The following is a 57,192-nucleotide window of genomic DNA, read 5'->3' on the forward strand; positions in this document are numbered from 1 at the left end:
AATGGAAAATGGCCGCCCGCTGGTCCAGAAGCAGGATGTCGCCTTCCGCAAAGACGAAACCTTCTTTCGAGGGTTCTCGTACGCCGAGCCACTGCCTGTCCTTCCAGTAAAGTTGGGTGGAGTATCCGGTGGTTTCGAACATATATTCCAGGTAGTCGAAGCCGTCCTTCGCGGCTTGTTCCAGCGCCTTTTTTACTGTCCCGTCGGGGGTGAACGGCTTGTCCTTTTCAATGCCTATGGAAGCGAGCATCCCGCCCATCACCTTGTCCCTTTCCAGCAGAGGCTCGTGGTTCATGAGTTCGGCCACTGTTCGGAAAAAGCTCATGTCATAGGTGGGGAGGGTGGGCAGGTGTTTGCCCGCCATGTCGATGTACTCGCCCTTTGGGGGATTTGGGACGGCGTTTAAAGGGTAAGCGTTGATCCGTTTGGAGTATTCGGCGGCATCGGAAAAGGTGGCCTTGCCCAGCGGAATGCACCGCAGGGCGATGAATATGTCATAGAGGTGCATTTTGACGGGGAACATGCCTTCGGGGATTTCCCCCTTGAACCCGGGAGGCAGGAACAGATACCGGCCGCCTTTGCCCTGGTCCAGACCCGCAGGTCCCATGTCCACAATTGGCTCCTGCCAGACATCCACCCCGCTGCCGAATATGGCGGCCTCTTTGGTTGCGGGCGGAATCTCCAAGATCACCGGCCCATCCTTTGTGGTCAGAAAGATCGAGGCATAGGGCGTCTGGTTGTTGGCGGTCAGGGTTTCCTGCTTTGCCGTCGGCGGTTGCGATATCCAGTATACGGTATTGAAGTCGCCTCCCAGGTCGAAACAGGCCCGGCGGAGATTGAGAATGCTCACGGCGGGTATAGCCCAGTTCATTACTTCGATGCCGCGCTGGTATGCCCGCTGGTATTCCCAGTCGATGGCGTCGGAACCGTTATCTGCGTTGGTCGGCCCAGGAAAAAGGCAAAGGAGGGCCAGGATAGCCGTAGCGCACAGAACTTGAACGGCCGTGAAAAATCGTGCGTTGTTTTTCATGGTGTATCCTTTGTTTTTGCGGCGTGTTCGCCAGTATACCGGTTGGTTGGACAACGCCCTTTTCGGGCGTCGGGGCCCACGTCAACGCGCGCTCCGATCTTTGTAGAACTCCCCCCTCGATGCCCGGTGGCATGAGCTTTTTCCCGCTGAGAAAGCTTTTAAATAAAACGTACCATAGCCAATGAACTTCATATCAAGAGGCGAAGGACTTTGCGGCGCGCCACGGTAAGAACAGAGGGAAGGCTTCAATATGATAGGAACAAAAAACGGGTTGATTGGGTTCGCAAAGTTTTCGTCTATTGTATTTATGGCCTGGGGGAGCCAACCTGTGCAGTCCCGAAATTCATGCGCACTGTTTCGATTACGTTCAAATTTGTTCAAGGAGCGGCCAGAGTGTTTTGTCCCGAAAAGGCTGGTGTGGTTTTAAGCTCGACCCCATGTTCCCCGCTTTCCAAATCCTGTGCATTGTTCAGGCTGGCAGGCATAGGTTTCAGCATGGATTGCCCCCAGGCGTTTTGCGTAGCCAGCCCCCGCATGTCGGATAGGTTGACCAGACTGGATACCTTGAAGACGAATTGAAAACCCGCACCACTACCGAGAGATATGTCTTTATGGACCTTGCCGATGCTGAGCAGATTTCCATCTCCATCAAAGACCATCACCTGCCCCATATAGGAGCCTTCACCGGAACCGAGATTAAATTTGAAAACCGTGAGCGGCCAATCCCTGAAACCAAGTCCGAATTGTTTTTCCATAAGATCGACATCTTCATAAAGCCAGACCATGCCCTCACCCAATTGGGACATCTTGGTCGGCGGCCCCAGTTCGTAAAGCACGGCACTGTAATGGATTTCCGCCTGAGAGTGTTGATCCGTATCGAACTCCCTGATGTCGGGAGATTCCGAATGGATGACGGTGCAGCCGCTGAGGATTGCGACGAGGGCCAGAACTGCCCGGCAGATCGCCGCGGAAGGGTTACTTCTGGTCATCCCCGATTGCCTCGTGACTCAGAGAATACTCGCTAAGCACCCCGTTCTCATCAAAGAAGAAGACAGCGCGGTCGTAGGTTGTCTTTTCATTCAACGTATTGAAAATAATAAATATTGCTCCGCCTCCCCTGGTTTGCTCGGCGAGGTAATAAAAGACGGTCCCATGATTGAGGTTGATGATTTGGGAAGGTGGGCCCAGTTTTTTGGCGATCTCCATCTGAGAAGTTTTCCCCGGCACGATCTCGGACAGATCGATTTTCCGCCATGTATTCTCCACGCCACGCTGCCGATTATAGTTTGTGCAGCCCCCAATGAAGGTTTGAAGGCCAAAGACCACCATGAATACTAAGATGACGATTCGTCGAGCCGACATGGAGCCTCCTGGCATTGTCGCAAAGGTGAAGGAAACGGTTATTCTCTCAAGGGGCTTTCCGTGGCGATTGTCTTCGTCGTTTACATGGGCGGGTGAAACTGCCCGTTTTGACTGAACTCAACGATTCAAAGGAACGGCCCTCCATGCATGAAGTTCGATGAAGGGGGAACGATCTTTATATAAAGACATATGCTGACCGCAGCCAAAAATAGAGGCTGGTTCAATTTGAGAAGCACAGCGCACGGGACTACTGTATAAAAAAACAGGGATTCTCCTGCGGCCACGAGGACTTTGACAGGTCGTCCTGGCCGAGGCGCCAGCTATAAAATACTTTATAAGAGTCCCGAAATGTATCCTGATACGCGCGATCTCTTTAACGCCATGGTTTTCTCGAATACGAAGGAATCTATGTCAGCCCCAAGATTTTTTCACTATCTTTGGACATACGTCGCGGGGAAAGGGCTACCAAAGGATGTTGAATCCGACCAACGGTCCCCATGTGGTGGAATCCGTCTTGTAGCTGTTCTTCTCTTGGGTGTAATAGGTGTTTACGGCTTTGACGCCGACTTTGAATCCGAAATGCTTCCAGGGGTTGTAGTCGTACGTGACGGCCCCCATCAATGTGTGTTGAGACCCCAAGCCAAAACCGCCGATGTCACCTCGGATGCTTATCTTGCTTTTGTCGTTGATATGGGTCACCCAACGTAGCCCGACAACGGGGTCGACCCAATCAATCCCTCTGGAATAGCTGTTGTTTCTGGATAAGGTGATCTTGGCGTCATTGTACCGTATCCCCGCCAGGTAGTCGATGCGCGAGTCTGAGAGTACGTGTTGGGAGTAGAAACCCAGCACTTCCAGCACGGTTTGTTCGGATTTGTATCCGACAGAGCCGATAGCGGTGTCTTCCTCCCCCTTCAACTGCATATACGACGCGTCGACGATGTATCCGAATTCGCCGTTGTGGCCTTCGTGGTAGACCGCGAAGCTCTCTTCGAGCATGTCGGATATTTTGCTGTATTCCATGTCGCTGGTCCCGGAATTCCCCCTTACGCTCGTGTCTCCGGAAATGTTGATGAACCATAGGTAGGGGGTAAGCTCGAATTGCCATTCACGGCTGGCGGTGGAGTCCTCCGCGCATGCGTACACGGAATTGGTTGCGATGATGCATAACACTGTAAAAGGAATTAACAGGATGCGCCGCATGATGTCCTCCGGAGTTCGGAATTAATAACTACCCTATATCGCTTTTGTCGGCTTCAAGCAACGGGGGGGCTTTGTTGGGAAGGAAACTCCGTTTAGGCCCATGGCATGAAGAGAAGCCATCGGACCACCTGTAGGCCCAGCTGTGTGCCTCGCAACCATGATCGCCGATGGAATATCGTTTAATGCCGGGCACGGCCAATGCTCTAAATGCAATGTCCTTGTGCGAATGGGGAACAACTTGGTGGAGGTGAAGTGTTGCGCAATGTTGTCAAGAATGCGTGTCGTGGGTAAATTGAATAGCAATGGTGTCCGCCATATGTCTTTTTTTTCCCTGTCCATGCGAAATTTTCGACATTCCTAGTTCCCAGCATAATAACGAGAATGAGTTTCGAGTAAGCTTGTCGAGAAATAGGTCCTGTTTAATTAGTTCGCGTGATGATTGGATCGAGTGCGAACAAAAAATGGCATTCAAGAGGTCGTGGGTTCAATGTCCTCCAGCTCCACAAAGCCTTTTTTTGTGGGATATACAAATGGATATATAAATGATAGATGGGGCCGTTGTTGATTGTTGTGGACTAATGGCTGGCTGATGAAGTTGTATTTAATGTGAGTGGTAAAATGGGCTAAGAGGTAAACTTGCTTCCTGTGGTATAGTTCTCTTCAAAAAAAGAGAAGAGCTTGTGGCTTTGTCTTGTGAAACCATAGCCTGATGGAATTGTCATTTGCTTGTCGGAGTTTTTGCCATGCGTATCCCTGTCTTGTCTGTTCTTCTTTGTTCTTTTCTCATTGCGCCAACTTTGGGCTTGGCGGGCGACGCAGCGCCTTCGGCGCTCCCTGTGCAATGGAACGGCCTCTACGTGGGGGGCGCTTTAGGTTTTGCTTATGGACAGGCCGACCCTGAGCTCGGCATCGATGGCAATTATTTTGATGTCGTAGACCGGGCCCAATTGGATTCCATTGGGTCGAAAGATATGAATGAAGGTTCGCTTGCCGCTTCGGTGTTCGCGGGCGTCAACCATCAGGTCGAGAATTGGGTCCTGGGGGTCGAAGGGGATTTCACATATGCTCCCTTTGACGAGAAGCATGATTCCGGAACAACCTACTACGATTCTGTGCCCTTCCAATCTTTCGACATCCGTACCCGAGTTGCGTCAGATTGGATGGCAAGCCTCAAGCTGCGCCTCGGTTATGCATTCGGCAGGTCTTTGGTGTATCTTTCCGCCGGACCGGCGGTGTCTGAATTTAGGTGCCAATTCCATTTTGAGGATGATAATATGGGCGGGAATACTGCTTCGGTTGACAAGAAACAACTCAGCCTGGGATGGACTGCGGGGGCCGGCTATGAATATATGCTGGAAGAGGGTTGGGGGATCAGGGCAAGATACCAACATTATGAATTCCCGCGTGTCCTGGATGCAGCACCATCATTTACAAACAGCGGCTTTAACGGAGTGTTCAACAATAAGTTAGACGTCAGGTCTGATCTGGTTCAGATAGGTATTTTCAAGATGTTTTAGTAGAAGTTCTGCCCATTCTCAATTGGCTACCCCCAATGGGGAGTCCTGATATATGAAAAAGGGGGAGAGCGCATGAGTGGCATTCAAGAAGTCGTGGGCTCAATCCCCTCCAGCTCCAAAGAAAGTTTCGGGTTTCAAGTTAATACTTGAGACCCTTTTTTCATGTCTGAGCGGCGGATTTCGGGAATATGTCCGCTATATGTCCGCCGCTTCCGCTGGGGGGCACCCGTGCCGGTCGTGGCGTAGCGGGGGGCTTCACGATCGTGATTTGGGGTCAGTTTGCTCGGGGGGGGAGGAATTATGGCACCCTCATTGAGATTGGTTTTCTCCTCATCTCATCGGGTACAATGGGGATCAGCTTTGGTTGGGTATTTCTGCGATTATTCGGTCAATGCTGCGGGGTCACTATGGTTGTCATGTGACGCTCGGTCGAGGTGACTGTGGGTGAGAATTGTTTTTTTTTGTTTTTAATTCGGCTTCTCCTTGGCTAGTCCCTGCCGGAGCGGCGGGTGTGGTGTTAGGAATAGGATAGAGGGAATTGAAGATGTGGGGGGAGACGTTGAAACGTTTTAAGTTGTGGGAAATGTTCATGGCTGTTGTTTTTGTCTTCATGGGAGTGTCGGGCGTGTCCGATGGAGAGATGTATCATCACGATGTCCCGATACTGTATCCTCGACTATTTGGGGGGGCACTCATCGTCATAGGTGTTGCAATACCCATCATGTCTTGGATACTCCGGTCTCCATCCCGCACGAAAAAAGACTGATTGAAAATGAAAGCCCTGGAAGATTTGTTTCCGGGGCTTAACTGTTTCGGTGAGAGCTGTCTTGCCGGCTTTTTTGAATGCAATCCTTTTCCGCATTGGAAAAGGTGGCTCCCGCGTGAATCGGCCGATTTGTGTCAAGCCTGGTTGAAACTCGGCTCGCGGTCAGATTTCGGCGAGTTGTCCCGAGGGTTGACGCCATATCCGCAACAGCAGGTGTCGGATTCGAAGATTGCCATGAAAGTAAAAAGCCCCTGAGCATATGATGCTCAGGGGCTTTCGTCGTTAAGGGAGGTGGGATCAGTCGCCGATGAACATCAGCGAGAGTTCCGGGATGTAGGTCACTGCGAGCAGGACCAGGATCATCAGGCCGAGGATCGGGAAGATCTGTCTGGAGACCTCTTCCAGCTTCACCTTGGCCACGCTGGAGGCCACGAACAGGTTGACGCCGACGGGCGGGGTCGCGAAGCCGATGGCCAGGTTGACGACCATGATGATGCCGAAGTGGACGGGATCAACGCCGACCTTGGTGACGATGGGCAACAGGATCGGGACCAGGATGACGATGGCGGCAAGGGCCTCCATGAAGGTTCCGATGACCAGCAGCAGGACGTTGATGAGCAACAGGATGAGAATCTTGTTCTCGGTGACGCCGAGGATGAAGGATGCGATCTTGGCGGGCACCTGCTCGACGGTCATGACGTAGCCGAACACGGTGGCCATGGCCATGAGGATGATGACGATCGCCGAAGTGGAGCAGACCTCCATGAAGGCGTCGACGATGTTGCTCATGTTCAGTCCCTTGTAGACGAACAGGCCGACGAAGAGACCGTAGAAGGCGGCCACGGCCGCGGCTTCGGTGGGGGTCATCAGGCCGCCGTAGATGCCGCCGAGGACGATGACCGGAACCATCAGAGCGAGTTTCGCATCCCAGAAGGCCTTGGCGATGGACTTGGGGGAACGTTCCTTGGCTTCGCCCATCCAGCCTTTCTTTTTGGAATACCAGTAGCTGAAGGCCATCAGGACCAGGCCCGTCAGGACGCCGGGGATGACGCCTGCGATGAAGAGCTTGCCGATGGAGCTCTGGGAGGCGACGCCGTAGATGACGAACGGGTTGGAGGGCGGGATCATGACGCCGATGGCTCCGGCAGCGGCGACGATGGCGCAGGCGAAGAACTTGTCGTAGCCGCGTTCGATCATGGCCGGGATGGTCAGGGAGCCGATGGCCGCCACGGTGGCGGGGCCGGAACCGGAGATGGCCGCGAAGAACATGCAGGTCGCGATGGTGGCAAGCGCCATGCCGCCCGGCAACGAGCCGAGCATTTCGTCGGCCAGGTTCAACAGCCGGGTGGACAGCCCGCCCGAGCCCATGAAGACGCCCGCCGCGATGAAGAACGGGATCGCCATGATGGGGAAGGAGTCGATGGAGGTAAAGGAGACCTGCGCGATGTAGTCCACGGGCAGGGTGCCGGAGCCGATCAGGGTGACGAGCGAGGCCAGGCCGAGGCTGATGCCGATGGGCACGCCGACCACCAGGAATATGGCGAAATAGCCGAAGAGAATGGTGGTGGAGGCCAGGTCAATGCCGATCAGGACCGGGGCGAAGATGACCGCGGTGATGCCTGCGGCGGCGATGCCGGACTTGATGCCCGCCTTCTTGATTTCCTTCCAGATGTCCTGCACCAGCCTGAGGCTCATGAGCCCGAAGCCGATGGGCAGGATCATATAGGGGAGATAGTACGGAATCTGGAGCGCCGGGGCGATCTGCGGGAAGCGGATCTGGAACCGGACGAGGTCGATGCCCATGACCAGGACCACGACTCCCAGGACCAGATAGCAGAGATCGTTGACGATCCAGAACGCGGGCTGCCATTTGACGGGCAGCCTGTCGTAGACGAAGTCCACGCGGATGTTCTCACGGTTCTTGATGGCGATGGATGCAGCCAGGTAGGATATCCAGATGAATATGAACCGGGCGAGCTCTTCGGTCCAGACGGCGGAACCTGCGCCGTCGGTGAACTGGGTGATGATGTAGCGGTAGAAGGTCTGGAAAGTGATTATCAGAATGATGGCCAGAAGCCCGGCGAACAGAAAGGGCTTCTCGATATTTTCGTCGAGCCATCCGAGAAATCCGCCTTTGCGCGCTTCCTCGGTGACGTGAGATGTCGGCATTACGTGTTCCATGGGGATATTCCTTATGTCTGTCGAGGAACCAGCCTACTGCTGGATTTCCTGGACCATGGTGAAAAGTTCGGCGGGAATCTTCGAGGTGAACAGATCCCAGACAGGGCGGGTTTTGGCCTTGTATTCGGCCAGCTCTTCAGGGGTGAGCTTGTGGATCTTGATACCCTCGTCGATGAACTTCTGCTCAGCCTTCTTCTCAAGGGCGGCTGTGATGGAGCGCTGGTAGATGAGCGCTTCGTCGGCGGCTTCCTTGATGATCTTTTTGGCTTCCGCGGGGAGCTGTTTCCAGTAGTCCTTGTTCACCATAAGAATATGCATGGAATAGTTGTGACGGGAATCGACGGCATAGCGGATGACCTCGTCGTGCTTCGAGTCGGTCAGGAGCGAGAATGTGTTGCCTTCGGCGTCGACGGTGCCCTGTTGCATGGCGGTGTAGGTTTCGCCCCAGGCGATGGGGGTCGGGCTCATGCCGAGCGCCTTGGCGACTTCGATCTCGACCGGAGATGCCGTGACGCGCACCTTGAGCTTCTTCAAGGTTTCGACCGAGGAAATGGGCTGGCCGGTGGTCACGAAATTACGGTAGCCATATTCGCTGAACATGATCGGCTTGAGGTTGATTTCTTCGGCGAGCCTGTCGAAGAACGAGCCCAGGGAGCCGTTGTCCAGGGCGTCGTATATCTTCTGCTGGTATTTGATGTCCGTAATGTAGGGCAAGTCGAAGATCATGAAATACGGTGAGAAGTTGGCCATGTTCGGAGAGGAGCTGGAAGCCATCTCAAGCGAGCCGCGCTGTACGGATTCCATGGCCACGCGGTCGCTGCCCAGCATACTGCTGCCGTAAACCTCGACAACAATCTTGCCGCAGGACTTTTTGTTCACCAGTTCCGCAAATTTCTCGTAACCGAGCGTGACGTTGTTCCCCGGGGCCATGGGGTGGGCCAGACGGATTTTGATGACGTCGCAGTCGCTGTGCCTGCCCAGCTGACACCCGGATACGAGGAGCAGGAGACAGGCGAAGACGATTCCCCGTTTGATTGTGTTAGTGTTAAACACTATTCCCCCAATATGATAAGATGCTGAAAGGATTATAAAAAACCACTGCCTGTCTCTAATTCAGCAAATGATGTGCCAGCTTTTTGTGACAATCCGGAATGTGAAATTTGTCCTGATCGGGCTTGATTTCCAGGATGGAAACATGCCCGTAAGCCGGACCAAACCCCGGAAAAGCGCCGGGAGAAGCCAATTCAGAACGTGAAAGAAAGAACAAGTCCGCCTTGCAGAGCAGAAGGATTATCAACATCCGGGAAACGTTGCAAACCTGCATTTGGGGGCAAGGGAATGAGGTCTTTGTGTTGTTATTGTGCTGGTATTTATGGATAATTTTAGATTGATGCAAAACAGCAACGCGATGCAATTATGCATCGCAACCGGGCTGAAGCAGAGGGTGTTTTTGGCGAATTTTTTCTGGAATTGGGCTAAATTATTCGTTCCGAATGTCACGAGGGGCGTTTCGGCGCGGAGACGTCTGGGGTTGATTGCATGAAAAATGCCTTGGCCGAAGATCGGCCAAGGCATTGGGAAGGGCTGTCCGAACAGCCTTGTAATGGCTGTTGTTCGAAGTGATTACAGGCCGAGGAGCTTCGCGGCGTTGCCGTACATGACTTTCTCGCGGACGTCGTCCTCAAAGGGCAGGGCGGCGTATTTTTCCAGCTGTTCGCGGTAGTCGATGAAGGGGTGGGCGCTGGCGAACATGATCTTGTCGCTGATGAGGTTGTTGGCCGCTTCGACGTAGGCGGAAGCCATGGGCCACAGCTCGTACTCGGAAAATTCGAGATACACGTTCTTGTTGCGCTGAGCCACGATGATGGATTCGTTGACCCAGGGGTAGCCGCCGTGGCTCATGATGATCTTCAGCTCCGGGAAATCGCGGGCGACGAAGTCGATGTAGCGCGGGGCGACGTGGTCGATCACTGCGCCGGGAACGAAGCTGGCGGTGCCGGTGGTCATGATGATGGGGATATTCAGCTCACAGCATTTGGCGTAGACGGGGTAGTATTTGGCGTCGTTGGCGTAGATTTTGGCCAGGTACGGATCGATCGCCGCGCCGCAGATGGTCTCGTTCTCGGTCACGGCCTGCTGGAGGTCGCGGATGGCGGCCATGCCCTTGTGCGGGTCAATGCCCCAGAAGCCCACGTACTTGTCCGGCGCCTTGGTGCAGAACTCCAGGAGGGAACCGTTGCCGTTGGCCATGGAGGCGTATGTGGTCTCGCAGTCGCGTCCCGTGATGACGGCCTTGACGACGTTATTCTTGTTCAGTCCTTCGATGATCTTGTCGAACGGCTCGGGCTTCTGCTTGTCGAAGTTGGTGGCTTCGCACAGATCCTTGAACATCGCGCTGTTGGCTATGCCGTTGACTACTTCGGGGGTATTGGGCCTGAACCTGAAATCGATAACCTTCATTTCAAAAACTCCTTATGGTTGGGTGCGCCGTTGCGCAGACCCCCGGTAAGCAAGGTCCATACCATCGCGTTCGATTACCGAAGGCTTCGATGCCGCCCGCGCCGTCCGGAATGGCAGGCAATTTGCTTCGAGCGTCGCAATGTCTGAAATAGCTGTTTTTTGCGCGGCCTGGTTTGCTGCGGGCGTGGTCAACAATGTCGCCGGATTCGGCGCGGCCATGGTGGCGATGCCCGTCATCACAATATATTTGCCCATGGAAACGGCGGTGGTCAGCGCCATGCCGATCATCGTCATGCTCAATATGCAGATGGCCTGGGCCTACCGGCGTCATATCCCCTGGCGCGCCATGCCCTACGTGCTGGCGGGGGGCGTCGCGGGGGTCGCGGCCGGACTCGCCGTCATGCGGGCCATGCCCGACGAATGGCTTCGGCTGGGCATGGGCGTGTTCCTCGTCGCCTATGGCCTGGATTCGCTGTTTCGCCGGCGTGTGGTCGGGCGGGGGCGGGCGTATGACCGGTGGGGAGCCGTGGCGGGCTTTTTTTCGACCATGCTGGGCGCGCTGTTCAGTTTCAACGGGCCTCCGCTCGCGGTGTATGTCTCAATGGGAGATTGGGAACAGAGGACGGCCAAGGGATTGCTGGGGGTCTGTTTCATTCTTTCAGGCGTGACCATACTGGGCGGGCAGGTCGCGGCGGGACTTGAGTCCATGGAGACCCTGCGCTATTCCGCTCTTGGAGCGCCCGCCGTACTGGCTGGCGGCGGCCTGGGAATTTTGGTGTCACGTTTCGCTTCCCAGGCGGTGTACCGCGGTATTATGCTGGCGGTGATAATGGCCGCCGGCCTTTCGGTGGTCTACTCCTGTATCTGACGAAACCGTCGGGCAGGGGACAACAAAGGATACGGAATGACCAACGAACCTGTGAAGCGGTCTAGACGCATCGCTCCCAAGAATAAATATCTGATTTCGAGCTACCTTTGCCAGGTGTTCGATACCATGCGCGACGGGTTGTACATCACGGACAGGAAAGGCGAGACCCTGACCGTCAACGAGATGTACGAGAACCTGACCGGGCTGAAGGCCGAGGATATCGTCGGCAAGTATGTGAAGGACCTGGTTGAGAGCGGGGTTTTTGACCTTGCCCTGAACTCCAAGGTGGTGCAGACGAAAAAGTCGGCCACTGCCGTGCAGATGACCAGCAAGGGGCGCAAGGTCGTGCTCATGGCCCATCCCATCTTCGATTACGACGAGGATGTGGAACTGGTCGTCACCTTTGTCCGCGATATCGCGCTCATTTCCCAGCTCAAGGAGCAGGTGGTCGCCCAGAAGCAGCTTATCGATAAGTACAAGCAGGAGATCAAGCAGCACAACGAAAGCCTGTTCCAGCCCATGAGTCCGATCATGGTGGACCTGTATGAGCAGCTCCGCCGGGTGGCCAAGACAGACGCCAGCATCCTTCTTCTCGGCGAAACCGGCGTCGGCAAAGGCGTCCTGGCGCATGAGGTGCATGAGCAAAGCTCCCGCAAGGGACAGCCTTTTTTCAAGGTCGATTGCACATCCATACCGGAAAATCTCATTGAATCCGAACTGTTCGGTTATGCTCCCGGTGCCTTTTCCGGGGCGGATTCTCGCGGTAAGCCCGGCATGTTCGAGGTGGCCGACAAGGGAACCCTGTTCCTCGACGAAATCGGTGAACTGCCGCTGTCCATGCAGAGCAAGCTGCTTCGAGTCCTACAGAACAGCGAAATACAGCGCGTCGGCGCCACCAAGGCGCGGACCATCGACGTGCGCATCATCGCCGCCACCAACAGGGATTTGGAGGAAGAGGTCCGGCAGGGCCGCTTCCGCAGCGATCTTTTCTATCGGCTGCATGTGGCGGTCATGCGGACACCGCCGTTGCGCGAGCGGGGCGAGGATATCCACGCCATGCTTCACTTTTTCCGGAAGCAGTTCAACGCCAAGTACAAGCGGAACCTGAAACTGTCCGCCAAGGCCGAAGAGGCCATGCTGAATTACCGCTGGGACGGCAACATCCGCGAAATGGAAAATCTCATGCATAGCCTCGCCGTGACCACTCACGACGAGCGGGTGGAACTGCGCCATCTTCCGGTCAGGATGCTCAACGGGTCCACGCTGCACGGCGAGCCGGGCCGGATCGGTTTCGATTTCGAGCACGCGGAGGGCAAGGACCTCAAGACGATCATGGCCGAGATCGAGGCCAAGTACCTCCAGCACGCCATCGAGCGGTACGGCTCCACCACCCGCGCCGCCGAAAAGCTCAATGTCAACAGGACCACCATTTTCCGCAAGCTCAAGAAGGCCGGAATCGATAGCGAGGATATGCCCGGCTAGGGTGGTTTTAAGAAGTGAAAGGTTGCCGTTTGGAGAGCCGTCCCGTTGCCGGGGCGGCTCTTTTTTTGTTGCGCGGATAGGGTGTTGTGCAGAATTGCATCGCGATGCAATTCTGCATCATAATTACATCATATTGAAATAAAATACTTTTTTTATGAGGGCGCTAGTGTGATGCAAAAGTGCATCGTGCCTTGGCGGGGTTAAATGCGGGCCGTTAGGGAGGCCAAAAGGGTTATTTAAAATTAAGTGTGTAATTTTAGTATGTTGAGATGTTTTTGGCTGTTTTGGGAAATTTGGCACACCGTTTGCCATTAGAGAGTCATCGCCCGATGGCGAAGGGTTGCAACAGAGCTTTCCCATTGCGAAGGCACCCACATAGTACACACATGTTAAGGAGTATGATCAATGTTGAATGTGAACTGCTGCGAGGTTATGACCCCGCAAGAACGACGCCTGCAGGATCGTATTGAGGGCAAGGAGGACAAGTATCGCAAGACTCATGCCCGTGTCTTCAAGATTCTCGACCGCATTGAAAACCAGAAGCCACAGATCGACGTCGAGCGCGCCCTGTACTTCACCCAGTCCATGGAGAAGACCGAAGGCGAGCCGCTGATCCTCCGCTGGGCCAAGGCCTTGGAGCACGTCGCCGCGAATATCACCGTCTACATCGATGACGATCAGTTGCTGGCCGGACGCGCCGGTTACCAGGGCCGCTACGGCATCCTGTACCCCGAGCTGGACGGCGACTTCCTCGACATGGCCGTCGAAGAGCTGCCCAAGCGCAAGGGCTCCCCGTTCTCCATCAGCGAGAAGGACGCCCGCATCGTGGTCGAGCAGATCGCTCCGTTCTGGAAGGGCAAGACCTACCACGAAGCCCTCAACATCGCGCTGCCCGAAGAAATTCACAGACTGACCTACGACGATCCCGACGGCCTGCAGTCCCGGTTCATCGTCAACGAAACCTCTTCCTTCCGTTCCTCCCTGCAGTGGGTGCACGACTACGAGAAGATTCTGAAGCGCGGTTTCGGCGGCATCCGTGACGAGGCCCAGGAGAAGCTGGACGCCCTTGATCCGCTGTCCCCGATCGCCAACGCCGAGAAGAAGCCTTTCTACGAAGCCATCGTCCGCGTCTGCAACGCCGTCATCCTGTGGGCCAACCGTCACGCCGACCTGGCCGAGAAGATGGCCGCCAAAGAGTCCGACCCGACCCGCAAGGCCGAGCTGGAGACCATGGCCGCCAACTGCCGTCGCGTGCCCGAGTTCCCGGCCCGCAACTTCCACGAGGCCGTTCAGTCCCAGTGGATTACCCAGATGTTCTCCCGCATCGAGCAGAAGACCGGCACCATCATCTCCAACGGCCGTATGGACCAGTACCTCTACCCCTACTATGTGCAGGACGTGGAAGCCGGTATCCTGGACGACAACAAGGCCATTGAACTGATCGAGTGCATGTACGTCGGCATGGCCCAGTTCATCGACCTCTACATCTCCCCTCAAGGCGGCGCTTTCAACGAAGGCTACGCCCACTGGGAAGCCGTCACCGTCGGCGGCCAGACCAGGGAAGGCCTCGACGCCACCAACGAGCTGTCGTACCTCTTCCTGCGGTCCAAGCGCGAGTTCCCGCATCACTACCCGGATCTCGCCGCCCGTATTCACGCCCGTTCTCCCGAGCGTTTCCTCGCCGAGATCGCCGAGACCATCAAGGAAGGCTCCGGTTTCCCGAAGCTGATCAACGATGAAGAGGTCATCCCGCTGCACCTGTCCAAGGGTGCCAAGTTCGAGGAAATCTTCGACTACGCCGTCTCCGGCTGCGCCGAGATCCGTATGCCGAACCGCGACACCTACACTTCGGGCAACGCCTACATCAACTTCGCCGCCGCTCTGGAAATGGCCATGTACAACGGCCGGATGCAGAAGTACGGCGAAGAGCTGCTGACCTTCGAGAGCGGTGATCCGACCACCTTCAAGACCTGGGACCAGTTCTTCGACGCCTACAAGGCGCAGCAGGTCTACTTCCTGAAGACCGCCTTCACCCAGCAGTACCACGTCATCAACAACCGCAAGAACCACTTTGCGACTCCGTTCGGTTCCGCCATGCACGACCTGTGCATGAAGTACGCCGTCGACCTGCACCAGCCGCATGTGCCGGAAGGCATCGACCTCGGTTACTTCGAGTTCATGGGCATCGGTACCGTTGTCGACTCCCTGTCCGCCATCAAGAAGCTGGTCTTCGAGGACAAGAAGCTGACCATGGAAGAAGTGCTGGAAGCCTGCCGCAACAACTTCGAGGGCAAGGAAGACGTCCGCGCCATGCTGCAGAACGTCCCGTGCTTCGGCAACAACGATCCTTACGCCGACTCCATCGCCAGGGAACTGGACCACATCTGCGTGGACTTCGCCAACAAGTACCAGCAGGAGCTGGGCGTGCACCTCGACGTCCGCTACGTCCCGTTCACTTCCCACGTTCCCTTCGGCAAGGTCGTTTCCGCGACTCCGAACGGACGTCAGGCCTGGACTCCGCTGTCCGACGGCTCCTCCGCCTCCCACGGCGCGGACAAGAACGGCCCGACCGCCGTCATGCTGTCCAACTACACCACCAAGAACTTCAACTATCGTGAGCGCGCCGCGCGTCTGGTGAACATCAAGTTCACTCCGAAGTGCGTCGAAGGTCCCGAAGGCACCAAGAAGCTCGTGGACTTCATCCGCACCTTCTGCGACCTGCGCCTCTGGCACATCCAGTTCAACGTAATCAACGCCGAGACCCTGAAGGCCGCCCAGCGGGAGCCGGAGAAGTATCGTAACCTGATCGTCCGTATCGCCGGTTACTCCGCCTACTTCTGCGACCTGTCCAAGGACCTGCAGGACGACCTGATTCGTCGTACCGCTCACGACACCATCTAGCGAGCATAACAAGGCCTCCTACCTTGATAAAAACGAAGAGGGCGGCCCACCGGGCCGCCCTCGTCACCTTTCCAGCCGCCAAAGCCAAAAAGGATAAAAAATGAGCTCCCTTCTCGACAAGAAAGTTGCGGGTACCGTTTTCTCCATCCAGAAGTATTCGGTTCACGATGGTCCCGGTATCCGCACCATCGTCTTCCTCAAGGGGTGTCCCCTTCGCTGCAAGTGGTGCAGCAATCCCGAATCCCAGCTGCCGCAACCGGAGCTCGCCTACAACCGGAACAAGTGTCTGGGCCTTGAAAAATGCGTCCGCTGCACCGAGGTCTGCGGTGCCTGCGCCATCACGGAAGGCGAGGACGGCAAGATCGACATCGATCGCGACATCTGCACCGGCTGCCTGCATTGCACCGAGGCCTGTCCGGCCGGGGCGCTGATTACCTACGGCGAAGAAACGACCGTGGACAAGGCGCTCAAGCGCGTGGAAGAGGACGAGATGTTCTATGCGCGCTCCGGCGGCGGACTGACCTTGTCCGGCGGCGAGCCGTTCCAGCAGCCCGAATTCGCCACGGCCCTGCTGCGCGAGGCGCGCAACCGCCACCTGAACACCGCTGTCGAGTCCTGCGGCGCGGCGCGTTATGAAGATTTCAAGGAAGCGCTCCAGTACGTCAACACGCTGATGTTCGACGTCAAATCGATGAATTCCGAGAAACACAAGGCGTTCACCTCCCAGCCCAACGAGCGCATCCTGCGGAACCTCCGGCACATTCGAGAGGACTATCCGACCCTGAAAATCCGCGTGCGGACCCCTGTCATTCCGGGCTTCAACGACACCGAGGAAGACATCGCCGCGGTCATCGAGTTTCTCAAGACCCTTCCCGGAGACAAGGTGGAATACGAAATTCTCGAATACCACCGGATGGGTCAGCCGAAATATGAAAACACCGGCCGCGAGTACCCGCTGCCCGTCGATCTCAAGCTTGATCCCGCGGTTTTCGCGCGGCTCAAGAAACTGGTCGACGAATACAACGATTAGCGAACCAGACCTCCTCCCGAGGTTAAGGAAGCGCCCGGTCCCCCTAGCCGGGCGCTTCCACATCATTACGGTTTCTCCTGAACGGACGGCGGTATTTTGCGCCGGACGCATGAAAGGCTTGGAAGGATATCCTTCCAAGCCTTTCTTGTTGAATCGGGTGGAGGTGTCGGCCCGATTCGGGGGGCGGCCGCCGAGGTCCGGTGAGGCGGCGCGTAGGTGCGGGAGGTTATCGGGCCAAGGCCGCCGCATATGGGTCGGCGCCAGCCGCAGTGACCTTGGCGGCCAGGGCGGCGGGGCCGTCAAAGCGGCCGAGGTCCTTGATGCAATTCAGTTTGTCGTTCATGTCCATCTGGGCCAGCTTCCAGGACATCTTGACGCGGGAGATGTAGAAGAGCGGGTTGCTCTTGCCGCCGGAAGGGGAGCGGTCCGCGTTCGTCACGCCGGTGAAGGATTCGGATTTGGCCCAGTCGAAACCCAGGAACACCCCCTCGCAGACGTCCTTCTTTTTGTTCACGCGCATGGCGATAAGCACCGGGGCCACGCCGTCAGCGGCCAACTTCGCGGCCTTGTCCGGGACTTGCATGGAATAGGAGCCGTGCTTGCCCATGGTCGCTCCGAAGGCGGATTGCAGGGCGTCCATGGCGCAGATGGGCGGTGCGCCCACGAAGACATAGGCGTCGCCGGGACCGAGCGGCAGATTCCGGTCGAGATACGCCTTGGCGATGAATCCGGCGTTCAGGCCGGGGCAGAAGTGGTCGTGCAGCTCCGCGCCCTTGAGCATGGGCCACGGGGCGTCCGCCGACCAGGCCAAGGAGATGGAAGCGACCGAGAACAGCCTGCTGCCGATCAGTCCCTTGCCCGTCCCGGCCCATCCTTCAGGCCGGAACAGGGAGTCCGGGGCCAGATTGAGCTGCTGGCTGAGAAATCCGTCTTTGCCCAGCTTGATGAACACGGCGGACATGGTGTCCTTGCGGAAAACGGAGAACCAGAGAGGTTCGGCGCAAGAGGTGTTCACCTGGAGCAGGGTCCGGGTGCCTGGCGTCCTGCCGGTCGCCTGCGCGATCACGTCCAGGAACGGCTCGGTCGAGGCTCCGTCCGCCTGTCCATAGCCCGCATTGGTCAGGACCATGAACCCCGGCGCGTCCGGTTGGACCGCAAGGGTCTCCATGGCGTTTTTCAGGGCAGTGTCGGCCGCTTCCATGCGCGGAGTCCATTCAAGGCCGAGCTGGGCGGCCAGGGTCGGGGAGGATGTCAGCAGAAGCAGGATGAACGACGTCGCGAAGATCGAATTGATTTTTTTCATACCTCTAACAACCATATTTTTAAAAAGTTAGTATGCGAGAGATGTATAACTTTTAAAAAAACGTAGCAAGAAGAAATTGTGAACAGATGCGACGTTGTGCATTTGAGAGGCGAATGGAGGGGCACCGTGGCTGGGTGAAAAAGAGGCCCGGAAGGATATCCTTCCGGGCCTTGTTTGCGTGCGGTGAGAAGCCGGGGTGACGGCAGGGGAGGGGCCGGGCGGCCCCATGCGCTAGCCGGACGCGATGTCGCTGATGGTCTTGAGCGCCTTGCCACGGTCCTGGGCCAGCTTCTTCCACTTCTTTTTTTCCTTCCGGAGGGCCTCAATGGTGTGCAGGAGGTCCTGCACGGTCTGGGCGGGGTACCCGTGCTGGGCGCGGTTTCCCCGTCGCAGTTGCTCGTCGTTGTGCTGCCTGATGGAGGCGAGCTGGTTGGCGTCGAGTATCATTGATGACCCGTGGCCCCCTTAGGCGGGCTGGCAGAAGGTTTTCTGGGAGTATTCGATGCGGTCCTTGTACTCTTCCTGTTTGCCCTTGTTCCAGCGGCCCACGGGACGGTAGTAGCCGACCACGCGTGTGTAGACCTCGGTTTCCTTGTCGCAGGTCGGGCAGTGGAAGTGCTCGCCGTAGAGGTAGCCGTGGTCCTCGCAGACGGAGAAGGTCGGCGTGACCGAGATATACGGGATCTTGGTCTTGCTCATGGCCTTGAGCAGGAAGTTCTTCACGCTCTCCTCGTTCGGGGCAGCCTCGCCCAGGAAGGTGTGGAAGACCGTGCCGCCGTTGTACAGGGTCTGCAACCCGTTCTGGTGCTCCAGGGCGAAGAAGACGTCGGAGCTGATGCCCACGGGCAGCAGGGTGGAGTTGGTGTAGTACGGGGTCTCGTCGCCGGAGGTATAGATATCGGAGTAGAGCTCGCGGTCGATCTTGGCCAGCCGGTAGCAGGTACCCTCGCCGGGGGTGGCCTCAAGGTTGTACAGATTGCCGGTCTCTTCCTGGAATTCGACAACCAGCCGGCGCAGGAGCTGGAGCGTCCGCTGCATGAGCTGGGACCCGGACCGGGTTTCCAGGCCCTTGCCGAGCAGGTTCATGCACGCCTCGTGTCCGCCGATGAGACCGATGGTCGAGAAGTGGCCCTTGAATCCGTTCTTGAGGTAGCGCCGGGAGAACGGGAACATGCCCGCGTCCAGATTCTTCTGGACCACCTTGCGCTTGAACTCCAGGGATTCCGAGGCCAGTCGGGCGTACTCGGTGACCAGGTCCATGAAGTCCTCTTCGTTGTGGGCCAGGTAGGCCAGCTTGGGCAGGTTCAGGGTGACCACGCCCACGGAGCCGGTCAGGTCGCCCGCGCCGAACAGGCCGCCGGTCTTCTTGCGGATTTCGCGCAGGTCCATTTGCAGTCGGCAGCACATGGAGCGCACGTCCTCGGGATTGAGGTCCGAATTGATGAAGTTCTGGAAGTAGGGCGCGCCGTATTTGGCGGTCATCTTGAGCAGCAGCTTGCCTTCCTCGGAATCCCAGGGGAAGTCCTTGGTCACGTTGTACGTGGGGATGGGGAAGGAGAAGATGCGGCCGTCCGCGTCGCCTTCGAGCATGACCTCCAGGAACGCCCGGTTTATCATGGCCATTTCCTCGGCGTATTCGCCGTAGGTGGAGTCCTGCAGCTTGCCGCCGATGATGACCGCTTCCTTGGCGATGTGCGAGGGCGGCACGAAGTCGAAGGTGAAGTTGGTGAACGGCGACTGTCCGCCCCAGCGCGAAGTGGCGTTGAGGTTGTGGAGCAGCTTCTGGATCTGCTGCTTGACGTCATGATAGTCCAGGCCGTCGTTGCGGATGAACGGGGCGAGATAGGTGTCGACGTTGTTGAACGCCTGCGCTCCGGCCCATTCGTTCTGGAGCGTGCCGAGGAAGTTGACCATTTGGCCGCAGGCCGCGTCGAAGTGCTTGGCCGGAGTGGACGAGCAGCGGTCGCGCAGGTTGAATCCTTCGAGCAGGAGGTCGCGCAGGGACCAGCCGGAGCAGTATCCGGCCAGGCCGAAGGAGAGGTCGTGGATATGGAAATAGCCGTGGGTGTGCGCCAGGCGCACTTCCTCCGGATACTTTTCAAGCATGTAGCGGGCCTGGACGGAGCCAGCCATGTGCAGGATGAGCCCCTGGAAGGAGTGGGTCATGTTCGAGTTCTCGTTGACCCGCCAGTCGAGGTTCTCCAGATAGCTGTCGGTCACTCCGGCGATGTCCAGGAACGCCTCGTTCTGGGAGCGCAGTTCGCGCCGTTTTTCGCGGTAGATGATGTACCGCTCGGCCACCTTGTACAGGCGCGCCTCCATGAGGACTTCCTGGACCATGTCCTGAACCTGTTCCTGTTCGGGAATGTCCACGTCCTTGAGTTTCTTTTCGACCTTTCCGGCGAGCCGGTCGGCGAGCAGCGGGTCCTTGATGCCGCTCCCCTGAAGGGCCTTGAATATGGCGGCCCCGATCCGTTTGGTGGACCAGGTCTCGATGCATCCGTCTCGTTTGAGGATTTTGCTGGGCATGTATGTCTCTTGCAGGCGACGCGGAAAAACGCGCGGCACGGCTGCGCTGCGGTGAAACCGCCTGCATCTGCCGCCGATGAATGGTGTCGCGGCGGAACCGCGCACCCGGCGACGGTTGTCGGGTGAAAACTTTCTTGTCCACATACGGTTTCCGCGAACCGTATCCGGCAGGAAACGCTTCAGGCAGGTCTTCTGGCTCTCCCCGCCCGGGCCGCCTTCCCGCCTCTCGGCAGTGGCTTGTTGGACCGGGCCTTCTTAGGGGATCACAGCGGCGGGACCGCTCCGGCTTCACACCGGATTCCCTGTTATGGCGCGAGGGCCACCTGAAGGACATCTTGAAGGAAAGAAACTAGCCGAAGCCCCGACGAAGCGCAAGGCCGTATTCGCCGGGGCTGCGGTCCCGCGTCAGCCATCGAGCTCCGGAAGATCCGTCAGGATGTCCAGGCATACGTCGGCATTATTCAATGAATACAAATGAATGCCTGGGGCACCAAGCTCCAGCAGCTCCTTGATCTGCCGCCGGGCGATTTCGATTCCCTTGCGGCGCACGGCCTTGTCTCCGCCGCTCTCGTTGGCTTCCTGCAATTCGAGATAGAGCTTGAGCGGAATGTTCGCCCCGCACAGGGCGAGGATACGGTTGAGGGACTGCATGTTCAACACCGGCAGCACGCCGGGAACGATCGGGTTGCGGATGCCCCTGGATTCCAGCCTGCGGACCAGGTCGCGGTACCGGCGCACGTCGAAAAACAACTGGGTCACGGCGAAGTCCGATCCCGCGTTGAACTTGTGGCAGGTCCAGCGCAGGTCGTCGTCGATGGACGGGGACTCCGGATGGGCGTCGGGGTAGCACGCCGTGGCCACGCCGATTTCCGGCCATCCCTCCTTGACGAATTCGACCAGGTTCGAGGCGTGGCGGAACTCTTTCCAAACATCGGTTCCGCCGCCGCCCGGCATGTCGCCGCGCAGGGCCAGGATGTTGTTGATGCCCGCGTCACGCAGCCGATCGAGGTATTCGGCTATGCCTTTTTTCTTCGCCCCGACGCAGGTCAGGTGCGCCATGGTCTCAAGGCCGAAACGGCGGTGCACGTCCGCGGCGATTTCAAGCGTGTTGTCCTGGAACGTGCCCCCGGCTCCATAGGTGACCGAGACGAACAGGGGATCGAGTCCGGCCAGCCGGTCCACCTGGCCGAAGAAACGCGGCCATTGCTCCCGTTCCTTGGGAGGGAAGAATTCGAGGGAGAGAAAGCGGTCCGTGTTCCGTATGCGGTCGATGATCTTCATTGCGTATCCTTGTCCATGGTGGGGGAGGTGCGTCTCCGGCCCGGTTGAGGGTTGATGTGCTCCGCATGTCTCCGGCGGCTTGGGCGGGACGGGTTTCCGTCTCCTTGTCCGGCTTCTTGTCTGTCTGAATATCAATATATCAAGATTCATTGATATACAAAGACGACCGCCTTGGCAAGCCTCTGTTTGCATTTCGATTCCGGTATGGTGGAGCGGGGGAATCGGCATAATACGAGGGAAGGGCTGGGGCGCGGAGATGGGGATCGGGCTGCACCGTCGCCGGTCGATCGCATTTTTTTTGCCTAGGGCCGGATTTTAGGCTTGCATTGAAAATGAAAATGAGTTTCGTTATTGCTTATGTCGATATCCGCTGAACAGGTTTTTCAAAACTATCTTGGAGAGGCGGGGTTGAGCATGACCCCGCAGCGCATGGCCATTGTCCAGACCTTCCTGGAAACGGGAGGGCATATTCCCGCGGACCGCCTGTGCGAGCTTGTCCGGGCGAAGTCGCCGGAAATCGGGCAGGCCACCGTGTACCGCACTCTGAAATTGCTCATCGAGTCCGGGCTCGCCGACACCATCGAGAGCCCGGACGGCGGCGTTCTGTACGAACGCGCCTACGGACGCTCGCATCACGACCACCTCATCTGTCTCAAATGCAAGCGGAAGGTGGAGATTTTCGATCCGGTCATCGAGGAACGGCAGGAAGAGGTGGCCAGGGCGCACGGCTTCACCTTGAGCCGTCACAGGATGTATCTCTACGGCCTGTGCCCGGACTGCGCATCCGGCGAGTAGCCCCGCCCGTCCCGGAAGAAAGGGCCCCGAAAGCTAAAGCCTTCGGGGCCCTTTCTTCCGGCCTATCTTTCCCTGTCGCGTTTTCTGTCCTTTTCCGTGTCCACCGGGACCGTCCCGGAGTTTTCCCCGCCGTCCCCCTCGTAGTTGGGGAACATGGACCGCAGTCCGCGTTGCAGGAAATTCTTTGCTCCGTACTTGCTGTTGATTCCTCGTCTGTAGGTCATTTCTTCAACCTCCGGTTTTCGTTGTTTGTTTCCGGACCCGCCGCTTGCCCCATGCTTTCGGCACAGTCCGGGCACAGTCCGTAGAGGGTGTTCTGGTAGCGGAAGAGGGTGAACCCCTGCTGGCGGGCCGTCTCCTGTTGCAGGCATTCTAGATAGGGATTCCGGACCGGAACGGTCTTGCCGCACCGTTCGCAGATCATCCTGCATGACTGGTCTCCCATGGGTTCGTAGCAGGTAACGCCGTCGCTGCGGTGGATGCACCGCGCAATGCCCGCGTTGTGGAGGTGCTTGACCGTCCGGTACACGGTGGACCGGCTGATGGTCTTGTCCAGTCCCTGCACCCCCTTGAGCAGCCCTTCGGGGTTCAACTGTCCTATGTCGCTCATGAAATACCGGAAAATCAACAACCTTTGCCTGGTCAGCTTGAGGTTGTTGAGTGTCAGGTATTTTTTGAACGAGTTGAGCGCTTCCTGCATTTTTCCTGTTCGCTGTCCGCTGAAACGGACATGTTTTGTTGTGCAATTGACTTTCAGTCTCAATTGACTGGCCTAAAGCCGCATTTGGCGGCGGCTTATTGAGACGATGTTTCAACATGTTGTTTTTGTTGACCATGATCGTCTCAAGGCATATCACTGATACCGAAATTCATTATCAATTGCAACCTCTGGTTGCACAAAAGAGGTGGAAAGATGGCAGCAGGCAGAACGCTCAAGTCTTTGGCGGAAGGGGAAATCGCCTTGATCGTCGCCGTTGACGCCGGAGTCAGGGCGAGAACCAGGCTGGAGTCGCTGGGGATCATCCCCGGTGTGGAGGTCGACGTGCTCAGCAACGGGTTCGGCCCCATGCTCGTGAGCGTGGGCCAGAGCCGCGTCATGGTGGAGCGGGGCATTGCCGAGAAGGTGGTCGTCGCCTGAGGGCGCGCCGCCGCAACCACCGTATCATGGAGGGCAATCATGACATTGGATGAACTCACGCCCGGGACGGCCTGCACCATGGCCGACCTGACGGCGGACGGCTCGCTCGGACAGCGGTTGATGGATCTGGGGTTCTATCCCGGCGCGCGGATCGAAATAGTCCGCAACGCGCCGCTGGTGGACCCCGTGGAGCTGAGGCTCGACGGCTACCATGTCTCCATACGGCACAGCGAGGCCAAGCATATCGAGGTAAAGCTGTAATGGGATCGCGGAATTTGCTGGTCGCCCTGTCGGGGCAGCCCAATTGCGGTAAATCGACGGTCTTCAACCTGCTCACCGGGGCGCGGCAGCATGTCGCCAATTACCCCGGCGTGACCGTGGAGAAGAAGACCGGCGTCTATACTGCCGGAGGCGGCCGTGTGGAGCTGGTGGACCTTCCGGGCACCTACAGCCTGACGTCGTATTCCCTTGAGGAGCGCGTGGCCCGCGATTTCCTGCTCGGGGACAATCCGGACGTGGTCATAGACGTGGCCGACGCCTCGAATCTCAAACGAAACCTGTATCTCCTCGTTCAGTTGCTGGAGATGGAGGCTCCCGTCATCCTCAATCTCAATATGATGGATGTGGCCGAACGGCGCGGACAGACGATCTACGTCGACAGGTTGCAGGAGATTCTCGGTGTCCCGGTGGTCCCCACCAAAGCCAAGAAGGGGGAAGGGCGGGAGGCCTTGCGGGAAGCGGTCGAGTCCCTGGCCGCCGCACCGTCGCGCGAGAATGGTTTTCGCATCGACTACGGGCCCATGGAGCCGTATATCGTCGAGCTGGAAGAAATGTTGCGCGCCGATTCGGTGCTCAGCATTCGCTACCCGGTCCGTTGGTTCGCCATCAAGCTGCTGGAGAACGACGAAGGGGCGGCGGAGATGCTCGCCCACACGCATCCCGACGCCGAACGGGTCATGGCGCTGGTCGGCGCTTGCCGGGACCGGTTCCGCGAGGAGAGCGCCAACGCCGCAGAGCGGCATGTCGCCTTCACCCGGCATGGCCTGTGCGCCCGCATAGCCGGTGAAACCGTGTCCATCCCGGCCGACGGCAGGCGGTCCATGTCCGACCTCGCGGACAGGTATGTCTGCAACCGTTTTCTCGGACCGCTCATTCTGGTGGCCATTCTCATGGTCCTCTATCAGGTGGCCATTGTCTTCGGGAACTGGCTGGCCCTTCAGGTCTGGCCCCTGTGGGGCGCGGTGGAGAACTTCGCGGCGGACGTCCTGCCCGCGGCCGGGTTCATCGACGATCCGCTCCTGCGCGCGCTGGGCCTGTGGGTGGTCAAATCCACCACGGCCATCCTCAATTATCTGCCCATCTTCCTGCTGCTGTTCGCCCTCATCGCCGTCCTGGAGGACAGCGGGTACATGCCGCGCATGGCCTTCATCCTCGACCGGCTCTTCCGCCGCTTCGGGCTGCACGGCCAATCCACGCTGCCCATGATTCTCGGCGGCGTGTACGTGGGCGGCTGCGCCATCCCCGGCGTCATGGCCACCAAGGCCATCCCGGACGAGAGGGCGCGCCTGGCCACGATCATGATCGTGCCCATGATGAACTGCCTGGCCAAGGTGCCGCTGTATCTCATTCTCATAGGCGCGTACTTCGCGGATACCGGCGGCTTGGCCATGTTCTTCATCGCCACGGTGACGTTGTTCATGGCCCTGCCCGTGGCCAAGCTGCTGACCATGACCGTGCTCAAGAAGCAGCCGAGCGCGCCGTTCATCATGGAGATGCCCCCGTATCATCTGCCCACCGTCACCGGCGTGCTGCGTCGGGCCTTCGAGCGCGTCTGGCTCTTCCTCAAGAAGATCGTCACCGTGGTCGCGGCCGTGGCCGTGGTGGTCTTCGCGCTCATCAACTATCCCGGCCTGACCGAAAGCCGCCGCGCATACTATCAGTCGCAGGAAGACGAGGCCGTGAGCGCCTTCATGGCCGAGGTGGGCAAGACCGGATACCAGGGGCGGATCGCAGCGGGCGACGTGCTGCCCATCATCCTCTTCGACGAATCCCTCAAACGCGCCAAGCAGGGCATAACGGATCAAGCGGAATCCGATGTCGTCAACGGGCGGTTCGAGGCCGAAAATCCCGTCTACTACGCCGTGGTCAAACGCGTGGGCAAGGACGGCAAAGCCCTGAACAAGGCGCTCAAGAAGGTCGACCGGGTGCGCAAGACGGTGCGCCGCGAGGCCCGCGCCGAACGGTTCGAGACCAGCTTCCTCGGCATCATGGGGAGGGCGCTTGAACCCGTCACCCAGTGGGCCGGGTTCAACTGGCGCATCAACATCGCGCTGCTCTCGGCCTTTGCGGCCAAGGAGAACTCCGCGGCCACCCTCGGCTCCATCTACGGCATCGACGGCGGCCAGACAGTGCAGGAATCCATGAAAGCGGGCGAGGCCGGGTTCACGGCCCTCCACGCCCTGGCGCTGATGCTCTTCATGGCCCTGTATCCGCCCTGCGTGCCTACTTCGATCATGGTTCGCCACCAGTCGAATTCCACCAAATGGATGCTCTTCTCCATCGCCTATCAGACCTTGCTCGGCCTGTTCGTGGCCAGCCTGGTCTTTACCGGCGGCAAGGCCTTGGGGTTGAGCGGGTTCCAGACCATGTGGGCCTTCTACGGCCTGTGCGTGGCCGCGACCCTGGTCATGGCCCTGATTCCCACTCCCGAGGAAAAGGAAGTGGCCCCTCTCATCAACGCATCGTGCAAGGAAAATTGCTCTTAAGGAGGAGTATATAATGAAAAAACTGATGATCGCATTGACCCTGGCCGCCATGGTGGCCTTTTCCGGACAGGCCTTCGCCCACAGCCCGCTCATGAGCTGCTTCGACAACGGTGACGGGACCGTCACCTGCGAGGGTGGATTCTCCGACGGCTCGTCCGCTGCCGGCGTGAACATCCACGTTACCGACGGCGACGGCAAAAGCGTCCTGGAGACCAAGATGAATGAAGACAGCGAGTGCACCTTCAAGAAGCCGGAGAGCGCGTACTCGGTCATGTTCGACGCCGGTGAGGGCCATAAGGTCCAGATCAACGGCGCCGACATCGTGGAATAGGAAATGCTGCGCAGGCGGGCATCGTGTTCGTCTGCGCTTTTTAAAGCCGATTAATGAGAATAAGAGTCAATTTCAACTTTGAGGAGCATTTGATGAAAAAACGTTTCATTCCCCTGCTGGCCGCCCTGAGCGTGCTGATGATCACCGGCACCGCCCTGGCTCATTTCATGGTTGTGTATACCCCTGAAATAGCACTCGACGCGGGGCAGGACGTGGATATGCGCATCGTCTTCACCCATCCGGCCGAGGCCGGTCACACCATGGACATGGGCGGCGTGGAGGAATTCTACGTTCTCAAGCAACGCGGCGACGCTGCCCCCAAGAAGGTGGACCTGATGCCGTACGTCAAGGAAATCACCTGGAAGAACCCCGAGTCCTCCAACAAGGCCTTTTCCGCGCTCGTTCCCAAAAAGGAAATGCGCTCCATGGGTGATTACGTTTTCGTCATGAAGCCGGGATATTATTTCGAGGAGGAAGAGGGCGTCTACATGCAGCAGATCGCCAAGCTGGTCATGAACGTGGGCGGCATCCCCGGCAATTGGGCCGAGCCTGTCGGTCTGCCCTGCGAGATCGTCCCCCTCATCAAACCTTACGCCGTGTGGACCGGAAACGTTTTCAAGGCTCAGGTCCTGTCCAACGGCAAGCCCGTCGCGGGCGCAGAGGTTGAAGTCGAGTACATGAGCCACATGCCCGACCTGAAGGCCAACGCCATGCCCGCCGGGGCCTCAGTGAAGTACCCCCACGACAGCTTCGTCACCCAGACCATATTCACCGACGCAGGCGGCTACATTACCTTCGGCATTCCCAAGGCCGGATGGTGGGGTTTCGCAGCCCTGGGCGTGGGACCGGACACCGAGCACAACGGCAAGGAACTCAGCCAGGACGCCGTGATTTGGGTCAAGGCCGAGGATATGAAGTAAGGACGCTCATTACTGCCTGGATGAGTCGTTCCGTGGGCGCGGTGGTGTTGTCCGCCGCCGCGCCCCAATTTCCCGAAGCCGTCGGCGCGCAGGGTTGCGTTGGCTCCTCCGGGGAGCGGCGGTCCGCCGAAACCCCGTCGCCGCGCAGCAAAATCAACCGGAGGAAATCATGGATACCGTCATTGCCGTCATCATCATAGCCGCCGCAGGGCTTTTCGTCCTCGTGAAGGTGCGCAATCAGCTCAGGGCCAAGGGCGGTTGCGGCTGCGGCTGCTCCGGCGATTGCGCCGCCAGGCGGGACGCCGGTTCCTGCTGCGGGGATGATGACCCGGGTCCTCGCGATCAATAGGAAAAAACAGGATGAACGCGTTCAACCCCCAATCTTTCATTCAGCCGAGGTTCCCCTCGGCGTCGGGTGGTCCTCCGTTTGCCGGAGGACTCGAAACGGTGCGCATGATTCATTCCCGTTCAGCGAACTGTACGCGGGCCCGTTTCAGGGCCGTACGGCGGCATGTCCGCCCCGCAGCAACTTCAACACAGTAAGGAAATCATCATGAGCAAGGTTTTGATCGTTTACGGCTCCACCACCGGCAATACCGAGAGCGTCTCCGACGCCATCGGCAAATTTCTCGAAAAGAACGGCCTGAACGTGGAGATTCGGAACGCCGCCGATGTGGTGGTGGAGAATATGGCCGACGGGTTCGACGCCGTTTTTCTCGGTTCATCGACCTGGGGGGACGACGAGATCGAGTTGCAGGACGATTTCGTGCAGGTCTACGACAATCTCGACAAGGCCGGGCTGGGAGGCCGGAAAGTCGCGGTGTTCGGCTGCGGCGATTCCTCCTACGAGCACTTCTGCGGCGCGGTTGACGCCCTTGAGGAAAGGGTCGAGGCGCTTGGCGCCGACATTGTCGGCGACCCCCTGAAAATTGATGGCGATCCCGATTTGAACGAAGCCACGGCCTGGGCCGAAACCATCCTGGGCAAACTGTAGGCTCAGGCCTGGTCCCGGCGGCCCCGGCTTTCGCCTTCCGAGCCGGGGCCGTCCTCCTCATCCGCTGCGGCGCTGCCGCAATGGGCGCTTCAGCCGCCCGGTTTCGGCGCAAAAAGAACAAGGGGCCCGGACTGATTGTCCGGGCCCCTTCATGTTGTTGGCGTCGGGCGAGACTATTCGGTTTCGCCCCAGGTCTTTGCGCTCCGTTCAACCTTTTTGCGGACCTGTCTCCAGGCGCCGTCCACGGAGAACATGGACTCGGGCAGGGCGGCCAGCATTTTCTCGTACAGCTCCAGGGAAACCGTGAAGGTCATCTCGTCGGTCTTCATGAATTTTCTGGCCGACGGGTCCAGGCCGCCCATGACGGCTTTTTCCAGGCCCTGCTCCTTGTAGTAGAGCGGCCAGCCTACCATGTTGGTGCAGCCCGCTCCGAAGGGGGAGACCACGCATTCCATGTCGCCTGTGGTGAAGACCGTGTGAGTGAACAGCCCGGTCAAAACCTCGGGCCGGGCGAAGAAGATGACGAATTCCGGTTGATCGTCATCGGTGAACTGCGACAGCGGCTTGAACACGCAATATTTGGCCGGGGCCTCGCGGGGATTCACCTTGAGCATGAATGCCCGCATGGCGTCGGGATTGGGCATGTACCGCTCGCCGTGCACTGGTGAGCCGTCGTATCCGGTGGACACGTAATGTTCGATGAACCTGAGATGCGGCTTCATCATCGAACAGTAGTACGCTCCGCCCATGCAACCGTATTCCTCCGGGGAGATGAACGCCGCCCCGTGCTTTTTCCGGGCCAGCCATATGTTGCCCATGACGCAGGAAAAAGTGCTCATGAGCGCCTGGAAATCCACTTCGCCTTTGTCCTCCAGCTCGCGTGAAATGGGGGTTCCCTTTTTGGGGCCGTATGCGTTTTCCGGTTTGGTGTCGGTGTAATGGATGCCGAACGGCTCTTCGTTCAGGCCGAGATGCTCCAGAAAAGCGGCGGTGCCGTCCAGTACGGATTGCAGGGACATGATCGTTTTCTCCTTTGCTGGTTGCCGAAAGTTGCCCCGCGCATGGTGACGCGGCAGCTATCGGTTTCTTCATGCCATTTCCGGCGCGCGGAATAAACATATTGTCGATAAAAAAGCCTTTCCGGAAATATCCCTCGCGTCGAATATGCAAAACGGCCCGGAGGCGAACCCCCGGGCCGTTGTTGGATGCGGTCGTGCCGGGCGTGGTTATCCGATCAGTTCGCGGACCGCCTTGAGGGCGGCTTCGTAATCGGGTTCCTCGGTGACTTCGCTCACATATTGGGCGTAGGCGATCTTGCCGTCCTTGCCTACGACGAAGACGGCGCGGGCCAGGAGGCGGAGTTCCTTGATGAGCGTGCCCCAATTCTCGCCGAAGGATGCCTGGGCGTGATCGGACAGGGTCTGCACGGCCTCGATCCCGGCCGCGCCGCACCAGCGGGCCTGGGCAAAGGGCAGGTCCATGCTGATGGTCAGTATCTTCACGTCGTCGCCCAGCGCCGAGGCTTCGTTGTTGAAGCGGCGGGTCTCCACGTCGCAGACGGGGGTGTCCAGGGAGGGCACCGAGGCGATGACGAGCACCTTGCCGGAGAAGTCGGCCAGGGTGGCGGGGGTCATGTCGTTGGCGGCCACGGTAAAGTCGGGAGCGGTGTCGCCGACTTTGATTTCAGGGCCCACCAGGGTCAGCGGGTTTCCTTCAATGGTTATGATTCCGGTTCTTTCTACCATGATATGGCTCCTTTCACGGATGTGGGTTGGTCGTTTCGATTTAACTAAGTATTCACGAACGACTGTAAAGGCGCAACCGATAATTGCTATCATCTCCCGGACGGCTGGTGGTGAAACGCCGGGTGATCCGAGTTGGCCGTGACGAGCCTTTCGCAAAACGCCTTCAATGCGGGGGATACCCCGGGGACAGCCCCGAGCGGTTTGAATGGCGGGAGTGTAAGAGAGACCGACAACATGTCGGGAAAAATGACATTTCCTGTGGCGAAATGGTGTGAAAACCGCAGTCCGGCATGGACGGCCGGGGATGGCTCCCGGTGCGGGGAGCTCTATATGAAAATAATAATGAGTCGCGTATTTGGCGTGGGCCACATCGCTGGCTTCCGGCTTCGGATACCGTTCGCGCCCGTGCTTTCGGATCGTGTATTTCGGCGCGGCCCATTTCGATGTGGGCTGGATGGATTGCGATTTGCAGGATTAATGGTTTGTCCAATTGTTTTCGTGTGCCGGGACCGCAGGTTATCGATGCCGTTTTTTTCTTACGGAAAGTCTTGAAAAAATGTCCGAGGGGGGTATCTTTAATGTGAGTGCTTGTTTCTTATTGACCCCGGGGCGCGACTTGTCCTGGGAAAATGGAGCTGGGAAATTTTCTGTGGACAGCAAAAAAGTTGCTTTGTATAGAATGCATTACTTTTGTTCAGGCTTTCGGTCAGTCGTTTGATTCTTAGGCAGGCCAAGCAGGGAGTGCCAGAGTGGAGCCGTCCGTAGGGAAAATACTGCTGATCGACGATGATCCGTTTCAGTGCGCCGCCATCGAGTCCATCATCAAGAAGATGGGCTACGATTGCCACTGCGTGTATTCCGGGATAGAAGGCTTCACCCTGCTCAAGACCAGCCATTTCGACATCATCTTCCTCGATCTCAATCTGCATGAAGGAAGCGGGCTCATGCACATCCCGCGTCTGACCGAACTGAACCCCGAAGTGGACATAGTCATGCTCACCGGGGAGTCGGATTCCGACTGTATTTCCGAGGCGTTTGCCGCCGGGGTCAAGGACTACCTGGTCAAGCCCATCAAGGAGGAGCGTTTCCGCTCCGTCATTCAGAACCTGCTTCGGCTCAAGGCCCGCCAGAAGAATGAGTCCAGTCCCCTTATCCGCGAGGAGATCATCGGCGACAGCAAGGCCCTCAATCAGTGCCTCGAACGGCTCGCCATCTCCGCCAAAGCCAGCGGCAACGTGCTCATCACCGGTGAGACCGGGACCGGAAAGGAGCTTTTCGCCCGCGCGCTGCATAACAACAGCGACCGCAAGGACAATCGGTATATCGTGGTGGATTGCACCAATCTGCCCTCGACCCTGGCGGAAAGCCTGCTGTTCGGCCATGCCAAGGGCTCCTTTACCGGTGCCGATCAGGACCGTAAGGGGCTGTTCCACCTGGCCCATGGCGGTACGCTTTTTCTGGACGAAATCGGCGATCTCGACCTGGGCATCCAGAAATCCCTGCTTCGGGTCCTGCAGGAAAAGACGTTCCGTCCGCTCAGTTCTAGCAAGGAAATCTACAGCGACTTTCGACTGGTGGCGGCAACCAACCGGAATCTCGAAGAAATGGTGGCGCGGGGCGAGTTCCGTCGCGACCTTTATTACCGGCTCCAGACGAATATTATCGAACTGCCGCCCCTGCGCGAGCGCAACGGCGATGTCGAACTGCTGACCCGCCACTATCTTCCCATTCTCTGCAAGGAGAACGATATGGAGGAGAAGGAAGTGGACCCGCAGTTCATTGAGACCCTGCGGCTCTACGATTGGCCCGGCAACGTTCGCGAGCTGGTCAACGTCCTTCACGTTTCGTTGCAGAAGGCCCGTTTTTCCAACTACCTGAACATCTACCATCTTCCCCAGCAATTGCGTATGCGCCGCGTTTTCCAGGATATGGGGGAAAATGAGGAATCGCAGCAGGAATGCTCCGCCCCGCCGATGCCGTATTTTCTCCCTTCGACCCTGGAAGAATTTCCGGCCATGAAGGCGGCCAGGCAGGAAGCCGTGGACGCCATGGAGCAGGCGTATCTTCAGCGGCTTGTCCAGTTGAGCGACTCTTCCGTCGCCATGGCGTGCAAGCTTTCCGGCCTTTCCAGAGCCCGGCTTTACGAACTGCTGAGCAAGCACAATCTGTCCCTCAAGAAAAGTTGACGGGATGCCGCCAGCCCATCTCTTTTTATCACCGCCCACCACGCTTTTGTGGCGTGAATTTTGCTTCTAAATTTGTATGTACAGTTACAGGACCAGCAAACGCATGCATGTGGCCGTCAAGGACGGAGCCGCCCTCAAGGAGATTATCGATCGGCTTGAGAACCTTCTCGGGCGCGACGAGTCGGCGGGTGCTGCGGATTTCCAGGAAAAACGAAGTTTTCCTCGGAAATCGTTCGTGGCTCCCGGGCTTGTCCAGGTGGTGAAGGCCAGTGGTGAGATCATGGCCTTCCCGGTCGAGATCAGGAATATCTCCCTGAAGGGAATGCTTCTGGAATTTGCGGACAAGGGACACGTTTTTGCCGGTATGCTCAAACAGATCGAAGGATTGAGCGTGACCTTCATGATCGAGGCGTCCGTGGTGACATTGGAGTGTCTCCCCCGGCGCATCGTTCTGGACGACCCGGTTGAGGTCGGCGTCGAGGTCTCCGGCGACGGCGAAGGTTCCCCGGACATTCAGCGTTTCCTCATGTAAAGGGCCTTCGTCCCTTCATTTCGTCGCCCGCCGGCCCGCTCGGCGTCATGAACACCCGCGTCTCTTTTCCAGCGCGTTTTTCACGCGAACCGTCCTCGTAGTCACGAAGGCTGCGGCACGCTTCCAGCCGTATCCCTTTTGCCGCACTTTGTCGGATTTCGGGACACATCCGTTTCATCTTCGCAAAAGTTTGGCGCGCGCGTACGCCGCGAAAGACGCCGGAACAATTTTTCTCCATTTGCTGGGGGCGGCGGAGGCGTTTCCGTAGTTCATTAGTATGATGCAACTAATTTTGGACGGATCAGTCGGGATTATTTCCCGGGTTCTGTTTTGTCCGAACTGAATGGAAAGGAAGGCCTTCGAGCCTTTTTTCACGGTATGTTTATTGCAAAAAAATCTAAAATTGTTGCGATATTGGAAGGGGGCTCCGGGGTGGGACCGCCCCGCACACTGCAAGTTAGGTCAAGGTAGCGAAAATGATGTCTGATTTGGTTAAAGTGTGTTTCGACATGAATCGGGAGAGTTTTCAGGCACTCAAGCGCATGGCTAGAGAGGAAGGCGTTGATTGTTCCCAGTATGTCTTAAGTATTGTCGAGGGAAGCCTGAAGGATTTCGTGAGTCGAGACTGGACACTGAGCGGTAAGGATCGGCGGAAGCATCCCCGGGTGGATGTGTCAATTCCGGCGATATCTTGCGTAAAGTTTTCCGACAGGGAGATGCGCAGCTATCCTGTGGTTGTGGATGACATCTCCCGGGGCGGTCTTCGGATTTCCTTCAGGGACGTTTCTCCGGAAATGGGCGAAAAGCTGGCTGATTCCTTGTACTTCGAAGTTTTTTTCACTGTCCCTCAATTGTCCCAGACGGTGTCGTTCTACTGTAAACGGCTGCGCCACAAGGTGGATCGGGACATGACGATGGTCGGGGTGTTCGAGGGGCACAACTCCGAGGCGGCTTCGATGGTGGACGCAATGTTACAAAGCTATATTGCGTAGACAACATTTCTTTGTCTGTGCTATATGGAAAACAATGCCAGAAAAAGAAAAAGGCGAGAACAATTTGCTAAACGGAGTCGAGCGCCGCAGAACCTTACGCATCCGAAGGTCTTCCCTGATCGACAGCAAGCTGGAAGGACTGGAAAAACCCAGTATCAAGATCGCTGAGACCAAGGAAGAGCTGGAGCAGGCTTTCAAGACGGTCTACTCCGTTTATCGGGGAACTAATTATATCGCCGAGGATCATCCCTCGGAGATGTCTTACAGCGTGTTCAGCCTTCTGCCCACTACGTGCGCCTTCATCTTCAAGGAATACCTGACCGTTATCTCGACCATGTCTTTTTATATCGACAGTGAGGCGTTCGGCCTGCCCATGGACAGTCTGTACAAGCAGGAGATCGACGCCCTGCGCGCCCAAGGCCGCAAGGTCGCCGAGATAGGTGCCCTGGCGACTCCCCGCCGTCGGCGCTGGTCCAACCTTGTTGTCTACCTGTCCAAGGCCTTGTTCAACTACGCGCATTTGACGGGCGTGGACGACATGTGCATCATGGTCAATCCCAAGCACGTACGCTTTTACAAGGACATCTTTTTGTTTCAGGATTTCGGCGAAGAGCGCTGGTACAAGGGGGTAAACGCCCCGGCCGTGGCATTGCGCATCTCTTTCCGCGATTACAATGACGCCATGTTCGAGGCCTACGGCCAGTCGGATTTCGATACAAACCTCTATGGGTTCTTCACGCGGGTGAACAATTCGATTCTCGCGCCGCATATCCTTCAGCCGGTGGAACGAAACAAGCCCCTGAGTCCGGAAAATCTGCGTTACTTCCTGTCGCTTCGTCCGGAAATACTGGACGGCTTGACGGCCGAGCAGCTCGACCAGTTCAAGCTCTTGTACCATGAGGCATTTTACGCATAGGGCCTGATGCCTGCCGATTCTCTCCCCTGCCCGAAAAAGGATATCGTTTTGGATACCTCCGAATTGCGACATAAGCTCGACTTGTTTCATATTGCCTCGCACAACGCCTATCAAGAGGCCGCCTTTTGTCGGAATCTCGGCCTGCTCGACGCCAACGACCAGAACCGGCTGCAACGCTCCGTGGTTGCCGTGGCCGGGCTGGGGGGCGTGGGCGGCGGACATCTGATTACCCTGGCCCGCAGCGGCGTGGGCGGTTTCAAGCTGGCCGATTTCGACCGCTTCGACACGGTCAACGTCAACCGCCAGTATGGGGCCACGGTCCCCGCGTTCGGACGGGAAAAGCTCCGCGTCATGAAGGAGAACGTCCTTGGGGTCAATCCGCATCTGTCTCTGGAGGTCTTCGAGGAAGGCGTGACCGAGGCCAATGTGGACGCCTTCCTGGACGGGGCGGACCTGGTTCTGGACGGCCTGGACTTTTTCGTTTTCGAAGTGCGGCGAATGGTGTTCAAGAAGGCCCTGGAAAAAGGCATTCCGGTAATTACCGCAGGCCCCATGGGGTTCAGTTCGGCCCTGCTGGTCTTCACACCGGACGGCATGGGCTTTGACGAGTACTTCGACATCCGGGAGGAGGACACGTACATTGAGCGGATTCTCAAGTTCGCCATGGGCCTGTCTCCCCGGGCCACCCATTTCCGCTACGTCGACATGGATTTCGTGGATCTTCTGGACAAGCGCGGGCCGTCCCTGGGCTGCGCCTGCCAGCTCTGCGCTTCGCTGGCCGTTACCGAGGCGTTGCGGCTGCTGCTGGACCGCAAGGGCGTGAAGCCCGTTCCGCATTACCTTCAGTTCGATCCCTACGTTCGCAAGCTTGTCCGGGGACGGTTGCGGATGGGCAACCGCAATCCTGTGCAGCGGCTGAAGCTGTGGATATCCAAGAATTATCTGTTGGATCGGAACAAGATCATCGGGCCGGTCAAGCCTCCCCAGCCGGACCTCGTTGCCGACGGCGCGGCCGCTGTGCGCGAGTATGTCATCCGGGCCGGGATGCAGGCTCCCTCCGGCGATAACTGCCAGCCGTGGCGGTTCTCGGCGGAAGACGGCCGGATATCCCTTCTGCTCGACAAGGGGGTGGACGAGAGCTTCTTCAACGTTCGGCAGGCCGCTTCCATCGTGGCCTGCGGCGCGGCAATGGAGAACATGACCCTGGCGGCGCAGGCCTGCGGTCTGGAGCCGGAGGTGGAATTTGCCCCGGAGGACGGCCTCGGCGTGACGCCTCTGGCCGCGCTTACCCTGAATGAAGGGCGGGAGGTCCGCGAACCCGTGTTGCACGACGCCATCTGGCAGCGTTGCACCAATCGCAAATTTTATCGCAAGAAGCCGGTTTCGGACGGTGTGTGGGATCATGTACGGGAGGCCGTGGAGCGTTTTTCCGGCGTCCGGCTGCAATGGATTTCCGGGGCCGACAGCCTGAAAACCTTCGCTGGGTCGGTGTACCTTGCCGACCGGATTCGAACCGAGCATCGCGGGCTTCATGAACACCTGAACGCCATGATCCGATTCAGCCGCAAGGACGCCGAGGAAACCCGGGACGGGTTGCCGATCGACAACCTGGAGGCCGGGCGGATGGGCAACCTCTTTCTCAAGGCGACCAAACCGTGGCCGGTCATGAATACGCTCAACGCGCTTGGCGCCGCGCGTGGCGTGGCCGCGCATTCGGCCAAGGGCATTCGCTGTTCGGGAGGCGTAGGTCTGGTCAGCGCGCAGTCGCCGGACGTCGAGTCGCTTTTCATGGCGGGCAGGGCGTTGGAAAGGGCCTGGCTGACCTTCACCCATTACGGCATACGGTTCCAGCCCGCTGCGGCTCCCGCGTTGTTCCGCTTGCGTTGGCTGTTGGAAGGCGAGGAGTCTTTCTCTCCCGCTCACCGGAAGCTGTTGGGGCGTTCTTGGGCTGCGGCCGAGGAGTGTTTTCCCGGCTTCCTGGCGGGTTATCCGGTGCTTTTCTTCCGAGTGGGGTTCGGACCGCGCATCAAGTACGGGACCTACCGCAAGCCTCTGTCGTCCTTCAAGGCGGATTGAGGCGACCCTTAGCGGCTAAAAGACGGGACCTATAGAGTTTCCCAGAGCACCGCAGAGCGAAAAAGTTTACGCCGAAGGCGTTTATAGGGATGCAAGGGTGCGAACCCTTGCCCGCCGGAGGCGAAATCACCCGACAATCGCCGCGAAGCGACTTTCAACTCCTGACTCTTCCCCTTCCTGACGTTAATGAAATAGTCCCCCAAAAAAAACAGCTTGTTGGAACAGGGCCACGAAAACCGTGGCCCTGTTTTTTGTCGTTAGAGCTGCATTTGATGGCGATGCGTGCCGGGAAGGGGTGGCTGCTACCAGAAAAGCCATTGCCCCGTGGCGATGACGTAGATGCCGAGCAGGAAGTTGGTCACGCCGTGCGACAGGGTGCATTGCATGATGCTGCCGGTGCGCATGTAGAGGAAATTGTAGGCCGCGCCCGCCAGGATTCCGGCCAGCCACAGGTGGTGCTCCAGACCGAACAGTATGGATGTGGACACGAAGGTGAAAACGGTGAAGGTGCCGTGCCGGACGGCCGTGAAGTCCTTGTTCACCAGGTAGCGGGTCAGGAAGGAACGCCAGAAGAGTTCCTCCATGATCGGAACGATCACGGCGGCTCCGAAGAGTCGGGCGGCGATCATGGGCAGGCGCATGTCCCCGAAGATGTTGGGATCGAACCCCTGCGGCGCGCCGGTGGTGGCGAAAGGCTGGTCGAGGTTGATCCACAGGATGAATATGACGGCTCCCAACCCGACGCTCAGGGCGGTATGCCCGGCGCGCTTCAGGTCTGCGAGACGCATTTCGTTGTACCATTTGCGGAGCAGGAGCAGGGACAGTCCGACCAAGGCTATCTTGAGCGGGTACAGGGATGCCCCGGTGTCGGCGGAAATCTCGAACAGGCCGGAACGCATTCCGATTTCAGGAACGGCGATGAAGGCCATGTACAGACAGAAGGGCAGTATGCGGGCGAGAAGCGGCGTCATGGCGAATCCTGATTATTCGTTGACGATGGAGGAGAATTCGGACCCGGCGGCCTTGTCCGTCAGGATGAAGACGTCGCCGGTCAGTCCCGTGACCATGCCCTCTCTGGGTTCCAGCTCGATGATGACTTCGAGTACGATCTTATCCACCTTTTCGCCGGGCGTCCGGGGCGGGATGTCGGTCAACTGCATGGTGCCCGCCTTGCGCAGCACCCGGCCCTTGATCCGTTCGTCTCCGAACGCCTCGCTGGTGAAGAACGCCTCCTGCCCGGCGCGGACGTAGGTGACGAACTTTTTGTCCAGTTCGGCCCGGACGTTGAAGCGGCTGACGTCGGCCACGGTCATGACCGGCGTGTCCAGGAATACCGATACGTGTTCTCCGGGGAGCCGGTGCCGTTTCAGGACGATGCCGTCTATGGGCGAGCGGAGCACAGACTGGTCGAGCTGGGCCTCGGCTTCAAGAGCGCCCTGGACGGCGGCCTGGTATTCGGCCCAGGCCATGAGGATGTCTTCCTTGCGCGACTGGTTTCGGGTGACGAGCATACGCTGGACGGCTTCCTCGTATTGCTTTTCCGCCACCAGGAAGTCCTTGCTTGCCCGGTCGACCTCTTCCTTGGCGATGAGTTTCTTGGAAAGCAGCTCTTTGCGCCGGTTCATCTCGTTCCGGGCGTTGACCATGACCGATTTGGTCCGCTGGACCACGGACTGGGCCTCGCTTTTCTCTTCCTTGCGCGCGCCGGCAACCAGCTTGTCGTAGTATGCCTTCTTGGCCTGGGCGGACGCCTTGGCCGTGGCCAGCCTGGCGACATACTGGTCGTCGCGCAGAAAGGCGAGGGGCTGCCCCTTGGAGATGTGTTCGTCCTCCTCGACAGGCACGGATTCGATCACGCCGCCGATTTCGAACGACAGCTCGCGCTCTTCGCTGGCCGGTTCGACGCGTCCGTAGGCCGCGACCCATGGGGCGCTGTCATCAAGCGGCGGGGCGGCGGCCATGTTCGAGGTCGCGCCGCCTATGTCCGGCAGGTAGTCCGAGAGCCATTGCGGCGACTTTTGGACCACGAAGACCGAGGCGGCGATGGTGATAGCCAGAAGCAGCAATACTATTCTCATGATTTCCTCTCGGGAGCCTTTGCCCCGTCATGGGGCTGTGGGTACAGTCGGCCGTCCTCGATGGTCACGATGCGGTCGGCGAAGTCGATAGTCCTCGGGTCGTGCGTTACCACGACCACCGCACGGTCGCCCCGTTTTGCCAGGGAATGCATCAAGTCCATGACCTGCTGGCCGTTGACGGAGTCCAACGCGGCCGTGGGCTCGTCCGCAAGGATGACCTTGGGCGATCCGGCCAGGGCGCGGGCGATGGCCAGCCGCTGTTTCTGCCCGCCGCTCATTGTGGCGGGCTTGACGGCGGCTTTGTCGTCCAGCCCCACGTCGGCCAGGGTCTTCATGGCCGTTTCCCTCGCCTGGCTGCGGGAATAGCCCCGCAGGTCCAGGGCGACCATGACGTTTTCCAGGACGTTGAGGGTGGGGAATAAATTGTATTCCTGAAAAATGTACCCGATGTTGTCGAGCCGAATCTTGCCCAGGGCCTGTTGCGAGAGACCGGACACGTCCCGGCCTGCGACGCTCAGGGAGCCGGAAGTGGCTTTGAGAATGCAGCCCATGATGGACAGCAGCGTGGTCTTGCCGCTGCCGGAAGGCCCCATGAGCATGAGCACCTCTCCCTGGACCACGTCCAGGGTCGCGTTGCGCAGGGCGTATTCCCGATTGCCTTCGGGACCGTACGCCTTGGATATGTCGCGCAGTTCTATGGCCGTTTTCGCCGTCATTTTATCTCCCCTTGAAGACCAGGATCGGGTCGAGGGTCATGACCTTGCGGATGGAGATCAGCGCGGAGCCGATGCACATGAACAGCGTGAGGAAGAACATGCCTCCGCCGAGCAGGGGAGGGATGACGATGGCCGTGGCGGAAAAGTCGCTGAATCGGGAGACCATGATCGAAATGGCGATGCCGAAGCCGTAGCCCAGCACGGCGCTCAGGGACGCCTGGGCGAGCAGGATGCTATATATATATGAATTGGGCGCGCCCATGGCCTTGAGAGTGGCGAATTCGGAAATGTGGTCCAGGGTGGTGGCGTAGAGGGTCTGGGCGACGATGACCGTACCGACCACCATGCCGAGGAAGGCGGCGATGAGGATGCCCGCGCCGGCGCCCGTGTTGAACATCCAGTATTGCTGGGTTTTCCAACTGAATTCAGGGGTGGTGTAGGCGTCCACGCCCTGCACGTTTTTGCGGATGGCGTCGCGCAAGGCCTCCGGGGAGACCCCTTTGTCTGCTTTTACCAGAATGTAAGTGAATTCACCCGGTTTCAGGTTCGAAACCCGCCAAGCCGTGTCCAGGGACGCGAAGACGAAAGGCGAGGTGGTGAAGGATCGGATGCCCCGGGTGAACCCGACCACACGCGCCCGCTTGTCGTTGATCTCCACGACTTCCCCCTGTCTCGGAACGCCGAGCTTCTCCACATAGAGCTGGTCCGGGATGATGCCGTCCCGCAGGTCCAGAAGATCGGTGGAGCCCGCCACCATTCCCCAGGGCCCCCCCATGCCCTTGGCCGGTTCGAAGCCGACGATCTGGATGGACTCCTGGCCGCCGTCAGGCCGTTTCCAGTTCGCGAACTGGGTGATGAACTTCGAGGCCGAGGCCACGCCGGGAACGGACAGGGTGTCGTAGTACTTGCTCTCCTTGAGAGGCAGGGCGATGTCGAAATTCTTTACCCCGGGGGACGTGACCCAGACATCGGCCCCGGAGTGGTCGATGACCGAGGAGATGGTGATGGTGAACCCGAGGAACAGCCCCACCTGGATGGTTATGAGGACCACGGAAAAGACGATGCCGGTCAGGGTGACGACCAGGCGCAGCTTGTCGTGGAAAAGGTTTTGGCAGGCGATGGTGGCGATCATGGCAATTCTTTCGTTCTCCGATAACTACTTCAGTTAGCAAATTTCGGGCCGTGGTGCCAACCGGAAAGATATTCCGAGCCTGCTTCACGCCCGGCAATGAATCGATTCAGTGAAAAATGAACATGGCTGATATTCAGGCGGGTCGTTTGAGGGAAGCAGGGCGGCCAAAAGGGTCTTAAGCCGGAGCGATTATCCGGGAAAATCGGACATTTCCCGTTTTGCAAAGGATAACATATCGAAATTAAATATTTTTATGATCTATTATGTTTGGTCCACAAAAGTGTATAGACACAATCTATCGATAATATAAAAAGCTATAGAAAAATCTTCCATAATGGCAGAACGGTTAGTTTGATCGAGTAAATCGTGAGCGTGAGCTGTGGAAAACTTTTTAGGCTTTTTCTAGAGATAAACGCCAGTTGCACCCCGCACATATCAACTCATTCGGGGCCCCGATTCGGCCAGGAGAAAAAAGTCTGGTTAAACCGGACAAATCGGTGCCCGAGTGCGGGAAGATTGGAGGTGTGAATGTGATAATACTTTGATTTTATTGTATTAATTGATTAGAAATAACGCTGGCATGATTCTGGCTATTTAAGGGTCTGCTGAATGCGGAAACGAAGCATCATTTTGGGAGGATGCCGTGAAACTCACAAGATTCCTGTATCTGACTCTGTTTATAGCTCTTCTTGCCGGCTGCGGTAACAACGACATCGCCAAGATGCTGGATGAAGGCGCGCAATACAGCGCCGACGGCAATCATTCCGGCGCCATTGTCATTTATAAGACCATCCTTGAAAAGGACCCCAATCTGTTGCAGGCCCGGCTCGGCCTGGCCAAATCGTATCTGGCCACCGGCAAGCTGGATCAGGCCCGCAAGAATTTCGACAAATACAAACTCCAGAATCCTTATGACAAGGAATTGAACTACGATCTGGCCCGTCTTGAAAGACTGTCCAAGAATCCATCCAAGGCTTTGGAATACGTCGACGCCTATTGCTCGGCCAACCCCAAATCCGTGGACGGCGCATTGCTTTACGGCAAGTTGCTGCTTGAGGACTCCGACAACGCGGGAGCCGAGAAGTGGTTCAATAAGGCCATTGAGCTTTCGCCCGACAACAGCGAGGCCCGTATCGGTCTGGCCAGGGTTTACAGGGCGCAGGGGCATATCGCCAATTCGGACAAGGCCATCTCCGACGTCCTGTCCAAGGACCCGACCAACCGCGAAGCCCTGTATTTGCGGGCTTCCAGCGAATTGGAGCGGGGCGACAAGACGGCTTATCGCGAGACTTTCGCCTTTATCAGCGAATCCCATCCCTCCGATGTCTACGCAAAATACGTCAAGGCACAGTCCCTGCTTGAGCAGAAGGAATACGGCAAGGCCGCGGATATGGCCAAGCAGCTCAACGCCATGGCCCCGAATCTGCCTTACGGGCAGAAAATCATCGGGATGTCCATGTACCTTCAGAAGCAGTACCACGAGGCCATCAACGCCTTCCACAAGGCAGTGACCCTCGCTTCCGACCCCGAGTCCCATTTCTTCCTGGGCTTGAGCTATTACGCGGTGGGCGACCTGGAAACGGCCATCAGCCATTTGCGGGTGGCCGCGGACGGCGCGGGCAATTTCCTCAAGGCGCGGGAAATGATCTCCCTGATCCTCCTTCAGCAGAATCGGATCGACGAATCCATTGCCGAGGCCCGCAAAGTACTTGAAAAGGACGCCGACAACGTCTTCGCCCGGATGACCCTGGGCGACGCCCTGACCAGAAAGGGTGAGAAAGAGAAGGCTATCGAGCAATACGAGGCCGTGGCGAAGAGCCGGCCGGATGACAGCGGCACCCTTCTCAAGATGGGGGCGCTGAACTATTCCCTCGGCAACGTGGAAGAGGCCGAGACAGACCTGACCCGTGCCGTGGCCGCCTCCCCGGATTCCATCCGTCCCATGATTATCCTTTCCTCCTTCTATATGAAAAACGGCGAGAAGGGGTTGGCGAAGAGCACGCTTGAAAGCGGCCTGAGCGGCGGCAAGAACGACTCCGTGCTCTATTTCCTGCTCGCGCGGGTGGCGCTTTCCGAAAACAACGTGGAAAAGGCCCGGGAATACCTTGGCAAATCCAAGGAGAGCAACCCGGACAATCCGGACCCGTACACGACGCTCGCGGCCCTTGATCTGGCCCAGAAGAAGCCCGAGGGAGCGCTCACCGAATATTCGACCCTGGTGGACCGCCATCCCGAATTCGTCCGCGCCTGGTTGGGCAAGGCCCTTGTGCTGCAACTTCTCAACCGCCAGGACGAAGCCGAAGCAGCCTTCAAGCAGGCCCTTCAGACCAACAGCCCCGAGGCGTATCTCGGATACGCCGAGAGCCTCGCCCGCAAGGGCAGGGCGGAAGAAGGCCTGGCCGTCCTTAATCAGGGGAGTGAAAAGCTGCCGTTCAATATCGAAATGGAACGGTTAAAGGCGCAACTGCTCCTGTCCATGAAGCGGTACGACGACGTCCTGCTCCTCTGCGACCAGTTGGAGAAGCAGAATCAGAGCGCGGCCCTCGGTCTGCGCACCCGCACCTTCATGCTCAAGGGCGACTATGACAAGGCCGTTGGTTCCGCCAAGCAGATTATTGAAATATATCCAGGCGAACCGATGGGTTACATAACCCTGGCCGATATCTACTCCTCCAAGGGCGACAAGGCCAACCAACTGGCCACCCTGGAAGAGGGGCGGGACCGCTGCGAGGCCAACTCGAGTCTGATGGTGGCCTTGGGCAACTACTATCTCGCCGCCGGGGAAACCAAGAAGGCGTTGACCTACGTCGACGCGGCCATCAAGCGCGACGAGAACAACTACGTGGCCCGGACCGTCAAGGGCGACATCTGTGTCCTGCTCGGCAGGGACAAGGACGCGGTGGAGAGCTACAACAGTGCGTTGCACCTGTCCCAGCGTTACGTCCCGGCCCTTAACAACCTCGCGATGCTTTATCTGAAAGATCCCAAGACCCGGCTTGAGGCCCTGCGCCTGGGCTACACCGCCTATATGCAGCGCCCGGGCGACCCCGCGGTTCTCGATACCTTCGGGTATTCCCTGGCCGTCAACGGACGGCTCGACGAGGCCGTGCAGGTCCTGGAAAAGGCCTTGAGGATCGCCGGAGAGAATCCGGACATCGAATACCATCTCGGCTACGCGTACAAGGCGGCCGGGAAAAATGACAAGGCTTTGCCCTTGCTTGAAAAAGTAGCCAATTGCCCCGACTGCCCCAATGCGGCCGAGGCCAAGAAGCTCCTGGCCGCCATCGCGAGCGAATAGGCCGGGGACGAGAGAGGAGAGAGACATGGTAGCCATTGCATCCGTCAGGGTCTTCAAAGATCTTCTGCTGCTGTTGTTGGCGATGTTTCTGTGCTCGGTGGTACTGTTCAACGAGCCGTCTGAAATGCTTGCCCTGTTCGAAGGCCGCCCAGCCGACGTGTTCGTGCTGGTGGGAATCATCCTGGCCTCGTTCCTCGTGGTGCACATCATCGTCCATTACCTTGCGCCTTCGCGGAACGCCGGGGTCCTGGGCCTGGCCATCAGCCTGCTGGTGGCTTCGAACATGACCTTCTTCATCTACTGGCAGACCGACCTGTTCGAGCGTCTGGAAGAGATGATTCCGGTCCTGCTGTGCCTCTTCGGCCTCAACCACACCCTGTGGCTCCTGTTCATGGCCAACTGGCGCAAAATCCCCGGGCTGGTGCACCGGGTCGTCATCGTGGGCAACGGCCAACTGGCCGAGGACATGAAACTGTTGGCCGCGCAATCCGGCGGGCGGTATGAGTTCAAGGACTATGTCGAGTGCCTGTCCGGCGAGTTCGCGGACCCCGTGGCGCAGGTGGAGAACCCCACCTACAGGATTCTGGAGGCCGCCCAGCGGGCCAAGGCGAGCAAGATCGTGGTCTCTCTGACCGAGCGTCGTGAAGCCTTCCCGTTGCAGGAAATTCTCAACTGCAAGCTGAGCGGCATCGAGGTCCTCGAGGCCCCGGAATTCTACGAGCGGGTCAACCGGAAACTCATGCTCGAAAAGATCACCCCGAGCTGGTTCATTTTCGCCAAGGGTTTCAAGATCATCGGCATTCGCCGTTTCATCAAGCGGGCTCTGGACGTCATCCTGTCCCTGGCGGGCATCATCATCGTGTCGCCTATCCTGCCCCTGGTCATGATCGGCATCAAGCTGGATTCCCCCGGTCCGGTGCTGTTCAAGCAGATTCGTGTGGGCAAGGGCGACAAGGATTTCATCATCTACAAGTTCCGCAGTATGCGCCAGGATGCCGAGAAGGGCTCCGGTGCCGTCTGGGCCAGGGAGAACGACAATCGCGTGACCCGTTTCGGCCGTTTCCTGCGGAAGTCCCGCATCGACGAAATCCCGCAGCTTTTCAACGTTCTCATGGGCAGCATGAGCCTGGTGGGTCCTCGTCCCGAACGTCCCGAGTTCGTGCGCGACCTCAAAAAGATCGTGCCCTACTATGCGGAGCGGCACTTCGTGAAGCCGGGCATCACCGGCTGGGCGCAGGTTTGCTACCCGTATGGAGCCTCGGTGGAAGACGCTTTCGAAAAATTGCGCTATGACATGTACTATATCAAAAATTATTCCCTGTGGTTTGATTTTAAGATCATGTTCAAGACCATCTCGGTCATGCTGAAGAAAATGGGACGTTAGGGAATATCCATCAAGGAAGGAACGAGGAGATCATCGTGAAAAAGCTGTTGTTGGTTATGCTGCTCGTGTTGTGTGTGCCCGTTCTGGCCCAGGCGGAAGACTACGTCGTGGGCGAGGGAGATACCTTGGCGGTGCATGTTTGGGGCGAAGAGGAACTGAAGACCTCCGTTATCGTCCGTCCCGACGGCAAGATGTCCATGCCCGGCATCGACGATGTCATGGCCGCGGGGAAGACTCTTCCCCAACTGAAAAAAGAGCTCACCGAGAAACTCTCCCAACTGGTCAAGGATCCCATAGTCAATGTCTCCCTGCTCAAGAGTGTCAACAGCCGCGTCTACGTGGTCGGCGGCGGCGTCCAGCCCCAGGTCTACGACATGTTGCAGCGCACGACCCTGCTGCATGTGCTCGCCTCGGTGGGCACCCTGGACAGCGCGGATCTTTCCAAGTCCTACGTCTACCGCAACGGCAAAAAAGTCATGTCCGATTTTTCCGGACTGTTCAGCAAGGGCGAGTTCGAGAAGGACATTCAGCTCGAACCCGGCGATATGATTTTCCTGCCCGTGAAGTATGACCGCAACGTCTTCGTCATCGGCGCCGTGAACCAGCCCAAGACGATCTTCTTTTACGAAGGCCTGACCGTGCTGGACGCCTTGCTCCAGGCGGGCAGCTTCAGCAAGTACGCCAACGAGAACGAAATCGCCATCATCCGCAAGGAAGGCGACAAGCAGGTCTCCATTCGGGTCAAGACCAAGGACCTCATCAAGAAGGGCGACCTTACCCAGAACGTGCTGTTGCAGGCAGGTGATTATATCGTCGCCAGCGAAAGCTTCTTCTAGGCGGAGTCAATGGCGGACAACAAATACGATATCGCGGGACAAGACGCCTCATTTGACGCCATGCGCTACCTCCGCATGGTGGGGGAGCGCAAGACCCTGTTCGTTTCCATCGCGTTGTTGATCATGTTCGCGGCCGTCGTGATCAGTTACATGCTGCCCAGGAAGTACGAGGCCAGAAGCATCGTCTTCATTGAGCAAAACGTCATCAGCGACCTCGTCAAGGGCATCGCGGTAACGCCGTCCATGGACACCAAGATCAAGGCCATCAAGGTGACCATGCTCAGCCGGAACATGCTGTCCCAGGTCATCAAGGCCCTGGACCTCGATGTCAGCCTCAAGAACAACATATCCCTGGACGAGATGATAAAAAGCCTGCGCGGCCGGATCGCCATCGGCCTCGATGAGAAGCGCGGCGTTTTCGATATCCGGTTTGCGGACAGCAATCCGGTGCTCGCCAGGGATGTGGTGAATACCCTGACCCGCGTCTACATTGAGGAAAGCGTATCCACCAAGCGCAAGGAATCCTTCGAGGCGACCCGGTTCCTCGCCGATCAGATCGATGTCTTCAAGAAGCGCATCGACGAGGCGAGAAAGGAAATCGAGGACTTCAACATTGCCTCGGGCAAGGTCCTGGCCTCCAATGAATACGTTGTCAGAAACCAGATCGAAAAGGCTCAGGAGCAGATCAAGGAAATCCAGATCCAGATCAACGCCCTGGAAGCCTCGCGCAAGGTCCTCCTCAGCAACTCTCCGGCCCGGGCCAGGCTCAGGGAGCAGGAGCAGGTCAGAAATCAGATGCTGGCCCGCTACACCGAGAGCCATCCGAGGGTGAAGCAGTTGGAGAGCGCCATCGCCGAAACGCGGCGGCAGATTCGGGAAGAGGGCAACGATGAGCTGTCCATCATCTACAGCTCGCCGGAATATCAGAACGTCAAGGTCCATATCCAGGCGCTTGAAACACAGAAAAAGAATCTCGAAGAGGATATCGCCCAGAACAAGGCGATCCTGGACCAGATTCCCCGAGCCCAGGCGCAGTTGCAGGAGCTCAAGCGCAAGGAGCAGAACGAGGTCATCATCTACGAGAAGCTGGTCTCCCGCTATGGACAGTCCGAGGTTTCCAAGGAGATGGAGTTGCAGGACAAGGCGGTCTCTTTCCGGGTCCTGGACCCGGCGGTCATTCCGACCATTCCGTCCAGCCCCAACCGTCCCCTGATAATGCTCGCCGGCATCGCCATCGGATTCGGCGTCGCCTTCGGCGTGGTTTTCCTGCTGGATATCATCGACCCGTCCATCAAGAACGTGGACGACCTGCGCGAATTCGGCATTCCGGTGCTTGCGGTCATTCCCAAGCTCAAGAATGTCGAAGAGGAACGCAAGGCCTCCAGGCGCAGTCTTCGTATTTACCTGATCGGGGCGGTGGGACTTCTGATAGTCCTGGCGTTTCTCGGCATGGAGTTTTTGGGCATCGGCCTTGTCGACAAGGTTATCGAGAAGAGCATGGCCGTCGTGCGCCAATGGAGGATGTAAGTCATGAGCAGAATAGAAGATGCATTGAAAAAGGCCTCTGAAAAGCGGAGCGAAAGCCTGCGGCCGGAGCCTGCCGGGACTGCCGGTCCCGTTGAAAAGGGGAACGCTTTCGCCGATTCGGCCCAGGTCTCTTTTCAGGAGACTGCGGCCATGCAGACGGAAGCCTTCGAACGTGCCAGGGGACAGCGTATGCTCGTCTCCATGAACGAACCGGTTTCCCTGGCCGCCGAGGAGTTTCGCAAACTCAAGCAGAGCCTGGTCCGCAAGACCAAGCGCAGCGGGTTCCAGAACACCCTGCTCGTGACCAGCGGAACGGTCGGCGAGGGGAAGAGCGTGACGGCCGTGAACCTGGCCATCAGCCTTGCCCAGGAATTCGATCATACCGTGCTGCTGGTGGATGCCGACATCCGTTCCCCCAGTTGCCATGAACTCCTTTGCATGGAGAACGGCTACGGCTTGTCCGACTGCCTCATCGAGGGAGCCCCCATCAGCAAGGGGATGGTCAAGACCGGCATCGGCAAGCTCTCGTTCCTGTCCGCCGGATCCCCCGTTCCCAACGTGGGCGAGCTGCTGGCCTCCAAGCGGATGCAGGAGACGCTGGCCGAGATGAAGAACCGCTACGCCGACCGCTACATCATCATCGACTCGCCGCCGGTGCTTCCTTTTGCCGAATCGCGCAACCTGAGCCGCATGGCCGACGGCGTTGTCCTGGTCATCAAGGAGGGACAGGCGTCCCAGGCGGACCTGCGGGACACCATCGAGGCCCTTCAGGGCTCCAACATCCTCGGCGCGGTCTACACCCAGGCCAGCCGGGCGACCCGAGGCCTGAGCGCGGAAGCGTACATGAAATACAAATACTATCACCACGCCAGGTAGCCCGGACCTGGACGGGACGACGATGTACGAGAAGTTCTTCAAATTCGGCTCCAAGCCGTTCGACCTCCTGCCGAACCCGGACCTGCTGTTCATGAGCAGGACCCATGGCAAGGCGTTGTCGTACCTCCGGTACGGCATTGAGGAGCGCGCGGGCTTCATCCTGCTTACCGGCGAAGTCGGAGCGGGGAAAACCACGCTGATCCGGTTGCTGATGAAGGACCACATGGACAAGGTGACATTGTCCAAAGTCACCAACACCAAGGTGGATTCCCATCAGTTGCTGACCATGATCAACGACGACTTCGGGCTGGAGACAGAGGGGCGGTCCAAGGCCGCTCTCGTGCGGGAGCTCAATGAATTCCTCATCGATCAATACGCCCTGGGCCAGCGTTGCGTCCTGATAATCGACGAGGCCCAGAACCTGTGCGCCGAACTCCTCGAGGAAGTGCGGATGCTCTCCAACCTGGAGACGGACGGCGGCAAGTTGTTGCAGATCATTCTCGCAGGCCAGCCCGAGCTCAAGGAGACCCTCAACAGCCACACCCTGTTGCAGTTGCGTCAGCGCATCCAGATCGGCTGCCATCTCTCTCCGTTGAAGCCGGAAGAAGTCCGGGATTACATCCTTTACCGGATGGAGTGCGCCGGCAACCGCGAAGCCGTGCAGTTTTCCGACGAAGCCTTCGCCCGCATCAGCGAGCAGACCCGTGGCGTCCCCAGGCTCATCAATATCTTGTGCGACTACCTGCTTATCGACGCCTACGCCGCAGAGCGCCGCGAGATCGGAGGCCAGGACGTGGCCGAGATCGTCGATGAACTCGACTTCGAGCGCCAGTACTGGCCCGAGAAGAAGTCGGAGAGATCGGTCGGCGGCACGGTTCAGAGCCGCGCGCGGGCCTTGCCCGGCCAGGCGCAGAAGGTGCTGCGGGCCATCCGCGGCCTTGAGGATCGCCTGGACTATCTGGAGCGGCAGAGCGCGCGCGATCTGCCCTCGACCATGGCCGGTCTTTTGGACCGCATCGAGGAGTTGGAGAGACAGGTCTCTTATCAGAAGCAGCAATTGGAGGCTTTGCGGCTGATGCAGCAGACCCGGGCGATGGCAAGCCGGATCGAGCCCCCGGCCGATCCCGCCGTGAAGCCGGAGCCGCCGCGGAAAAAGAGCTGGGCATACAGAGTATTGTTCGGAGGGGAGTGATTTATGGCTCCGAGCACTTGCAAATATTTGATGTTGAAAGTAAAGCAGGTACTATCTGGATGGGGTTTTCTTCGTTTAGACGTAACCTGCAGGACTTTACCCGGACTCCAAGATGACATCACTTCTTCCGAAATTGCTTGCGGCCGTGTTGTTGGCGGCATGTCTGTGCCCGGCTGCGTTTGCCGCCGACCTGACCTTCCAGCCGCGTGTGACGGTCACCGGCGAGTACAACGACAATGTGGAGCAGGTCGACGGCGGCAAGGGCGATTGGGTTGGCATCGTCAAGCCCGGTTTGAGTCTGATTTACGAGCACAGCCGGGTGCTTCTGGATATAGCGTACGATTTCGAGCACAAGCGGTACGCCAATCAGGTCTTGTCGGACGAGTACAACAACTATCTCAAATCGAGTCTGGCCGTGGAGGCCATCAAGGACTTGTTCTACGTCGACGTCAGCGACAACTTTCAGAAAGTCTATACGGATGTGGAACGCGGCGACGTTCCGGAAGGCGATACCAGCAACGGGACCACGGATCAGAACATCTTTTCGTTCAAGCCGTATTTCAGCTTTCCTTTGCAGGATCGGACGACCTTGAGCACGGGCGTTCAATTCAAGGACATCTGGTATTCGGAAGAAGACAATGTGGACAAGCGGGTCTACTCGCTCTTCGCCGACGTGAATCACGAATTGACCGAAAAGTTCTCGATGCAGTTCGGCGTGGGGTTCGACAAACAGGATCCCCGGTACGAGGAAGGCGGCTTCAACCGCTACAGCTCCACCGTGGGAGCCATGTATTCCTATGCGGAAGGCTCCTTCGTGGAGGCGAGCATCACACCCACGTACACGGATTACGTTTTGACCCGGGCTTCGGACAAGCAGTACGTGCCGTATTCGCTGAGCATAACCCACGCCTTTTCCAACAGGCTGACCGGCACCGCGTACACCGAGATGGATTTTGCCGAGGACCCGACATCGTCCGTAACCAAGAACGAATTCAGGCACGGAGTTGAGATTGATCGCGAGTACGCGAGGGGCCACGTAGGCTTCGCATTGGAATACAGGGATTACGAATCGGAGAACACGGCCAGCAGGACGACATACTGGCGGCCAAGCATAAAAGGAGCGCATCAACTCACGGAACGGTTGGGATTCAACTACAATGTCTACATGGATTTGGACACGAATCCGGACAGCGACAAGTATTTGTTCGCGTTGACCAGCCTTCGCTACGAGCTCTCGGAACAATTCAGCTGCAGTATCAATTACCGATTCAAGAACAACGACGCCGAACGGTCGGAGAGCGACTACATATCCAATACCGTGGGCCTGTCAGTGTCCTGGGTGTATTAATGACTGCGGAGAGAGGGAGGTGACGAAGGTTACATAGACATAGCAATTTGCCTGATCCCGGCCACTGTATTCCGGAGACAAGGAACGACCACACGTTTGCAAAGATTTGCGGCAGGGCGCGCGCCCGCCAGCCCGGCTTCGGCCGGAGCCGAAATCCCGGACAACAAGGTGAGGTCGGTGGCGAGCAAGTGCCGATCGTTCGAAATGCGTAGAAGATCGAGCACTTTTTTTGTGCGAAATGAATGGGCTAACCCGGGGATCAGGTGATTGGAATATGACAACATTTCGGGAGACATTGGACCGGTACGGATGGTGGCTTCTGGCTGTGCCGCTGGTTTTGGGGGCCGCCTATGCGCCGGTCCTTCAGCGGCTGGTCGCCAACTGGTACTATGACGACAACTACTCGCACGGTTTCCTCATCCCGCTCATCGCCGGCTGGTTCGTGTGGCGGGATTGGGACAATCTGAAGAAGATCGAAGTCAAGCCGTCCAACTGGGGGCTTTTGCTCATTCTTCTCGGGTTGGTCCAGTTTACTTTCGCCTGGCTCGCCACGGAACTGTTCAACATGCGCCTGTCGATTGTCGTGGTTTTGGCCGGGTGCGTGCTGTATCTCTTCGGCACAGGAGTTTTCAAGCGGCTTCGCCTGCCCCTGGGGTACCTGGTCCTCATGGTGCCGCTGCCCTATATTCTTTACGACGCCCTGGCATTTCCGCTCAAGCTGTTCGTGGCCAAGGTGTCCGTGGGCGTTCTCAAGCTGATGGGCTACGCCGTGTGGCGGGAAGGAAACATCATCGCCTTTCCCAACATCGTCCTTGAGGTGGCCGACGCGTGCAGCGGGCTGCGCTCTCTCGTTTCCCTTATCGCCCTGGCCGTGACCCTGGCCTTCCTCATGCTCAAATCGCCCTGGACCCGTTGTCTGCTCGTGATCTCGGCCATCCCGTTCGCGGTCCTCACCAACATCATCCGCGTGGTGGCTACCGGCCAGTTGGCGCATCACTACGGACCGGCCGCGGCTGAAGGGTTCTTCCATGAATTCGCCGGTCTGGCTGTTTTCTGCATGGCCATGTTCTTCCTCGGCGGCACCTGTTTCCTGCTCAGGCTTTGGGAGAAACGCCATGAAGCTTAGAATCTTCATTGTCTGCCTTCTGGTTATGGGTGCCGGTGCGTTTGTCCACCTGCACAGCGATGCGGCCGTGCCCTTGAGCCGTCCCCTGGACGAGTTCCCGGTGAAGGTGGGCCAGTGGCGCATGGTCCACGAGTGGCGGTATGCGCAGGGCATCCTCGAAGTCCTTCAGGCCACGGGCTACGTGTCCAGGCAGTATCGGGACGAGCAGGGCAGGGTGGTCGAGCTGTACCTTGGCTATCACGACGGCGGCCCGGACGCCGGTCCCATCCATTCCCCGCGCAATTGCCTGCCCGGCGGCGGTTGGATGCAGCGGTTCGAGAAAACCGTGGAGATAGACCTGGACGGCCGGAGCATGGAGGCGGTCCAGGCCGCCTACGACAAGAGCGAGTCGACCGTGACCATGCTGTATTGGTTCCAGGTCTGCGGCAAGGTCGTGACCAACGAGTACGCCCTCAAGATCGAGGAGATATTGGGGTCCCTGATCAGCCGCAGGCGGGATAGCGCCTTCATTCGCCTGTCCACGGAAATTTCCGGTGAGGATGGCGGCGCGGCGGAGGCGTTGCATCGTTTCGCGGAGGATTTTTACCCAGTGATCGAGGCGTTCCTGCCCGCACCGGCCGGAGGGAGATAGGTCATGACGGTTATGGCGGTAAGTCAGATGCTGGTGGCGGCCCTGTTGGTCCTCTATCCGGTGTACGGTCTGGTGCGGTACGGGGTTTCCCTGTCGCGGTTGGCCCTGACGCTGGCCCTGTGGTCGTTCGCTGCCTTGAATATCCTGGACTATCTGGCGCTGGAGCACGCGACCAGGTACATGCTCTACAAGCGTCCGGCCCTGTGGGTCGAGGCGGCCCTGTGCCCCGTGCTGCTGTTCTTCAGCCAGACCTACAATCGGGAATTCTCCTTCAGGCGGATGCCGATCATCCACAAGGCGTTGATGGTCCTTTCCTTCATTCCCGCCGTCATGACCCTGGTATTCCCGGCCTCCCGCTTCTTCTACTCCCCGGATTTCGAGATGGACAGGGTCCTCTTCCTGGAGCCCGTGGCCTTTTTCTTCTATCTCCAGATTCTTCTGCTGATGGCCGTAAGCCTCTTCAATCTGGAAGTGACCGTGACCAGCGCGCGTCACGGCATCAAGTGGAAGATCAAGTTCGCCATTCTCGGAGCAGGGGCGATCATCGCCACCTACATGCTCTACTTCAGCCAGAGTTTGGCGTTGCGCTCCCTGGACATGGACTATCAGCTCCAGCGCGCCTGGGGCGCAGGCCTCGGCGTGCTCATGATAATGTACTCGGAGCTGAGCCGGGGCAGCGACGAACACATCGTCATATCGCGGCAGCTCGCCTTCCGTTCCTTCGTGTTCCTCTTTTTCGCCCTCTTTCTCGTGGGCGTGGGCGTGGTCGGCGAAGGGATCAAGCTCTTCGGCAGCGATTTCAGCACCGTGGCCTTCATGGGCGTGGCCTTCCTCGGCGGGCTGGCCCTGATAGCCTGTATGCTGTCCGAGAGCCTTCGTCGGAAAATCAGGTTGTTCATCCAGCGCCACTTCTACGGCGACAAGTACGACTACCGCGACGAGTGGAAGAAGTTCACCAATCGCGTCATCAACGCCGGGACCCGCGAAGAGCTGTATCGCAACATTCTGATCTTTTATTGCGAGATTTTCGGTGTCGGCAACGGCGCCATCTTTCTGCAAGGCCGTCATAGCCGGGATTATTCGCCGGTGCTGCTGCACGAGATGGACGAAACCAGGCTGACGCTGTCGAACAAGTCCCGGTTGGTGGCTACGCTGTGCGAGAACGCCGGTCTCCTGGACCTCAAGGAACGGCCGATCGAATGTGAGGAAGAGGTGGACGAGTTTCTCAAGGACAGGAAGATTCGCTTCATCCTGCCGATTTTGAGCAACGACGTCCTGCACGGCCTCATCGTGCTCGGCTCGCCCATCAATCCGCTGGAGCGGTACGACGTGGAGGACCGGGAGCTGATGGAGACCGTGGCGGGCCAGGTGGCGGCCCTGGTCGTGAACATCCGCCTGGGCGACGAGTTGGCCGAGGCCCGCGACATGGAAGGGTTCGGCCGTGTGGCGGCCTTCGTTCTCCATGATCTCAAGAATCAGGTCTATCCGCTGTCCCTGCTGGCCGAGAACGCCCGTGAATTCATCGACGACAAGGAGTTCCAGGAGGACATGCTCGACTCCCTGGACAACATCGTCACGCGGATGAATGAGCTTATCGCCCAGTTGACCAACATTCCCAAGAACGACTCCCTCCGGCTCGAAGTGATCGATCTTCTGGACCTTGCCAGGGACGCCGCCAAGGAGGTGCCCGACGCGGAGATCGAATTCAAGGGCAACGGGGTCAAGGCGAGGGTGGACGTGGAGCAGATGCGCAAGGTCGCCCTCAATCTTTTCCTGAACGCCCTCGAGGCCGGAGAGAGCAACAAGTTCACGGTCCAGGTGGAGTACGACAACGGGTCGGTGTTCCGGGTCATCGACAACGGACGCGGCATTGACGAGGACATCCTCCAGGAGGGCCTCTTCGTGCCTTTCAAAACCACCAAGAAGAAGGGCATGGGGATCGGCCTCTACCAGAGCAAACGAATCGTCGAAGCCCACGGCGGCGGTCTTTACGCCACGGCGGGCGATGCAGGCGGGGCGGTATTCAGCGTGGTGCTGCCCGATCCGTCCGGGGACAACGTCTAAGCGGCGACCAGCCACAATACAGTATGCAGAAATTACTCATCATAGACGACAACGAGGAAGTCCGCCGCCAGCTCAAGTGGGGGCTGTCGCGATCCAATTACGAATTGCTTTTCGGCTGCGACGGCGTCGAGGGATTGGCCCTGTTCGAGAAGCACCGCCCGCCGGTGGTCACCTTGGACCTGGGCCTGCCGCCCAACGAGAACGGCGTGGAGGAAGGGCTGCGGGTCCTGGGCGAAATCCTGCGTCTCGACCCCTTGGTCAAGGTCATCGTCATCACCGGCAACGAGGAGCATGACGCCGCGCTCAAGGCCATCCAGCTCGGTGCCTACGACTATTACAAGAAGCCCATCGACCTCAACGAACTCAAGGTCATCATCGAGCGGGCCATGTACCTGAAAACCCTGGAAACCGAGAACCTGAACCTTCGTCAGCAATCGGTCAACGAACTGGGCATCGTCGGCGAGTGCTCCGGCATCCGGCAGGTGTTCACCCAGATCGAGCGGGTGGCCGCTTCGGACGTGCCCGTGCTCATTACCGGCGAATCCGGCACCGGCAAGGAGCTGGTGGCCCGCGCCATCCACAGGAAGAGCCTGCGCGCCGACAAGGAAATGGTCTGCATCAACTGCGGGGCCATTCCGGAAAATCTTCTCGAATCCGAGCTGTTCGGCCACGAGAAGGGGGCCTTCACCGGGGCGAGCAAGACGGTCAAGGGCAAGGTGGAATACGCGGACAAGGGCACTCTCTTCCTCGACGAGGTGGGGGAAATGCCCATGCAGCTTCAGGTCAAGCTGCTGCGCTTCCTTCAGGAGATGGTCATCACCCGTGTGGGCGGCCGCAAGGAGATCGGTGTGGACGTTCGCATCATCACGGCGACCAACATAGACATCAACGAGGCCATGGCCAACGGGACCCTTCGCGAAGACCTCTTCTACCGAATCGGGGTCATGAACATCGCATTGCCTCCCCTGCGGGAGCGCGGAGAAGACATCGAGCTGCTGGCCAACTATTTCAACAAGAGCGTCAACATCGGCCCCCGCAAGGATTTTAAAAGCTTCAGCCGCAAGGCCATGGAGTGCATCCGCGGCTACGATTGGCCGGGCAATATCCGTGAGTTGGAAAATCGGGTCAAGCGAGCGGTCATCATGGCCAACGGTCCCGAGATAACTCCCGAGGATTTGGGGTTGAGTCCGGATGATGCCTCGCGCCTCAGGCAGCGGTCGGACGACATCTCCCTCAAGGAAGCGCGCTCCCTGCTGGAGCGGGACATGGTGGAGTCCGCCCTGAACCGTCATTCCGGCAACGTGGCCAAGGCAGCGGGCGCGCTCGGCGTGAGCCGTCCGACCCTGTACGATCTGATGAAGCGTCACAACATCAGGGGAGACTAGGCCCAACGGTTTGGGCGCGGTCTTTTCCCGTCCGGCTTGAGGGCAAGTGCGGATGCAAGGGCGATTGAAGGGAAGGAGATAGGAAAATATGTGCGGAATCGCGAGTTTTCTGAGCAACAGGCTGTGGCTGAACGTGCCTGACGTGTCCTGGATTGCCGACCTTGAGGCTTCTTTCGGCGAGGCCGGGAGGAGCGGTGACCTTCTCGACGCCGCCAAGCCTCTGGGCGAGCTGGCGGAGCGGTTCTACGAGCTCATGTCCTTTGGGCTGCATATGCGGCTCGTGGGCGATCCCGAAA

Annotated in this window: 50 protein-coding genes and 1 riboswitch (1 of these 51 only partly in view); of the genes, 30 read left to right on the forward strand and 20 right to left on the reverse strand. The window is 58.3% G+C overall.

What is annotated here, in order from left to right; all coding sequences use genetic code 11:
* The 4 genes from PSN43_RS04820 to PSN43_RS04835 all read right to left on the reverse strand — a co-directional run.
* Positions 1 to 1,030, reverse strand: the 5' portion of a protein-coding gene (locus PSN43_RS04820) for a DUF1254 domain-containing protein (RefSeq protein ID WP_272699576.1). Its footprint begins 410 nt before the window's first position; 1,030 of the gene's 1,440 nt are visible here — the first part of the coding sequence; it begins with the start codon at positions 1,028 to 1,030; the stop codon falls past the left edge of the window.
* A 377-nt stretch (positions 1,031 to 1,407) separates the two neighbouring features.
* The gene (locus PSN43_RS04825; RefSeq protein ID WP_272699577.1) at positions 1,408 to 2,019 is read right to left on the reverse strand and encodes a hypothetical protein; all 612 of its coding nucleotides are present in this window, start codon (positions 2,017 to 2,019) and stop codon (positions 1,408 to 1,410) included.
* On the reverse strand, positions 2,006 to 2,392 hold the full coding sequence (locus tag PSN43_RS04830; RefSeq protein ID WP_272699578.1) for an outer membrane protein assembly factor BamE: 387 nt from the start codon (positions 2,390 to 2,392) through the stop codon (positions 2,006 to 2,008). The genes PSN43_RS04825 and PSN43_RS04830 overlap by 14 nt, the downstream gene beginning before the upstream one ends.
* 462 nt (positions 2,393 to 2,854) lie before the next feature.
* Positions 2,855 to 3,538 (reverse strand): hypothetical protein, encoded by a 684-nt coding sequence (locus PSN43_RS04835; protein ID WP_272699579.1) that lies wholly within the window; start codon positions 3,536 to 3,538, stop codon positions 2,855 to 2,857.
* 800 nt (positions 3,539 to 4,338) lie between these two features.
* On the opposite strand from PSN43_RS04835, the gene PSN43_RS04840 reads away from it, so the two are divergent.
* Complete coding sequence (locus PSN43_RS04840) at positions 4,339 to 5,112, forward strand: outer membrane protein (RefSeq protein WP_272699580.1); 774 nt, start codon at positions 4,339 to 4,341, stop codon at positions 5,110 to 5,112.
* A gap of 1,063 nt (positions 5,113 to 6,175) precedes the next feature.
* On the opposite strand, the gene PSN43_RS04845 is transcribed toward PSN43_RS04840, so the two are convergent.
* The 4 genes from PSN43_RS04845 to PSN43_RS04860 form a co-directional block, all read right to left on the reverse strand.
* Complete coding sequence (locus PSN43_RS04845) at positions 6,176 to 8,059, reverse strand: TRAP transporter large permease (RefSeq protein WP_272699581.1); 1,884 nt, start codon at positions 8,057 to 8,059, stop codon at positions 6,176 to 6,178.
* A gap of 33 nt (positions 8,060 to 8,092) precedes the next feature.
* Positions 8,093 to 9,112: a TRAP transporter substrate-binding protein gene (locus PSN43_RS04850; protein WP_272699582.1), complete on the reverse strand. Its 1,020-nt coding sequence runs from the start codon at positions 9,110 to 9,112 to the stop codon at positions 8,093 to 8,095.
* 55 nt (positions 9,113 to 9,167) lie between these two features.
* Positions 9,168 to 9,359: a hypothetical protein gene (locus tag PSN43_RS04855; RefSeq protein ID WP_272699583.1), complete on the reverse strand. Its 192-nt coding sequence runs from the start codon at positions 9,357 to 9,359 to the stop codon at positions 9,168 to 9,170.
* Between the two features lie 323 nt (positions 9,360 to 9,682).
* Positions 9,683 to 10,519 (reverse strand): amidohydrolase family protein, encoded by an 837-nt coding sequence (locus tag PSN43_RS04860; RefSeq protein ID WP_272699584.1) that lies wholly within the window; start codon positions 10,517 to 10,519, stop codon positions 9,683 to 9,685.
* A gap of 139 nt (positions 10,520 to 10,658) precedes the next feature.
* Here PSN43_RS04860 and PSN43_RS04865 point away from each other — a divergent pair, with 139 nt between their 5' ends.
* From PSN43_RS04865 to hpsH, 4 genes are all read left to right on the forward strand, one after another.
* A complete protein-coding gene (locus PSN43_RS04865; RefSeq protein ID WP_272699585.1) occupies positions 10,659 to 11,387 on the forward strand; it encodes a sulfite exporter TauE/SafE family protein in 729 nt (242 codons plus the stop codon).
* 36 nt (positions 11,388 to 11,423) lie between these two features.
* Positions 11,424 to 12,869 (forward strand): sigma-54 interaction domain-containing protein, encoded by a 1,446-nt coding sequence (locus tag PSN43_RS04870; protein ID WP_272699586.1) that lies wholly within the window; start codon positions 11,424 to 11,426, stop codon positions 12,867 to 12,869.
* A gap of 405 nt (positions 12,870 to 13,274) precedes the next feature.
* Positions 13,275 to 15,770: a (2S)-3-sulfopropanediol dehydratase gene (hpsG, locus tag PSN43_RS04875; protein WP_272699587.1), complete on the forward strand. Its 2,496-nt coding sequence runs from the start codon at positions 13,275 to 13,277 to the stop codon at positions 15,768 to 15,770.
* Between the two features lie 100 nt (positions 15,771 to 15,870).
* A complete protein-coding gene (hpsH, locus tag PSN43_RS04880) occupies positions 15,871 to 16,800 on the forward strand; it encodes a (2S)-3-sulfopropanediol dehydratase activating enzyme (RefSeq protein WP_272699588.1) in 930 nt (309 codons plus the stop codon).
* Positions 16,801 to 17,026: 226 nt separating this feature from the next.
* Here the strand turns inward: hpsH and PSN43_RS04885 are convergent, their stop codons facing one another.
* From PSN43_RS04885 to PSN43_RS04900, 4 genes are all read right to left on the reverse strand, one after another.
* Positions 17,027 to 18,103 carry an FmdE family protein gene (locus PSN43_RS04885; protein ID WP_272699589.1) on the reverse strand — a complete coding sequence of 359 codons (1,077 nt, stop codon included), beginning with the start codon at positions 18,101 to 18,103 and terminating at the stop codon, positions 17,027 to 17,029.
* Positions 18,104 to 18,334: 231 nt separating this feature from the next.
* Positions 18,335 to 18,550 (reverse strand): hypothetical protein, encoded by a 216-nt coding sequence (locus tag PSN43_RS04890; RefSeq protein ID WP_272699590.1) that lies wholly within the window; start codon positions 18,548 to 18,550, stop codon positions 18,335 to 18,337.
* Positions 18,551 to 18,568: 18 nt separating this feature from the next.
* On the reverse strand, positions 18,569 to 20,632 hold the full coding sequence (locus tag PSN43_RS04895) for a ribonucleoside triphosphate reductase (protein WP_272699591.1): 2,064 nt from the start codon (positions 20,630 to 20,632) through the stop codon (positions 18,569 to 18,571).
* A gap of 165 nt (positions 20,633 to 20,797) precedes the next feature.
* Positions 20,798 to 20,974: riboswitch (cobalamin riboswitch) on the reverse strand.
* A 63-nt stretch (positions 20,975 to 21,037) separates the two neighbouring features.
* Complete coding sequence (locus tag PSN43_RS04900; protein ID WP_272699592.1) at positions 21,038 to 21,913, reverse strand: methylenetetrahydrofolate reductase; 876 nt, start codon at positions 21,911 to 21,913, stop codon at positions 21,038 to 21,040.
* Between the two features lie 357 nt (positions 21,914 to 22,270).
* On the opposite strand from PSN43_RS04900, the gene PSN43_RS04905 reads away from it, so the two are divergent.
* Entirely contained in the window at positions 22,271 to 22,708 is a 438-nt protein-coding gene (locus tag PSN43_RS04905) for a Fur family transcriptional regulator (protein ID WP_272699593.1), read from the forward strand.
* 62 nt (positions 22,709 to 22,770) lie between these two features.
* Here PSN43_RS04905 and PSN43_RS04910 read toward each other — a convergent pair whose 3' ends face one another.
* Positions 22,771 to 22,932, reverse strand: coding sequence for a hypothetical protein (locus PSN43_RS04910; protein ID WP_272699594.1), 162 nt, complete (start codon positions 22,930 to 22,932; stop codon positions 22,771 to 22,773).
* Entirely contained in the window at positions 22,929 to 23,408 is a 480-nt protein-coding gene (locus tag PSN43_RS04915) for a Fur family transcriptional regulator (RefSeq protein ID WP_272699595.1), read from the reverse strand. The genes PSN43_RS04910 and PSN43_RS04915 overlap by 4 nt, the downstream gene beginning before the upstream one ends.
* A gap of 213 nt (positions 23,409 to 23,621) precedes the next feature.
* Between PSN43_RS04915 and PSN43_RS04920 the strand changes: the two genes are divergently transcribed.
* The 7 genes from PSN43_RS04920 to PSN43_RS04950 all read left to right on the forward strand — a co-directional run bounded on the left by PSN43_RS04920 (position 23,622) and on the right by PSN43_RS04950 (position 28,856).
* The gene (locus PSN43_RS04920) at positions 23,622 to 23,846 is read left to right on the forward strand and encodes a FeoA family protein (protein ID WP_272699596.1); all 225 of its coding nucleotides are present in this window, start codon (positions 23,622 to 23,624) and stop codon (positions 23,844 to 23,846) included.
* A 39-nt stretch (positions 23,847 to 23,885) separates the two neighbouring features.
* Positions 23,886 to 24,107: a FeoA family protein gene (locus PSN43_RS04925; RefSeq protein WP_272699597.1), complete on the forward strand. Its 222-nt coding sequence runs from the start codon at positions 23,886 to 23,888 to the stop codon at positions 24,105 to 24,107.
* On the forward strand, positions 24,107 to 26,611 hold the full coding sequence (feoB, locus tag PSN43_RS04930) for a ferrous iron transport protein B (protein ID WP_272699598.1): 2,505 nt from the start codon (positions 24,107 to 24,109) through the stop codon (positions 26,609 to 26,611). The genes PSN43_RS04925 and feoB overlap by 1 nt, the downstream gene beginning before the upstream one ends.
* Positions 26,612 to 26,624: 13 nt before the next feature.
* On the forward strand, positions 26,625 to 26,942 hold the full coding sequence (locus PSN43_RS04935) for a hypothetical protein (RefSeq protein ID WP_272699599.1): 318 nt from the start codon (positions 26,625 to 26,627) through the stop codon (positions 26,940 to 26,942).
* 92 nt (positions 26,943 to 27,034) lie between these two features.
* Positions 27,035 to 27,862 (forward strand): DUF4198 domain-containing protein, encoded by an 828-nt coding sequence (locus PSN43_RS04940; protein ID WP_272699600.1) that lies wholly within the window; start codon positions 27,035 to 27,037, stop codon positions 27,860 to 27,862.
* A gap of 169 nt (positions 27,863 to 28,031) precedes the next feature.
* Positions 28,032 to 28,211, forward strand: coding sequence for a FeoB-associated Cys-rich membrane protein (locus tag PSN43_RS04945; protein ID WP_272699601.1), 180 nt, complete (start codon positions 28,032 to 28,034; stop codon positions 28,209 to 28,211).
* A 204-nt stretch (positions 28,212 to 28,415) separates the two neighbouring features.
* Positions 28,416 to 28,856, forward strand: a complete 441-nt coding sequence (locus PSN43_RS04950) for a flavodoxin (protein WP_272699602.1) — start codon at positions 28,416 to 28,418, stop codon at positions 28,854 to 28,856.
* Positions 28,857 to 29,029: 173 nt separating this feature from the next.
* Here the strand turns inward: PSN43_RS04950 and PSN43_RS04955 are convergent, their stop codons facing one another.
* On the reverse strand, positions 29,030 to 29,875 hold the full coding sequence (locus PSN43_RS04955) for a DUF169 domain-containing protein (protein ID WP_272699603.1): 846 nt from the start codon (positions 29,873 to 29,875) through the stop codon (positions 29,030 to 29,032).
* 207 nt (positions 29,876 to 30,082) lie between these two features.
* Positions 30,083 to 30,601: a thiol peroxidase gene (gene tpx / locus PSN43_RS04960; RefSeq protein WP_272699604.1), complete on the reverse strand. Its 519-nt coding sequence runs from the start codon at positions 30,599 to 30,601 to the stop codon at positions 30,083 to 30,085.
* 749 nt (positions 30,602 to 31,350) lie between these two features.
* On the opposite strand from tpx, the gene PSN43_RS04965 reads away from it, so the two are divergent.
* The 5 genes from PSN43_RS04965 to PSN43_RS04985 all read left to right on the forward strand — a co-directional run bounded on the left by PSN43_RS04965 (position 31,351) and on the right by PSN43_RS04985 (position 37,303).
* On the forward strand, positions 31,351 to 32,787 hold the full coding sequence (locus PSN43_RS04965) for a sigma-54-dependent transcriptional regulator (RefSeq protein ID WP_272699605.1): 1,437 nt from the start codon (positions 31,351 to 31,353) through the stop codon (positions 32,785 to 32,787).
* A gap of 76 nt (positions 32,788 to 32,863) precedes the next feature.
* The gene (locus PSN43_RS04970) at positions 32,864 to 33,319 is read left to right on the forward strand and encodes a hypothetical protein (RefSeq protein ID WP_272699606.1); all 456 of its coding nucleotides are present in this window, start codon (positions 32,864 to 32,866) and stop codon (positions 33,317 to 33,319) included.
* Positions 33,320 to 33,795: 476 nt separating this feature from the next.
* Positions 33,796 to 34,311 carry a PilZ domain-containing protein gene (locus tag PSN43_RS04975; protein WP_272699607.1) on the forward strand — a complete coding sequence of 172 codons (516 nt, stop codon included), beginning with the start codon at positions 33,796 to 33,798 and terminating at the stop codon, positions 34,309 to 34,311.
* A 34-nt stretch (positions 34,312 to 34,345) separates the two neighbouring features.
* Entirely contained in the window at positions 34,346 to 35,227 is an 882-nt protein-coding gene (locus tag PSN43_RS04980; RefSeq protein ID WP_272699608.1) for an N-acyl amino acid synthase FeeM domain-containing protein, read from the forward strand.
* A 63-nt stretch (positions 35,228 to 35,290) separates the two neighbouring features.
* The gene (locus tag PSN43_RS04985; protein WP_272699609.1) at positions 35,291 to 37,303 is read left to right on the forward strand and encodes a ThiF family adenylyltransferase; all 2,013 of its coding nucleotides are present in this window, start codon (positions 35,291 to 35,293) and stop codon (positions 37,301 to 37,303) included.
* Positions 37,304 to 37,605: 302 nt separating this feature from the next.
* On the opposite strand, the gene PSN43_RS04990 is transcribed toward PSN43_RS04985, so the two are convergent.
* From PSN43_RS04990 to PSN43_RS05005, 4 genes are read right to left on the reverse strand one after another with little or no spacing between them, the layout of a single operon-like run.
* Positions 37,606 to 38,274, reverse strand: a complete 669-nt coding sequence (locus PSN43_RS04990; protein ID WP_272699610.1) for a CAAX prenyl protease-related protein — start codon at positions 38,272 to 38,274, stop codon at positions 37,606 to 37,608.
* A 12-nt stretch (positions 38,275 to 38,286) separates the two neighbouring features.
* Complete coding sequence (locus tag PSN43_RS04995) at positions 38,287 to 39,381, reverse strand: HlyD family secretion protein (RefSeq protein WP_272699611.1); 1,095 nt, start codon at positions 39,379 to 39,381, stop codon at positions 38,287 to 38,289.
* Positions 39,378 to 40,097, reverse strand: a complete 720-nt coding sequence (locus tag PSN43_RS05000; RefSeq protein WP_272699612.1) for an ABC transporter ATP-binding protein — start codon at positions 40,095 to 40,097, stop codon at positions 39,378 to 39,380. The genes PSN43_RS04995 and PSN43_RS05000 overlap by 4 nt, the downstream gene beginning before the upstream one ends.
* Before the next feature lies 1 nt (position 40,098).
* On the reverse strand, positions 40,099 to 41,229 hold the full coding sequence (locus PSN43_RS05005) for an ABC transporter permease (RefSeq protein ID WP_272699613.1): 1,131 nt from the start codon (positions 41,227 to 41,229) through the stop codon (positions 40,099 to 40,101).
* A gap of 643 nt (positions 41,230 to 41,872) precedes the next feature.
* On the opposite strand from PSN43_RS05005, the gene prsT reads away from it, so the two are divergent.
* The 12 genes from prsT to PSN43_RS05065 form a co-directional block, all read left to right on the forward strand.
* Positions 41,873 to 44,527 (forward strand): XrtA/PEP-CTERM system TPR-repeat protein PrsT, encoded by a 2,655-nt coding sequence (prsT, locus tag PSN43_RS05010; protein WP_272699614.1) that lies wholly within the window; start codon positions 41,873 to 41,875, stop codon positions 44,525 to 44,527.
* 25 nt (positions 44,528 to 44,552) lie between these two features.
* Complete coding sequence (locus tag PSN43_RS05015) at positions 44,553 to 45,911, forward strand: TIGR03013 family XrtA/PEP-CTERM system glycosyltransferase (protein ID WP_272699615.1); 1,359 nt, start codon at positions 44,553 to 44,555, stop codon at positions 45,909 to 45,911.
* Positions 45,912 to 45,946: 35 nt separating this feature from the next.
* Entirely contained in the window at positions 45,947 to 46,747 is an 801-nt protein-coding gene (locus PSN43_RS05020; protein WP_272699616.1) for a polysaccharide biosynthesis/export family protein, read from the forward strand.
* Between the two features lie 9 nt (positions 46,748 to 46,756).
* Positions 46,757 to 48,274 (forward strand): XrtA system polysaccharide chain length determinant, encoded by a 1,518-nt coding sequence (locus PSN43_RS05025; RefSeq protein ID WP_272699617.1) that lies wholly within the window; start codon positions 46,757 to 46,759, stop codon positions 48,272 to 48,274.
* 3 nt (positions 48,275 to 48,277) lie between these two features.
* A complete protein-coding gene (locus PSN43_RS05030; protein ID WP_272699618.1) occupies positions 48,278 to 49,150 on the forward strand; it encodes an XrtA-associated tyrosine autokinase in 873 nt (290 codons plus the stop codon).
* Between the two features lie 22 nt (positions 49,151 to 49,172).
* Positions 49,173 to 50,342 (forward strand): XrtA/PEP-CTERM system-associated ATPase, encoded by a 1,170-nt coding sequence (locus PSN43_RS05035; RefSeq protein WP_272699619.1) that lies wholly within the window; start codon positions 49,173 to 49,175, stop codon positions 50,340 to 50,342.
* Between the two features lie 112 nt (positions 50,343 to 50,454).
* Positions 50,455 to 51,690, forward strand: a complete 1,236-nt coding sequence (locus PSN43_RS05040; protein ID WP_272699620.1) for a TIGR03016 family PEP-CTERM system-associated outer membrane protein — start codon at positions 50,455 to 50,457, stop codon at positions 51,688 to 51,690.
* Between the two features lie 274 nt (positions 51,691 to 51,964).
* Positions 51,965 to 52,816, forward strand: coding sequence for an exosortase A (gene xrtA, locus PSN43_RS05045; protein WP_272699621.1), 852 nt, complete (start codon positions 51,965 to 51,967; stop codon positions 52,814 to 52,816).
* Positions 52,806 to 53,447: an exosortase C-terminal domain/associated protein EpsI gene (locus PSN43_RS05050; protein ID WP_272699622.1), complete on the forward strand. Its 642-nt coding sequence runs from the start codon at positions 52,806 to 52,808 to the stop codon at positions 53,445 to 53,447. Before xrtA ends, PSN43_RS05050 begins: the two co-directional genes overlap by 11 nt.
* A gap of 3 nt (positions 53,448 to 53,450) precedes the next feature.
* Positions 53,451 to 55,511: an XrtA/PEP-CTERM system histidine kinase PrsK gene (gene prsK, locus PSN43_RS05055; protein WP_272699623.1), complete on the forward strand. Its 2,061-nt coding sequence runs from the start codon at positions 53,451 to 53,453 to the stop codon at positions 55,509 to 55,511.
* A gap of 23 nt (positions 55,512 to 55,534) precedes the next feature.
* The gene (gene prsR, locus PSN43_RS05060; RefSeq protein ID WP_272699624.1) at positions 55,535 to 56,896 is read left to right on the forward strand and encodes a PEP-CTERM-box response regulator transcription factor; all 1,362 of its coding nucleotides are present in this window, start codon (positions 55,535 to 55,537) and stop codon (positions 56,894 to 56,896) included.
* Positions 56,897 to 56,984: 88 nt separating this feature from the next.
* Positions 56,985 to 57,192: hypothetical protein (locus PSN43_RS05065; RefSeq protein ID WP_272699625.1), on the forward strand; the 208-nt coding region annotated here is incomplete at its 3' end.

The sequence above is a fragment of the Desulfovibrio sp. Fe33 genome (assembly GCF_028532725.1).
In the GTDB taxonomy this organism is placed as follows: domain Bacteria; phylum Desulfobacterota; class Desulfovibrionia; order Desulfovibrionales; family Desulfovibrionaceae; genus Pseudodesulfovibrio.

Excerpts from the sequence above, each read along its gene's own strand:
- PSN43_RS04910 (WP_272699594.1), bottom strand. The coding sequence starts at position 22,932 with ATGACCTACAGACGAGGAATCAACAGCAAGTACGGAGCAAAGAATTTC.
- PSN43_RS05040 (WP_272699620.1), top strand. The coding sequence starts at position 50,455 with ATGACATCACTTCTTCCGAAATTGCTTGCGGCCGTGTTGTTGGCGGCA.
- PSN43_RS04825 (WP_272699577.1), bottom strand. The coding sequence starts at position 2,019 with ATGACCAGAAGTAACCCTTCCGCGGCGATCTGCCGGGCAGTTCTGGCC.
- PSN43_RS05025 (WP_272699617.1), top strand. The coding sequence starts at position 46,757 with ATGGCGGACAACAAATACGATATCGCGGGACAAGACGCCTCATTTGAC.
- tpx (WP_272699604.1), bottom strand. The coding sequence starts at position 30,601 with ATGGTAGAAAGAACCGGAATCATAACCATTGAAGGAAACCCGCTGACC.
- PSN43_RS04895 (WP_272699591.1), bottom strand. The coding sequence starts at position 20,632 with ATGCCCAGCAAAATCCTCAAACGAGACGGATGCATCGAGACCTGGTCC.
- PSN43_RS04975 (WP_272699607.1), top strand. The coding sequence starts at position 33,796 with ATGATGTCTGATTTGGTTAAAGTGTGTTTCGACATGAATCGGGAGAGT.
- PSN43_RS05015 (WP_272699615.1), top strand. The coding sequence starts at position 44,553 with ATGGTAGCCATTGCATCCGTCAGGGTCTTCAAAGATCTTCTGCTGCTG.
- PSN43_RS04915 (WP_272699595.1), bottom strand. The coding sequence starts at position 23,408 with ATGCAGGAAGCGCTCAACTCGTTCAAAAAATACCTGACACTCAACAAC.
- PSN43_RS04885 (WP_272699589.1), bottom strand. The coding sequence starts at position 18,103 with ATGAAAAAAATCAATTCGATCTTCGCGACGTCGTTCATCCTGCTTCTG.
- PSN43_RS04955 (WP_272699603.1), bottom strand. The coding sequence starts at position 29,875 with ATGTCCCTGCAATCCGTACTGGACGGCACCGCCGCTTTTCTGGAGCAT.
- PSN43_RS04970 (WP_272699606.1), top strand. The coding sequence starts at position 32,864 with ATGTACAGTTACAGGACCAGCAAACGCATGCATGTGGCCGTCAAGGAC.
- PSN43_RS05000 (WP_272699612.1), bottom strand. The coding sequence starts at position 40,097 with ATGACGGCGAAAACGGCCATAGAACTGCGCGACATATCCAAGGCGTAC.
- PSN43_RS04865 (WP_272699585.1), top strand. The coding sequence starts at position 10,659 with ATGTCTGAAATAGCTGTTTTTTGCGCGGCCTGGTTTGCTGCGGGCGTG.
- feoB (WP_272699598.1), top strand. The coding sequence starts at position 24,107 with ATGGGATCGCGGAATTTGCTGGTCGCCCTGTCGGGGCAGCCCAATTGC.
- xrtA (WP_272699621.1), top strand. The coding sequence starts at position 51,965 with ATGACAACATTTCGGGAGACATTGGACCGGTACGGATGGTGGCTTCTG.
- PSN43_RS04980 (WP_272699608.1), top strand. The coding sequence starts at position 34,346 with ATGCCAGAAAAAGAAAAAGGCGAGAACAATTTGCTAAACGGAGTCGAG.
- prsK (WP_272699623.1), top strand. The coding sequence starts at position 53,451 with ATGACGGTTATGGCGGTAAGTCAGATGCTGGTGGCGGCCCTGTTGGTC.
- PSN43_RS05005 (WP_272699613.1), bottom strand. The coding sequence starts at position 41,229 with ATGATCGCCACCATCGCCTGCCAAAACCTTTTCCACGACAAGCTGCGC.
- PSN43_RS04940 (WP_272699600.1), top strand. The coding sequence starts at position 27,035 with ATGAAAAAACGTTTCATTCCCCTGCTGGCCGCCCTGAGCGTGCTGATG.
- PSN43_RS05035 (WP_272699619.1), top strand. The coding sequence starts at position 49,173 with ATGTACGAGAAGTTCTTCAAATTCGGCTCCAAGCCGTTCGACCTCCTG.
- PSN43_RS04830 (WP_272699578.1), bottom strand. The coding sequence starts at position 2,392 with ATGTCGGCTCGACGAATCGTCATCTTAGTATTCATGGTGGTCTTTGGC.
- PSN43_RS04990 (WP_272699610.1), bottom strand. The coding sequence starts at position 38,274 with ATGACGCCGCTTCTCGCCCGCATACTGCCCTTCTGTCTGTACATGGCC.
- PSN43_RS04840 (WP_272699580.1), top strand. The coding sequence starts at position 4,339 with ATGCGTATCCCTGTCTTGTCTGTTCTTCTTTGTTCTTTTCTCATTGCG.
- prsR (WP_272699624.1), top strand. The coding sequence starts at position 55,535 with ATGCAGAAATTACTCATCATAGACGACAACGAGGAAGTCCGCCGCCAG.
- PSN43_RS04920 (WP_272699596.1), top strand. The coding sequence starts at position 23,622 with ATGGCAGCAGGCAGAACGCTCAAGTCTTTGGCGGAAGGGGAAATCGCC.
- PSN43_RS04900 (WP_272699592.1), bottom strand. The coding sequence starts at position 21,913 with ATGAAGATCATCGACCGCATACGGAACACGGACCGCTTTCTCTCCCTC.
- hpsG (WP_272699587.1), top strand. The coding sequence starts at position 13,275 with ATGTTGAATGTGAACTGCTGCGAGGTTATGACCCCGCAAGAACGACGC.
- hpsH (WP_272699588.1), top strand. The coding sequence starts at position 15,871 with ATGAGCTCCCTTCTCGACAAGAAAGTTGCGGGTACCGTTTTCTCCATC.
- PSN43_RS04860 (WP_272699584.1), bottom strand. The coding sequence starts at position 10,519 with ATGAAGGTTATCGATTTCAGGTTCAGGCCCAATACCCCCGAAGTAGTC.
- PSN43_RS05030 (WP_272699618.1), top strand. The coding sequence starts at position 48,278 with ATGAGCAGAATAGAAGATGCATTGAAAAAGGCCTCTGAAAAGCGGAGC.
- PSN43_RS04905 (WP_272699593.1), top strand. The coding sequence starts at position 22,271 with ATGTCGATATCCGCTGAACAGGTTTTTCAAAACTATCTTGGAGAGGCG.
- PSN43_RS04870 (WP_272699586.1), top strand. The coding sequence starts at position 11,424 with ATGACCAACGAACCTGTGAAGCGGTCTAGACGCATCGCTCCCAAGAAT.
- PSN43_RS05050 (WP_272699622.1), top strand. The coding sequence starts at position 52,806 with ATGAAGCTTAGAATCTTCATTGTCTGCCTTCTGGTTATGGGTGCCGGT.
- PSN43_RS04950 (WP_272699602.1), top strand. The coding sequence starts at position 28,416 with ATGAGCAAGGTTTTGATCGTTTACGGCTCCACCACCGGCAATACCGAG.
- PSN43_RS04995 (WP_272699611.1), bottom strand. The coding sequence starts at position 39,381 with ATGAGAATAGTATTGCTGCTTCTGGCTATCACCATCGCCGCCTCGGTC.
- PSN43_RS04925 (WP_272699597.1), top strand. The coding sequence starts at position 23,886 with ATGACATTGGATGAACTCACGCCCGGGACGGCCTGCACCATGGCCGAC.
- PSN43_RS04845 (WP_272699581.1), bottom strand. The coding sequence starts at position 8,059 with ATGGAACACGTAATGCCGACATCTCACGTCACCGAGGAAGCGCGCAAA.
- PSN43_RS04890 (WP_272699590.1), bottom strand. The coding sequence starts at position 18,550 with ATGATACTCGACGCCAACCAGCTCGCCTCCATCAGGCAGCACAACGAC.
- PSN43_RS04855 (WP_272699583.1), bottom strand. The coding sequence starts at position 9,359 with ATGTTGATAATCCTTCTGCTCTGCAAGGCGGACTTGTTCTTTCTTTCA.
- PSN43_RS04935 (WP_272699599.1), top strand. The coding sequence starts at position 26,625 with ATGAAAAAACTGATGATCGCATTGACCCTGGCCGCCATGGTGGCCTTT.
- PSN43_RS04945 (WP_272699601.1), top strand. The coding sequence starts at position 28,032 with ATGGATACCGTCATTGCCGTCATCATCATAGCCGCCGCAGGGCTTTTC.